The sequence below is a fragment of the Pseudomonas sp. C5pp genome, assembly GCF_000814065.1.
In the GTDB taxonomy this organism is placed as follows: domain Bacteria; phylum Pseudomonadota; class Gammaproteobacteria; order Pseudomonadales; family Pseudomonadaceae; genus Aquipseudomonas; species Aquipseudomonas asiatica.
This window is the reverse complement of record NZ_JWLN01000030.1, coordinates 1-57,671: the sequence shown is the minus strand read 5'-3', so window position 1 is coordinate 57,671 and position 57,671 is coordinate 1. Positions and strand designations below refer to the sequence as shown.

Annotated in this window: 45 protein-coding genes; 32 read left to right on the top strand and 13 right to left on the bottom strand. The window is 64.5% G+C overall.

Translation table 11 applies throughout. The annotated features are described in order from the left end of the window. Nucleotides 1–5: 5 nt before the first annotated feature. Entirely contained in the window at nt 6–2,360 is a 2,355-nt protein-coding gene (gene pbpC, locus RR51_RS21860; protein WP_039614655.1) for a peptidoglycan glycosyltransferase PbpC, read from the bottom strand. A gap of 77 nt (nt 2,361–2,437) precedes the next feature. On the opposite strand from pbpC, the gene RR51_RS21855 reads away from it, so the two are divergent. Beyond that, a complete protein-coding gene (locus RR51_RS21855; RefSeq protein ID WP_025337571.1) occupies nt 2,438–2,731 on the top strand; it encodes a hypothetical protein in 294 nt (97 codons plus the stop codon). 164 nt (nt 2,732–2,895) lie between these two features. On the opposite strand, the gene RR51_RS21850 is transcribed toward RR51_RS21855, so the two are convergent. After that, nucleotides 2,896–7,797 (bottom strand): alpha-2-macroglobulin family protein, encoded by a 4,902-nt coding sequence (locus RR51_RS21850; RefSeq protein ID WP_039614654.1) that lies wholly within the window; start codon nt 7,795–7,797, stop codon nt 2,896–2,898. A gap of 248 nt (nt 7,798–8,045) precedes the next feature. Between RR51_RS21850 and RR51_RS21845 the strand changes: the two genes are divergently transcribed. After that, nucleotides 8,046–9,383, top strand: coding sequence for an MATE family efflux transporter (locus RR51_RS21845; RefSeq protein ID WP_039614653.1), 1,338 nt, complete (start codon nt 8,046–8,048; stop codon nt 9,381–9,383). An 81-nt stretch (nt 9,384–9,464) separates the two neighbouring features. On the opposite strand, the gene RR51_RS21840 is transcribed toward RR51_RS21845, so the two are convergent. The 5 genes from RR51_RS21840 to RR51_RS21820 all read right to left on the bottom strand — a co-directional run bounded on the left by RR51_RS21840 (nt 9,465) and on the right by RR51_RS21820 (nt 14,496). Further along, on the bottom strand, nt 9,465–9,920 hold the full coding sequence (locus RR51_RS21840) for an REP-associated tyrosine transposase (protein ID WP_015268818.1): 456 nt from the start codon (nt 9,918–9,920) through the stop codon (nt 9,465–9,467). 234 nt (nt 9,921–10,154) lie between these two features. Then, nucleotides 10,155–12,068, bottom strand: coding sequence for an arginine decarboxylase (speA, locus tag RR51_RS21835; RefSeq protein ID WP_013970716.1), 1,914 nt, complete (start codon nt 12,066–12,068; stop codon nt 10,155–10,157). A 151-nt stretch (nt 12,069–12,219) separates the two neighbouring features. Then, the gene (locus RR51_RS21830) at nt 12,220–12,591 is read right to left on the bottom strand and encodes a translation initiation factor Sui1 (protein WP_003257057.1); all 372 of its coding nucleotides are present in this window, start codon (nt 12,589–12,591) and stop codon (nt 12,220–12,222) included. Nucleotides 12,592–12,889: 298 nt separating this feature from the next. Beyond that, the gene (locus RR51_RS21825; RefSeq protein ID WP_039614652.1) at nt 12,890–13,426 is read right to left on the bottom strand and encodes an NUDIX hydrolase; all 537 of its coding nucleotides are present in this window, start codon (nt 13,424–13,426) and stop codon (nt 12,890–12,892) included. Between the two features lie 2 nt (nt 13,427–13,428). Beyond that, nucleotides 13,429–14,496 (bottom strand): DUF2333 family protein, encoded by a 1,068-nt coding sequence (locus RR51_RS21820; protein WP_013970713.1) that lies wholly within the window; start codon nt 14,494–14,496, stop codon nt 13,429–13,431. A gap of 248 nt (nt 14,497–14,744) precedes the next feature. Here RR51_RS21820 and RR51_RS21815 point away from each other — a divergent pair, with 248 nt between their 5' ends. The 6 genes from RR51_RS21815 to accC all read left to right on the top strand — a co-directional run bounded on the left by RR51_RS21815 (nt 14,745) and on the right by accC (nt 22,858). Continuing rightward, nucleotides 14,745–16,103 carry a diguanylate cyclase gene (locus RR51_RS21815; protein ID WP_015268816.1) on the top strand — a complete coding sequence of 453 codons (1,359 nt, stop codon included), beginning with the start codon at nt 14,745–14,747 and terminating at the stop codon, nt 16,101–16,103. Between the two features lie 242 nt (nt 16,104–16,345). Next, nucleotides 16,346–18,307 (top strand): methyl-accepting chemotaxis protein, encoded by a 1,962-nt coding sequence (locus RR51_RS21810; RefSeq protein WP_039614651.1) that lies wholly within the window; start codon nt 16,346–16,348, stop codon nt 18,305–18,307. A gap of 205 nt (nt 18,308–18,512) precedes the next feature. Continuing rightward, on the top strand, nt 18,513–20,285 hold the full coding sequence (locus RR51_RS21805) for a protein-disulfide reductase DsbD (RefSeq protein ID WP_039614650.1): 1,773 nt from the start codon (nt 18,513–18,515) through the stop codon (nt 20,283–20,285). Nucleotides 20,286–20,464: 179 nt separating this feature from the next. Next, nucleotides 20,465–20,920 carry a type II 3-dehydroquinate dehydratase gene (aroQ, locus tag RR51_RS21800; protein ID WP_003255330.1) on the top strand — a complete coding sequence of 152 codons (456 nt, stop codon included), beginning with the start codon at nt 20,465–20,467 and terminating at the stop codon, nt 20,918–20,920. A 100-nt stretch (nt 20,921–21,020) separates the two neighbouring features. After that, nucleotides 21,021–21,485, top strand: coding sequence for an acetyl-CoA carboxylase biotin carboxyl carrier protein (gene accB, locus RR51_RS21795; protein ID WP_003257055.1), 465 nt, complete (start codon nt 21,021–21,023; stop codon nt 21,483–21,485). Between the two features lie 17 nt (nt 21,486–21,502). Next, nucleotides 21,503–22,858 carry an acetyl-CoA carboxylase biotin carboxylase subunit gene (accC, locus tag RR51_RS21790; protein ID WP_003257054.1) on the top strand — a complete coding sequence of 452 codons (1,356 nt, stop codon included), beginning with the start codon at nt 21,503–21,505 and terminating at the stop codon, nt 22,856–22,858. A gap of 181 nt (nt 22,859–23,039) precedes the next feature. Here the strand turns inward: accC and RR51_RS21785 are convergent, their stop codons facing one another. Next, the gene (locus RR51_RS21785) at nt 23,040–24,893 is read right to left on the bottom strand and encodes a sigma-54-dependent Fis family transcriptional regulator (RefSeq protein WP_023662885.1); all 1,854 of its coding nucleotides are present in this window, start codon (nt 24,891–24,893) and stop codon (nt 23,040–23,042) included. Nucleotides 24,894–25,176: 283 nt separating this feature from the next. Here RR51_RS21785 and RR51_RS21780 point away from each other — a divergent pair, with 283 nt between their 5' ends. The 7 genes from RR51_RS21780 to RR51_RS21750 all read left to right on the top strand — a co-directional run bounded on the left by RR51_RS21780 (nt 25,177) and on the right by RR51_RS21750 (nt 33,500). Further along, a complete protein-coding gene (locus RR51_RS21780) occupies nt 25,177–26,232 on the top strand; it encodes an ATP-NAD kinase family protein (RefSeq protein ID WP_039614649.1) in 1,056 nt (351 codons plus the stop codon). Between the two features lie 22 nt (nt 26,233–26,254). Beyond that, nucleotides 26,255–27,232, top strand: a complete 978-nt coding sequence (locus RR51_RS21775; protein WP_015268810.1) for a thiamine pyrophosphate-dependent dehydrogenase E1 component subunit alpha — start codon at nt 26,255–26,257, stop codon at nt 27,230–27,232. A 33-nt stretch (nt 27,233–27,265) separates the two neighbouring features. Next, nucleotides 27,266–28,288 (top strand): alpha-ketoacid dehydrogenase subunit beta, encoded by a 1,023-nt coding sequence (locus tag RR51_RS21770; protein WP_039614648.1) that lies wholly within the window; start codon nt 27,266–27,268, stop codon nt 28,286–28,288. Then, nucleotides 28,285–29,391 (top strand): acetoin dehydrogenase dihydrolipoyllysine-residue acetyltransferase subunit, encoded by a 1,107-nt coding sequence (locus tag RR51_RS21765; RefSeq protein ID WP_039614647.1) that lies wholly within the window; start codon nt 28,285–28,287, stop codon nt 29,389–29,391. Before RR51_RS21770 ends, RR51_RS21765 begins: the two co-directional genes overlap by 4 nt. A gap of 52 nt (nt 29,392–29,443) precedes the next feature. After that, on the top strand, nt 29,444–30,508 hold the full coding sequence (locus tag RR51_RS21760; protein ID WP_232881192.1) for a 2,3-butanediol dehydrogenase: 1,065 nt from the start codon (nt 29,444–29,446) through the stop codon (nt 30,506–30,508). Between the two features lie 586 nt (nt 30,509–31,094). Beyond that, complete coding sequence (locus RR51_RS21755; protein WP_039614646.1) at nt 31,095–32,828, top strand: C13 family peptidase; 1,734 nt, start codon at nt 31,095–31,097, stop codon at nt 32,826–32,828. Between the two features lie 27 nt (nt 32,829–32,855). Further along, nucleotides 32,856–33,500 (top strand): oxidoreductase, encoded by a 645-nt coding sequence (locus RR51_RS21750; protein WP_039614645.1) that lies wholly within the window; start codon nt 32,856–32,858, stop codon nt 33,498–33,500. A 108-nt stretch (nt 33,501–33,608) separates the two neighbouring features. Here RR51_RS21750 and RR51_RS21745 read toward each other — a convergent pair whose 3' ends face one another. From RR51_RS21745 to RR51_RS21730, 4 genes are all read right to left on the bottom strand, one after another. After that, entirely contained in the window at nt 33,609–33,896 is a 288-nt protein-coding gene (locus RR51_RS21745; RefSeq protein WP_039614644.1) for a YceK/YidQ family lipoprotein, read from the bottom strand. After that, nucleotides 33,893–34,522 carry a flavin prenyltransferase UbiX gene (gene ubiX, locus RR51_RS21740; protein WP_013970698.1) on the bottom strand — a complete coding sequence of 210 codons (630 nt, stop codon included), beginning with the start codon at nt 34,520–34,522 and terminating at the stop codon, nt 33,893–33,895. The genes RR51_RS21745 and ubiX overlap by 4 nt, the downstream gene beginning before the upstream one ends. Next, nucleotides 34,519–35,868 carry a UDP-N-acetylmuramate:L-alanyl-gamma-D-glutamyl-meso-diaminopimelate ligase gene (gene mpl / locus RR51_RS21735; protein WP_015268803.1) on the bottom strand — a complete coding sequence of 450 codons (1,350 nt, stop codon included), beginning with the start codon at nt 35,866–35,868 and terminating at the stop codon, nt 34,519–34,521. Before mpl ends, ubiX begins: the two co-directional genes overlap by 4 nt. 66 nt (nt 35,869–35,934) lie before the next feature. After that, the gene (locus RR51_RS21730; RefSeq protein ID WP_039614643.1) at nt 35,935–37,923 is read right to left on the bottom strand and encodes a sigma-54-dependent Fis family transcriptional regulator; all 1,989 of its coding nucleotides are present in this window, start codon (nt 37,921–37,923) and stop codon (nt 35,935–35,937) included. Nucleotides 37,924–38,178: 255 nt separating this feature from the next. Here RR51_RS21730 and exaC point away from each other — a divergent pair, with 255 nt between their 5' ends. The 17 genes from exaC to RR51_RS21645 all read left to right on the top strand — a co-directional run bounded on the left by exaC (nt 38,179) and on the right by RR51_RS21645 (nt 56,410). Next, entirely contained in the window at nt 38,179–39,699 is a 1,521-nt protein-coding gene (gene exaC, locus RR51_RS21725) for an acetaldehyde dehydrogenase ExaC (RefSeq protein WP_003257045.1), read from the top strand. A gap of 225 nt (nt 39,700–39,924) precedes the next feature. Further along, nucleotides 39,925–41,373 (top strand): ethanolamine permease, encoded by a 1,449-nt coding sequence (gene eat, locus RR51_RS21720; RefSeq protein ID WP_013970695.1) that lies wholly within the window; start codon nt 39,925–39,927, stop codon nt 41,371–41,373. A 46-nt stretch (nt 41,374–41,419) separates the two neighbouring features. Continuing rightward, nucleotides 41,420–42,814 (top strand): ethanolamine ammonia-lyase subunit EutB, encoded by a 1,395-nt coding sequence (locus tag RR51_RS21715; protein ID WP_013970694.1) that lies wholly within the window; start codon nt 41,420–41,422, stop codon nt 42,812–42,814. Between the two features lie 8 nt (nt 42,815–42,822). Next, complete coding sequence (gene eutC, locus RR51_RS21710; protein ID WP_038410336.1) at nt 42,823–43,641, top strand: ethanolamine ammonia-lyase subunit EutC; 819 nt, start codon at nt 42,823–42,825, stop codon at nt 43,639–43,641. Between the two features lie 108 nt (nt 43,642–43,749). Continuing rightward, nucleotides 43,750–44,208, top strand: coding sequence for a GNAT family N-acetyltransferase (locus tag RR51_RS21705; protein ID WP_003257044.1), 459 nt, complete (start codon nt 43,750–43,752; stop codon nt 44,206–44,208). 250 nt (nt 44,209–44,458) lie between these two features. Beyond that, a complete protein-coding gene (locus RR51_RS21700; protein ID WP_025337547.1) occupies nt 44,459–45,106 on the top strand; it encodes a DedA family protein in 648 nt (215 codons plus the stop codon). A gap of 9 nt (nt 45,107–45,115) precedes the next feature. Then, nucleotides 45,116–45,931, top strand: a complete 816-nt coding sequence (locus RR51_RS21695; RefSeq protein WP_039614642.1) for a zinc-dependent peptidase — start codon at nt 45,116–45,118, stop codon at nt 45,929–45,931. A gap of 92 nt (nt 45,932–46,023) precedes the next feature. After that, a complete protein-coding gene (ppa, locus tag RR51_RS21690; RefSeq protein WP_003255365.1) occupies nt 46,024–46,551 on the top strand; it encodes an inorganic diphosphatase in 528 nt (175 codons plus the stop codon). Between the two features lie 287 nt (nt 46,552–46,838). Beyond that, on the top strand, nt 46,839–47,540 hold the full coding sequence (locus RR51_RS21685; RefSeq protein ID WP_039614641.1) for a LexA family transcriptional regulator: 702 nt from the start codon (nt 46,839–46,841) through the stop codon (nt 47,538–47,540). Nucleotides 47,541–47,972: 432 nt separating this feature from the next. Beyond that, entirely contained in the window at nt 47,973–49,124 is a 1,152-nt protein-coding gene (locus RR51_RS21680) for an efflux RND transporter periplasmic adaptor subunit (RefSeq protein ID WP_039614640.1), read from the top strand. Next, a complete protein-coding gene (locus tag RR51_RS21675; protein WP_039614639.1) occupies nt 49,121–49,807 on the top strand; it encodes an ABC transporter ATP-binding protein in 687 nt (228 codons plus the stop codon). Before RR51_RS21680 ends, RR51_RS21675 begins: the two co-directional genes overlap by 4 nt. Then, nucleotides 49,807–51,018 carry an ABC transporter permease gene (locus RR51_RS21670; protein WP_039614668.1) on the top strand — a complete coding sequence of 404 codons (1,212 nt, stop codon included), beginning with the start codon at nt 49,807–49,809 and terminating at the stop codon, nt 51,016–51,018. Before RR51_RS21675 ends, RR51_RS21670 begins: the two co-directional genes overlap by 1 nt. Next, a complete protein-coding gene (locus RR51_RS21665; RefSeq protein WP_039614638.1) occupies nt 51,018–52,214 on the top strand; it encodes an ABC transporter permease in 1,197 nt (398 codons plus the stop codon). Before RR51_RS21670 ends, RR51_RS21665 begins: the two co-directional genes overlap by 1 nt. A 368-nt stretch (nt 52,215–52,582) precedes the next feature. Further along, nucleotides 52,583–54,367, top strand: a complete 1,785-nt coding sequence (locus RR51_RS21660; RefSeq protein ID WP_039614637.1) for a copper resistance system multicopper oxidase — start codon at nt 52,583–52,585, stop codon at nt 54,365–54,367. Further along, nucleotides 54,364–54,711, top strand: coding sequence for a hypothetical protein (locus tag RR51_RS21655; RefSeq protein WP_039614636.1), 348 nt, complete (start codon nt 54,364–54,366; stop codon nt 54,709–54,711). Before RR51_RS21660 ends, RR51_RS21655 begins: the two co-directional genes overlap by 4 nt. After that, nucleotides 54,701–55,723, top strand: coding sequence for a copper resistance protein B (locus tag RR51_RS21650; protein WP_039614635.1), 1,023 nt, complete (start codon nt 54,701–54,703; stop codon nt 55,721–55,723). The genes RR51_RS21655 and RR51_RS21650 overlap by 11 nt, the downstream gene beginning before the upstream one ends. Nucleotides 55,724–55,732: 9 nt before the next feature. Then, on the top strand, nt 55,733–56,410 hold the full coding sequence (locus tag RR51_RS21645; protein ID WP_039614634.1) for a c-type cytochrome: 678 nt from the start codon (nt 55,733–55,735) through the stop codon (nt 56,408–56,410). A gap of 19 nt (nt 56,411–56,429) precedes the next feature. On the opposite strand, the gene RR51_RS21640 is transcribed toward RR51_RS21645, so the two are convergent. Beyond that, nucleotides 56,430–57,539, bottom strand: coding sequence for an NAD(P)/FAD-dependent oxidoreductase (locus RR51_RS21640; protein WP_039614633.1), 1,110 nt, complete (start codon nt 57,537–57,539; stop codon nt 56,430–56,432). Nucleotides 57,540–57,671 lie beyond the last annotated feature (132 nt).

Sequence of the window (57,671 nt, the reverse complement as noted above, 5' to 3'; positions counted from 1 at the left end):
AACGGCTACTCGCTGACTTGGAACGCCACGCGCGCCGTCTCGCCGCTTTCATCCAGCGCGCTGATTTCGGCCTGGCCTACCTGTTGGAAGCGCACCAGCAGGCTGTCCTGGCCCTGGGTTTCGCCCAATGGCTGGCCGTTGAGGAACCACCAGCGCCGACCGCCGCCGCCCAGCGCCGACACATACAGTTGCAACGGCTCGCTGCTGGTGGCCGGGCGGCGCAGGTTGTCGCCCGGGCGCACGCCCACGATCGAAAGCGGTGGCGCGCTGGCCGGCACATGCGGCGGGCAGGCCGGATCGATGGCCGGCAGGCGCGCCGCACGCCGCTCCACACGTGGCAGCCAAGGCTCCAGCGGGGCGGGCCATAGGGCGATATCGCGCGCCTTGGCGCCCGGGCAACTGCCATCGACGCGCAGCCCCTGGTCGTTGACCCATACGCTTTCGCGCAGGCCCAGGCCGAGTGGCTGGTCGGCGGCCTGCAGGGTTGGCGGCGTAGTGCCGTCCAAAGTCCAGGCGAAACGCTGACGCCGGCAGTTGGGGTCCTTTTTGCTCATCGGCTGGCCCAGTGGCCAACAGATCGCAGCCACGCCGACGTTCGCCGGCACCCGCTCCACCGGCACGCTGATGCCACGCTGGCTGTCACGGTTGCTAAGCAGGTCGTGCACCTGCAGCATCAGCGGCGCTGCCGAAGCCAGCCCGAACTGGCCGGGGACCGGTGTGCCATCGGGGCGGCCAATCCATACGCCGATCAGGTAGCGCGGGCCCACGCCGATCGACCAGGCATCGCGAAAGCCGTAGCTTGTGCCCGTCTTCCACGCCAGTTGCGGGCGTTGCACCAGCTCGGCATGCGGGTCGCGGTCGGGGCGCGCCTGGCCGCTGAGGATGCGCCGGATGATCCACGCCGCCCCTGGCGACAGCAGGCGCCGTTCCAGCAACGGATCCTGTGGTTGCAGGCGCACCCTCGCACTATTGCCACCCCGCGCCAGCGCAGCGTAGCCACCCACCAGATCCTCCAGGCGGCTGCCCGCGCCACCCAGGATCAACGACAGGTTGGGCTCTGCCAGAGGAGGCAATATCAGCGGCACGCCCGCCATGCGCAGTTGCGCGGCAAAGCGTTTCGGACCATAGGCCTCCAACAGCTGCACCGCCGGCAGGTTGAGCGACAGCGCAAGCGCCGAACTGGCCGACACCGGCCCGCTGAAGCCCATGGAGAAGTTGCCGGGGCGGTAGTCGCCATAGCGTCGCGGCACATCCTGCAACAACGACTCGGAATGGATCAGGCCGTCATCCAGCGCCATGCCGTAGAGGAACGGCTTGAGGGTGGAGCCCGGCGAGCGCAACGAACGCACCATGTCGACATGCCCGAAGCGGCGCTCGTCGGCCAGGTCGATCGAGCCCAGGTAGGCACGCACCGCCATGGTTTGCGCATCGACCACCAGGATGGCAGCGGAGGTGCGCTCTGGAAGCCGTGCGCGCCAGCCCAGCAGCAGGTCTTCGAGGCGCCGCTGCAGTGCGGCGTCGAGCGTTGTACGGATCAGCGGCGGGCTGTCGGCGCTGTTCAGGCGCCGGGCCAGCAACGGCGCGAGAGCCGGCTCCTGACGTGGCGCCAGCACCAGCGGCTCTTCGGCAGCCTCACGGATTTGCTGAGCCGGCCACACCCGGTATTCGGCCAGGCGTTGCAGCACCTTGTCCCGGGCGCGCTGGGCACGCTCGGGGTGGCGGTCCGGGCGCAGGCGGCTGGGCGCCTGGGGCAGCACGGCCAGCAGCGCCGCTTCGGCCGGGGTCAGGTGCATAGGCGACTTGCCAAGGTAGGCCCAGCTGGCGGCCGCCACGCCCTGCAGGGTGCCGCCGAAGGGCGCGCGGTCCAGGTAGATTTGCAGGATTTCGCGCTTGGACAAATGCCATTCCAGCTGCGCCGTGCGCCATAGTTGGCGCAGCTTGCCGGCCAGGGTGCGCTCATGCGGGTCGAGCAGGCGTGCGACCTGCATCGACAGCGTGCTGCCGCCCGACACCACACGCCCGCCACGCAGGTTCAGCCAGGCAGCGCGAGCCAGCGCCAGCGGGTTGACTCCGGGGTGGCTGTAGAACCAGCGGTCTTCATAGGTGAGCAGCGCCTGCAGATACAGCGGCGAGACCTCGTCGGAGCTGACCGGGTAGCGCCATACACCATCGGCATCGGCAAAGCGCCACAACGGCGTGCCGTCCTCGGCCAGCACCACGCGGGCCAGGTCGTCTCCGGGCATGGGCAGCGGCCATAGGCGGTCGGCCAGCCACAACAGGCCGAACAGTACCAGCATGCCGATCGCCGTGGCGCGCAACAGCCTGCCCGCACGGGTATGCGGCCGCGTTAAGCTTGGCATCGGGAACCGACCTGGCCAGGTGATGGCCAAAGGCTTGGGAACGGCAACATCGCCGATTCGTTCATCAGGAAGCAACTATGCATGTAGAAGGTTTTTTCGAGTGGCTGGGCCAGGCGCTGGGGTCGTTGATCCGCTTCATCGTCGACGCATTGAGCGGGCTGTTCAACCTGCTGGCCAGTGCCGGTGGCAATTTCATCGATGGCCTGGCGCGCACCTTGGGCATGGAGACCTCGCTGCTCAGCATCCTCGCCCTGATCATCGGGCTGGTGCTGCTGTACTCGGCAATCCGCGCGTTCATGCGCGCCTCGATCATCCTCGGGATCATCTGGCTGCTGTTGGGGTTGTGGGTGATGAGCTGGGTGATTCACTAAGTACGGCACCGTTCCTGTAGGAGCGGCCTTGTGTCGCGATCGGGCGCGCAGCGGCCGCAAAAGCTGGCGACGCGGTCGACCTTTTGCTCCGCGTGCTCAGGCTTTGGGGCCGCTTTGCGGCCCAATCGCGACACAAGGCCGCTCCTACAACAGACCGCGTCGCCTTAGCGGGCTTTTACGGTCATCTCCCCTTGCCCATCCCCCACGGCCTGCAGGTTTGGCCGGTACATCGATTCAACCTGCGGCGGCGGCACGCGATAGGTGCCCGGGGTCACCGCCCGAGCCAGGTACAGCAGGTGGGTGGTGCCGTAGCTGTCCAGCTTGAGCGCGGCGACGTAACGATCATCGCGATACTCCTGGTGCACCACGCTGGCGTTCTGCATCGATTCGCGCCATTCCTTCACCGCACTGCTGGCGTTTTCCAGGCTGGCGGCACTTTGCGCCAGGTTCTGGTTTTCCAGCTCCAGGCCCGCCGGTAACAAGTCCACCACCAGCGCATCCGGCACCCGGTCTTCAGCCTTGAGCGCCAGGTGCACCAGCACCAGGTCTCCGCTGCGCAGGTTATGCAGATCCAACGGCTGACCATTCATGCCCAGGTACTCACGGCGGATCTGCATGCCGTTGCCACCGGCCGCAGGCGCTTGGCGTGGGTAACCCGACAAGGTCAGTTGCTGGTACAGCGTCTCGCTGCCTTGGTTCTGCACACTAAGCGGCGAAGCCAGCAACGGGCCTTCGAGCTTCATGCCAGACTCGGCATTGTTGAACTCGCGCACTTCGCCCGCGCTGTCCAGGCGCGCCTGCCACTGGCCTTCTGGTTTGCCCAGCAGGCCACGGCCGGCCAGGAACAGTGCATTGCGCTCCTGGGTCGACAGCCAGCGGTTGGCCGCCAGTTCATCCGACAGGGCGAACAGGCGCTGGTCGACCTGGCGGCTGGCCAGATTGCTTTCCTGCAGCAGCGCCAGGATCAGTGCCTGGTCACGCAGGGCGCTACCATAGTCGGCCATCCAGCCTTTACCGCGGCTGATGCCCAGGCCTGCCTGCAGGGCCTGCTCGGCACGCGGCTTGTCGCCCATCTTGTCCAGCGCCACCGCCAGTTGCACCAGTGGCAGGCCAGAGCGGGCGTCGGCGCGGCGTTCGAACAGGCCACGCAGGGCACCCAGGGGCGCCTGCTGGCTGCGCGACAGCACCAATGCCGCATAGGCCTGCACGGCGAAGCGGGTGTGTTCGGCGTTCTCGCTGTAGTCGACTTCGATCAGGTTGCGCTCCTGCAGGTAGCGCAGCAGGCGCTCGCTGGCCTTCTTCAGCGCTTCGGCGGGCACACCATAGCCTTGGTCACGGGCGCGCAGCAGGAAGTCGGTGACATAGGCGGTCAGCCAGTATTCTTCCTCGCTGTCCGAACTCCACAGGCCGAAGCTGCCGTTGTAACGCTGCATGCCCAGCAGGTGCTCGATACCCATCTCGATCTTGCGCTTGCGCACATCGGCAGGCTCGCCCTTGATGCCCAGGCGCTTGAGGCTGTCGGCATCGGCGTACAGCGACGGGTAGAGGCCGCTGGTGGTCTGCTCCAGGCAACCGTAGGGGTAGGCTTCGAGGGCACGGATCTGCTCGGCCAGGTTCAGCGGTGGCCGGCTCGACAAGGCCAGGCTGGCTTCAAGCCCGGCGGGTTCGAAGGCGGCCAGGTCTGCTTCAGGCAGGGTCCATGGCTGGTCCTTCAAGGCCACGCGGTAGTGCTTGAGCATCGCCGGGTAGGCCGGGCGCACGCCCAGCGTCCACTCGCGTTCGAACGCGCCGGTCGGCTCGTTCGGCAGCTGCAGGCCAGTGACCCGCACATGCACCTTGCCCTGGCCCAGGCCACCCTGGGCCTGTACCGGGATCATCAGCGTCGAGCGCTGGCCTTCAGCCAGGGCAACGTTCTGCACGGCGTTGGCCGCCAGGCTCAGCTGCCCTTCGGTGCTGATTTCAACGTTCAGCTGCTGGGCACGGCCCGACAGGTTGGCCAGGTCCAGCGCCAGGCTGGTGCGGTCGCCACCGGCCAGGAAACGCGGCGCCGAGAGCTCGGCGATCAGCGGCGCGGCGACCACGGTCTTGCCTTCGGCCATGCCGAACTGTTCCTCGGTCCAGGCCTGGGCCATTAGCCGCAGTTCGCCATTGAAGTCGGGGATATCGACCGTGGCCTGGCCCTCGCCCTTGTCGTCCAGGGTCACCGGCAGGCTCTGCTGGGCGACGATGGTCACCGTGGTGTTGGGGCGCTTGCCACCCTTGGCCATCGCTGCGTCACCACCAAATGCCAGGCTGGCCAGGCGGCCCTGGCCGGCTTCGATCAACTGGCCGTAGATATCCAGCTGGTCAGCACCGTAAGCCTTGCGCCCGAACAGGCTGGCGAATGGGTCGGGGGTCTTGAAGTCGGTGATGTTGAGGATGCCCACGTCCACCGCCGACAACAGCACATGCACCTGTTCAGGCACGCTGCCATCGGCATTTGCAGCCTTGACCTTCACGGTCAGCGGCTGTTTCGGGCGCATTTTCTCCGGCGCCTGCAGGCTCACCGCCAGCTTGCGTTCAGCGCGGTTCAGCGGCAGGTGCAGCACGCCCACCGCGCGTTTCGGCGTGGCGTTGGCCTTGCGCTCACCCGGGCGGATCACCAGCGCGCTGATGTACAGGTCGTGGCGGGCCCACTGCTTGTCCAGCTGCACGTCGAACGTCTTGCCCTCGGCGGGCACGTCGATCTCCTGCCACCACAGCGGGCCATCGCTGGACTCGATCATCAGGTAGCCACTGCCGGCTGCGGGCGGGGTGACGGTGACCTTGGCGGTAGCGCCGTCGGCGTAGGCCGGTTTGTCCAGCGCCAGCTTGACCTGGTCCGGCCGCACCGCGCCGCCTTCGGCGTTGTCCTGGGCGCGGTAGCCAGCCCAGAAGCGCGCGCTGGACACCAGGCCCGTCTCCGGATCCTCCACCTCGACACGGTACGGGCCCCATTCCACCTGGAAGCTCAGCTTGGCGGTGGAGCCGGCCTTGACGCTGACGGTCTCTTCGCTCTGGGTCAGGAACTTCTCGTTGTAGGCGTAGCTCCAGCCATCGCTCTGCGAGTAGTTCCAGTAGTAGTCGCGGCGCTCGCGTACCAGCCGCACCTTGAGGTCGTTGGCCGCCAGCTTCTTGCCGTTGCGGTCGGCCACCAGGAACTCGAACTCCACCGGCCCGTCACTGTCGGTTTCCTCGCCGTCGAACAGGCCACGCAGGCCTGGCAGGCGCTCGGCTGGCCAGATGGGTTGTTCCAGGCGCCGGGTAATCGGCCGGCCACCGGACTCCTGCAGGCTGGCCTGCACGGTCAGTTGCAGCGGCGAGCGGGCTTCGGCCCAGCGGCTTTCGATATCGACCACGGCCTTGCCGGCCTGGTCGAGGGTGACTTCGTCCAGCTCCAGGTCCTGGTTCAGCTCGGTTTCGGTGACCGAGCCGAACTGGTAGCCAGGCAGCGCCGGTACCGCCTCACGCAGTGGGCGAACATAGGCCTGGCCGCTCAGGCGGTTGCCGGCAGCCGGGGCGCCGTATAGGTAACGGCCATTGACCTGGATGCGCGCATCCTGATCCGGAGACAACGGTTTGCTGCTGCCCTTGAGTTCCAGCGCCAGGCGCTCGGGCAGGAAGTCTTCGACGAGAAATTCATACACCTGCTTGCGCCCGCCGCCCAGGTCGAGCAGCAGTTGCCAGCGGCCGGTCGGGGCCTCGCTGGCCAACTGCAGCTGGTATTGGTACAGGCCGTTGCCGTCGGCTTCCCAGACGAACTTGCGGCTGACCTGCTCATCCGGGCGACGCACTTCCACGCTCACTGGCTGCGCCTTGACCGGCTTGCCGTCCTGGTCGCGCAGCAGGCCGTTGAGCAACACCGTTTCCCCGGGGCGATACAGGTCACGCGGGCCGAAGATGAAGAACTGCAGCGGGTTGGCCTGCGGGCCGGTGATGTCGAACTCGGCCAGGTCCAGCGCCGCGCTGCTCAGGCGCAGCAGGGTGGTGTGCACGCCCTGGGTGGCGATCAGGGTGTCGGCCTTGGGCGTGATCGGCAGTTGGGCGTGGCCATCGCTATCGGTGCTGGCCTGGGCCAGCAGCTTGCCCTTGTCGTCATGGATTTCCAGGTTGACGCCGTTCATCGCCTTGCCACCTTCCAGGGCCTGGGCGAACACATCGAGGCGGTCACGGTAGCGATGCGCGGACACACCGATGTCGCTGAGAGTGAACAGGGTCGCTGGTTGCGAGTAGTCGTAAGTGCCCGAGGCTCGCATCACCGCCAGGTACACGCCTGGCTCCTGCAGCGGCTTGATGCCGGCGATCGGCAGCAGCACGGTCTCGCGGGTGTTGCGTGCGGGGTTGAGGTCGAAGCGGCCGCTGTAGACCAGATCGGCCATGTCCAGGGTTTCCTTGGACTGGTAGTAGTACAGGCTGCTGTTGCGCCCCCAGCTGACCAGGAAGGTCGAGAGCATGTCCGGCTTCACGCGGAAGAATTCGACATCGACCTTGTCGACGTTGAGCGCGATCACCGGCAGCCCCTCGGCCAGGCGCGTGGGCAGCAGCGAACCGCGGCTGGCGAAGCCGATGGTCGGCTGCATGTCGCGGGTTTCCAGGCGGCTGATCGACTCGCTGTCCAGTTGCTTGCCATTGACCGCCAGCAGGCCCTTGTCGACGGTCAGCACCAGCTTGCGCTGCGGCTCCAGATGGCGCAGGCGCAGCTCCATCTGGTTGTCGGAGAGTTCCCAGGCGCCGTCGAGCTTGCCTTTGACGGTGTCGACCAGGTGCACTTTGCTGGCGAAGTCCTGTTTGGCATCCAGCGGCGCGGAGAAGCTGATCGACAGCGTCGCGGCGCCATCGAGCTGCACTTCGGAAGCATCCAGCACCGTCAGCTCGCGGCCCTCGTAGCGTTTGGCGAGTACAGCCGGGTCTTCGCGTTGGGGTGCCGGGGTGGCGGCGGGCGCTGTGGCCGCCGGCTTTTCGGATGGCGCCGGCTTGTCCGGCGTCGAAGAGTCACAGGCACTGAGCAAAGCCAGCGCGCAGGCCAGCAACAATCCTTTGTTGAACATGGAGTAGAACTCTTTGGCAGCGTGTACGTGAGGGCAGCAACTATAGCGCAACTATGGTCGCGCGAATTGGCTGCATGGCCGGTACACTGCTGGCAATTTAGAAAAGCGGGGGCGCTTTGCGCCCCTTTCGCGACTCAAGGCCGCTCCCACAGGTACTGCACAGGCTTCCGGTTTACACGATTCTTGTGGGAGCGGCCTTGTGTCGCGAAAGGGCTGCGCAGCAGCCCCAGGATTCCCCAGGACACCCGATGACCTCACTGACCACCGACTGGCAGCACCGCCCCACCCACCACAAGGTCTGGGCCCTGGCCGCGCCGATGATCCTGTCCAACATCTCCGTGCCGCTGGTAGCCCTGGTCGACAGCACGGTCATCGGCCACCTCCCCCACGCCCACCAGTTGGGTGCCGTAGCCGTGGGCGCCACGCTGTTCACCTTCATGGTTGGCCTGATGGGCTTCCTGCGCATGGGCTCCACCGGCTTCGCCGCCCAGGCCGCCGGCCGAGGCGACGGTGCAGCGTTGCGCCAGGTACTGGTACAAGGGCTGTTGCTGGCGGTCGGCTTCGCCCTGCTGATCGGCCTGCTGGCCCTGCCCTTCAGCCAGCTGGCGCTGCACGCGATGGAACCCAGCGCGGCCCTGCAGCAAGCCACCGAAGACTTCTTCCATACCCGCCTGCTTGGCCTGCCCGCGGCACTGGCCAGCTACGCCCTGGTCGGCTGGTTCCTAGGCACCCAGAACGCCAGGGCGCCACTGGCCATCCTGCTGGCCACCAACCTGCTGAACATCGCCTTGAACCTGTGGTTCGTGCTTGGCCTGGACTGGGGCGTGCTGGGTTCGGCGCGGGCGTCGGTGATTGCAGAATGGAGCGCCGCCCTGCTCGGCCTGGCCCTGACCCGCCCGGCCCTGCGCGCCTACCCGGGGCAGATCGTGTGGGCGGCGCTCAAGTGCTGGCAGGCCTGGCGGCCGCTGCTGGCGGTGAACCGCGACATCTTCCTGCGCAGCCTGGCGCTGCAACTGGTGTTCCTGCTGATCACCGTGCAAGGCGCTCGTCTGGGCGAAGCCACCGTGGCGGCCAATGCCCTGCTGCTCAACGGCCTGCTGCTGACTGCCTATGCGCTTGACGGGTTGGCGCACGCGGTAGAGGCCCTGTGCGGCCATGCCATTGGCGCCCGCGACCGCGACACATTGCGCCGCTCGCTGGTGGTGGCCTGTGGCTGGTCGCTGATCACCAGCCTGGGGTTTGCCGGGTTGTTCCTGCTGGGCGGGCACCTGTTCATCGATTTGCAGACCGACATCGAGAGTGTGCGGGCAGCGGCTTATCCGTACCTGCCGTACCTGGCATTGCTGCCATTGATTGCGGTGTGGAGCTATTTGCTGGATGGCTTGTTCATAGGCGCGACACGGGCGCGGGAGATGCGTAATGCGATGCTGGTGTCGGTGGTGATCGCGCTGCCCTTGGGAGTGCTCATGAGTGGGTTTGGCAACCATGGGTTGTGGTTGGCGTTTCTCGGGTTCATGGGGTTGCGGGCGGTGACATTGGGGTGGGTGGGGTGGCGGTTGCAGGAAAAAGGTGAGTGGATTCAGTAATGCCGGGGCCGCTTTGCGGCCCATCGCGACGCAAGGCCGCTCCTACATGGAGACGGCCTGGTATCGCGATCACCTGCGGATTCACAGCCACACACAATCCCAATGTGGATAATCACCAGCCCGCCGCACCAGGCCAGCCCGAATGGGATTGGCGATGATGTAGCGGGCAGCGGCCTTTACATCCTCCTCCTTGCGCAGCGCCCGGTCGTAAAAGCCGGGTTGCCAGATGTGCTGTCGCTCGGCACCTGTACGGTAGAGCGCGCAACTGCTTCGCGACTTGAAGGCACACATGAGTTTGCCCAGGCTGGTCGGGCCGAGCTCGATCAGCCAATGCAAATGGTCCGGCATCAAGACCCAGGCAAGCGAACGGCAACTCCCCTCTCGATCACTCAGCCGCAATTGCTGAATGGCCGAACGCGCAAACCAGAGGTTCTCGAACAACGGGAGGCGATGGCGTGTGATGGTGGTTAGCAGGTAGAGCCGGCCTGGCTCTGAAAAGCGCCCTTGGCGCAAGCGATGGTTGCCGTGACGATCCATGTCGACTTCCTTTGAACATTGCATTCACAGGATAGGCATGGAGATGAAATGCATCGCCGGTGGATCATTACCGAGTATGACGCGGTGAGGGCTGCGCCCTCAGATCGCGACACAAGGCCGCTCCTACAACAGCTCGCGCCGCGATTTCCCGCGAAACCGCAATTCCAAGTGGTTTCGCGGTCCCCTGTAGGAGCGGCCTTGTGTCGCGATGGGCCGCAAAGCGGCCCCCGAGGATCACGACGACAGGTACGAAGACCGAGTCAGACCAAGGCGCAACGCATCCAGGTACTGGGTCCGCTCCCGCGCAGTGATCTTGGCGCTGGCCACCTTGTCACGGTAATGCGTCATCAACTCCTCCGGCGACAGGTGCACATAGCGCAGCATGTCTTCGATGGTGTCGTGGGTCTCGATACCGGCGTGGTACACGCTACCGTCGGCGTTCTGGTAGATGTTCACCGAGTCGGTGTCACCAAACAGGTTGTGCATGTCACCGAGGATTTCCTGGTAGGCACCGACCAGGAACACACCCAGCAAGTAGTCCTCGCCCTCCTTCACCGCATGCACCGGCATGCTGGTCTCGATGCTCTGCTCGTCGACGTACTGGTTGATCTTGCCGTCGGAGTCGCAGGTCAGGTCCTGCAGCACGGCACGACGCATCGGCTCTTCGTCCAGGCGGTGCAGCGGGATGATCGGCAGTACCTGGCCGATGGCCCAGGTGTCCGGCAGGCTCTGGAACACCGAGAAGTTGCAGATGTACTTGTCGGCCAGCTTGTCGTTCAGCTCGTCCAGCACCTGGCGGTGCGAGCGCTGGCGGGCTTTCAGCGAGTTGTGCAGGCGGCGGCACACGGCAAAGTAGCACTGCTCGGCCAGGGCCTTCTCGGCCAGGCTGATCTTGCCATCGGCATACTGCGCAGCCACGTCACCCATGTAGTGGGTGGCGCGCCAGTAGGTCTCGGTCACCATCTCGATATCGGTCGGGCCGAGCAGGTCGACCAGCCACTGCACGGTCTCGGGCAGGGCTTCCTTGTTCTCGATGGTCGGCACGTCGTCGTTGTGCTTCTCGACGTCGGTCACCTGGATCACCAGCATGGCGTGGTGGGCGGTCAGCGAACGGCCGCTCTCGGAGAAGATGTGCGGGTGCGGCAGGCCCTGCGCGTCGCAGAATTCCTTGAGCATGCCCACAACAACGCCGGCGTAGTCGTCCATGTCGTAGTTGATCGAGCTGGCATTGCGCGAATGGGTACCGTCGTAGTCCACGCCCAGACCACCGCCAACGTCGATATGGTCGACCGGCAGGCCCAGCGCACGCAGCTCACCGTAGTAACGGATGGCTTCCTTGAAGCCGTGTTGGTAGTCCGCCAGGTTGGCGATCTGCGAGCCCATGTGGAAGTGAAGCAGGCGGATACCTTGGTCCAGGCCGGCATCGCGGAAGCGCTGTACCACCGAAATCAGCTGGGCGGCGGACAAGCCGAACTTGGACTTCTCGCCACCGGTGTCGGCCCACTTGCTCGAGGCCAGCGACGACAGGCGCACGCGCAGGCCGACTTGCGGCTTGACCTTGAGCTCGGCGGCCTCGTCGATCACCAGGGCCACTTCCGACTCTTTCTCGATGACGATGAACACGTTGTGGCCGAGCTTCTGGCCCATCAGCGCCAGGCGGATGAACTCGCGGTCCTTGTAGCCGTTGCAGACGATGGTGCCACCCTTCGGCGCCAACGCCAGCACTGCCAGCAGCTCGGGCTTGGAGCCGGCTTCCAGGCCAATGGAGACGTTCTGCGTGGCGATGATGTTTTCCACCACCGCTTCCTGCTGGTTGACCTTGATCGGGTATAGCGCGGTGTACTTGCTCTGGTATTCCAGGCGCGCGATGTTGGCATCGAAGGCGCCGGTCAGCTGGCGCACGCGGTCTTGCAGAATGTCGGGGAAGCGCACCAGCAATGGCAGCGACAGGCCGCTCTGGCGCAGTTCGTCGACCTGTTCGAACAGGTCGATCGGTGCGCTTTTCGGGCCGTTGGGGCGTACTTCGACGCGCCCGGCTTCATTGATGGCGAAATAACCAGCGCCCCAATGGCGGATGCCATAAACACTGCGGCTGTCGGCCACGGTCCATTGGCTACCATCGTCTTTGCGTGTGCGTCGTACGGACATTCAAGTCCCCTATAGATAAGTCGAAGACACTGCCCCGCAAGGAGGCGGGCGCAGTGTAAAAGCCAAAAATGACGATTCGTCCGTGCCCTGGATAGACCCTGGTCACGGCAACGAGTTTAGAAAGCACTGGGCAAAAAATCGCGTGGCCGCATCAGCCGCCGGATTTTTTCGCCTTGAAGCCCTGCTTGGTCAGCTCACCGATCAGCAGTTCGACATGGTCGCCCTGGATTTCGATGACCCCATCCTTCAGGGCGCCACCGGTACCGCAGCGGCGCTTGAGGGTAGAGGCCAGCTCCTTGAGCTGATCGAGCGGCAGCGGCACGCCGGTGACGGTGGTCACGGTCTTGCCGCCGCGGCCCTTGCTTTCGCGGCGCACACGGGCAATGCCATCGCCTTCGGGGATGACCTGCTGCTTGCAGGTACAGGCATCCACCGGCTGGCTACAGTCGGGGCAGTGCCGACCGGTGTCGGTGGAGTAAACGAGACCGCCAAGGGCGGCGAAGGAAGAAGCTTTCTTGGCCACTTTTGTTCCTCTGTGCTGAGGACAAAAACTGGTCGGCCCCAGGGGGTTGAGCCCGACCGCGAAGCCCCACTCTGGCAGGGGCGGCGCTACCACCGCAAGACCTGCGGCAGCCCGAAAAGGGCGCGCAGTGTAACGATAAATCCGGCTGTTGCTAAGTACCGGAATGCGGCATTTTGCGAATGTTTTGCGACCCCTTCGCGGGTAAACCCGCTCCCACAGGTACTGCGCAGGTTTCACGACCTGTGAAATCCCTGTGGGAGCGGGTTTACCCGCGAAGGGGCCGGCATGGGCCACGCATCTATTTGAGGCTGGCTTTATAGCGCTGCAACGCCGCCAACGAGTCCGGGCAATACGGCTTGGTCAGGCTTTCTTGCTCAGCCTGCTCCATGCCAATGAACCGCGCCTCGATCACCTCTTCCGGCTGTAACCGCAATGGCGCATCCGACACCGCCGAATACACCGCACACCACAAGTGGTTATCCGGCTGGTCAAAGTAGAACCGCTCATGAAAACGCAGCTCCACACCGTCGACCCCCAGCTCCTCGGCCAGCTCCCGCGCCGCCGAATCGGCATACGACTCCCCGGCCGTCACCATGCCGCCTGCCGCCACATCCCAGTAACCCGGGTACAGCGCCTTGCTCAGGGTACGCCGGTGCACGCACAGCTCACCGGCACTGTTGAACAGCAGAATGAACGTGCAACGCCCTATCAGGCCGCGCTCACGCAGTTCGGCCCGGGGCAAGGCACCCAGCACCCGGTCGGCTTCGTCCACCCAGGTGACCAGTTCTCGGTCGGAAGCCGCCCGGTGGGCGGCCTCGTTCGGGCTGATCGCCATCTTCAACCCTGCGACAGCAGCTGACGCAAGTCGATGACCGCCGCGTTTGCCCGGGAAATGTAGTTGGCCATGACCAGTGAGTGGTTGGCCCACATGCCGAAGCCGCTGCCGTTGAGCACCATCGGGCTCCACAGGGCCTCCTGCGAGGCTTCCAGCTCACGGATGATCTGGCGCACGCTGACCGTGGCGTTCTTCTTCGCCAGCACGTCGGCAAAGTCCACCTCGATGGCGCGCAGCAGGTGCGACAGCGCCCAGGCCTGGCCACGGGCTTCGTAGAACACGTTGTCGATCTGCAGCCATGGGGTTTCCACCAGTTCCTCGTCCACCTGCGGCGCCTGGCCGGCGACCAGCGACTCAGTCTTCAGCGTGGTGTTGAGCTTGACCCGGCCAACGCTGGCCGACAGGCGCTGCGACAGCGAGCCCAGGCGGGTGGCCACGTCACCCAGCCAGTTGTTCAGGTTGTCGGCACGGGTATAGAAGATTGCGCCCTTGTCGCCGGCAGCCAGACGGGTCTGGTAGCGGGTCAGCGACTTGATGCCCTCTTCGAACTCCGACTCGCTCGACGGCAGGATCCAACTCTTGTTGTCGAAGTTGAAACGCGGCTCGGCCTTGGCCAGGTCGGCGTCTTCGGTCGACTGCGACTGCGAACGGGCGAAGTCCTTGCGCAAGGCACGGGAAAGGTCGCGCACCTGGACCAGCACGCCATATTCCCAGCTCGGCATGTTGTCCATCCACAGCCCTGGCGGGAAGCGGTCGTTGGAAATGTAGCCACCCGGCTTGTTCAGCAAGGTGCCGGCCACGGTCTTGAGGGTTTCGATAGTGGTGTAGCCCACCACCATCTGCTGGCCGGTACGCTCGGCTGCGGCCTGGGCGTTCTGCTGCACCGGGAACAGCTCCGGCTCCTGGCTCCAGTACCAGCCCAGGCCGATGCACACCAGCAGGTACAACCCGATCAGGGTCCCCAGGGCACGGCTCCAGAGGCCGCCAAGATAGCTACGGGCGGCGGCGCCACGGCCGTCGACACGCTCGCGGGGCTCGGCTTTGGCCTCGCGGTTTTTCCAGTCCAGCATGGCTTTGTCCTTAATCAGTCACGACGGTTCAGGGGCTTGGACCACAGGCCTGCGCCAGGGTGCCACGGCAAGCCCGCGTGGCAGCACTATAAAGCAGACACCGCCTTACGCATAAGCGACCAATCGGTCAGCAACTGAATATTCGTTCTGGCCGCTTTGTTGACGCAGGGCACTCACGCACCTGAAAAGAACTGCTAGCATAGAGCCATCATTGCCCCTGCATACCCCAACCTACAAGTAGCCAGGACATGAGCCAAGCAGCCGAGCCGAGCCCGCTGTGCCCCGCCCAACAGCTGACGCGTAGCGGCCTGCGCAAGGACGACCCGCTCGATCAGGTGCTGCTGCCGCCCCTGCGCAAGCCGGTGTACATCCTGCTGCAGGACCACGAGCGCGCCCAGCGCCTGGCCCAGCAACTGGAATTCTTTGGCCTGGTGGTGCAGGCGCTTGCCAGCGCTGCGGCGTTTCAGGCCTCGATCAGCGAATACCCGCCCTCGGCCATCATCATGGATGTCGACTTCAACGGTGCCGGCCAAGGCCTGCTGTTGGCTGCCCAGATGCAGCAGGGGCTGGCCCGACATATACCACTGCTGTTCTTCAGCCATCACGAAACCGACACCCCGACCCGCCTGGCCGCCGTGCGCGCCGGTGGCCAGGACTTCCTCACCGGCACCCTGGAAGCCTCCAGCCTGTTGGAAAAGGTCGAACTGCTGACCAATGCAACCCAGCACGACCCGTTGCGCGTACTGGTCATCGACGACTCACGCACCCAGGCGCTGTACACCGAGCGCGTGCTGGCCAGCGCCGGCATGATCACCCGCAGCCTGACCGACCCGATCCGCACCATGGCCGAGCTGGCTGACTTCCAGCCCGATCTGATCATCCTCGACCTGTACATGCCGGCCTGCACCGGCCCCGAACTGGCCAAGGTGATCCGCCACAGCGACCGTTATGTGAGCGTGCCGATCATCTATCTGTCTGCCGAGGACGACCTGGACAAGCAGCTGGATGCCATGAGCGAAGGCGGTGATGACTTCCTGACCAAGCCGTTTCGCTCTCGCCACCTGATCACCACCGTGCGCAACCGCGCCGCCCGCGCCCGGCACCTGAAGGCGCGCATGGTGCGCGACAGCCTGACCGGGTTGTACAACCACACCCACATCCTGCAATTGCTGGAAGACTGCAGCTTCCGCGCCCGTCGCGAGCAGCTGCCGTTGTGCTTTGCCATGCTCGACATCGACCATTTCAAGAAGATCAACGACCGCCACGGTCACCCCATGGGCGACCGGGTGATCAAGAGCCTGGCGCTGTTTCTCAAGCAGCGCTTGCGCAAGACCGATTTCATTGGCCGTTACGGCGGTGAAGAGTTCGCCATTGTGATGCCCAATACCGCGCTGGACGCGGCGCACAAGGTGCTGGACGAAATCCGCCGGCGCTTTGCCGAGATCCTCTACCCGGCGCAGCCACGGGACTTGCAGTGCACCTTCAGTGCAGGGGTGGTGCAGTTGGATGAGGGGCTGGATGCGCTGACCATGGCCAGTGCGGCGGACGAGGCGCTGTATCGGGCCAAGCATGCCGGGCGTAATTGTGTGGTGCGTGTAGAGCCCTGAATCAGGCTTTGCCTGTGCCGGCCTCTTCGCGGCTAAAGCCGCTCCCACAGGTACTCCACCGGACTGAAGGATTGCGCAGTCCCTGTGGGAGCGGCTTTAGCCGCGAAGAGGCCGGAACAGATTAAAATAGAGGCACTGTGCCACTTTATTATGGCGCCAGCCCCCTGTCGTCATCACCCCGTCACAAAATCGCAATAACTTCAGCCACCGACCTCTCCCTCCCCCGCAGGAAGCTCGCGGCTATGCGCCTGAAGTGGCTGACCAATTTCAACACCCTGTTGCTGGTAACCGTGTGTATCGCCCTAGGCGCCACCTTGTGGTGGTCGCAACGGGCCCTGGAGCGCCCCTACCAGTTGATGGAGCGCTACTTGGGCCTGTCCCAGCAGTTCCAGAACCAGGCGGCCCGCAACATCCAGGCGTACCTGGGCAGCGGCGATGCCCTGCGCCATGCCGCGGCGATGGAGGCCAACCAACAGTTGCAGGCCGCGCTGGCCGAGTGGCCCAGCGAACTGGCCGACAAACTGCGCCCCAGCCTGGACAGCCTGCAGGCCTTTACCGCCGAGGAGCTGCTGGCCGCCGGCAAGCTGGCTGGTGACCCGCAAGCCCTGCTGCTGCAAGCCGAGCGGGAACTGGGTGCCAACTTCGAACAGCTGGCTAGCTACGCCCGCGACAGCGGCAGCGCCGACGCCAACCGCTACCTGGTGCCACTGCTCGACGCCACCGTGCACCTCGGTCGTCTGTCGCTGGCCCGGGACAAGCTGGTCAGCAGCGGCCGTCCGGAGCTGGCCGACGAAGTGGAGCGTGAGCTGCAACTGATCCGTGCCCAGGCCCAGGCGATCGATGCCTTGCCCTTGCTCGGCGTAACCCGTAGCGCCGAGTCCGGTGCCGACGACTTCGCCGCGATGATGGGCCTGGAAACCCAGGCCAGCGCCCAGCAGGAAGACATTGCCGTCGGCCTCAAGCGCGAACTGCAGAGCCTGCTCGGCCGCTACCCGGCCGAGCTGCAGCGCACCCGCGAACAGATCGAGCGCCGCGTCGCTCTGGCTGCCAGCACCGGCCAACGCCTGGAGGCCGTGCAACAGGCCATTGCGGCACTGGAGCCCGAGGTACGCGGCCAGCATGCGAAAATTGCCGGCGAAGTGCGCATCATCCAGGGTCTGATGATCGGCCTGATCCTGCTTATCGCCCTGCTGATCGACACCTTGCAACGCCGCCTGGCGCGCACCCTGACCGGCCTGGCCCCGGCCCTGTCGCGCTGGGCCGAGGGTGACTTCGCCGAGGCCATCGCCCTGGGCAGGACCAACCGCGAACTGCGCGACATCCAGGAATCGCTCAACCGCCTGCGCCAGTATCTGGTAGAGCTGGTCGGCACCATCCGCCACAACGCCGAGCAGGTGGCTGGCAGCAGCCACGCCCTGGCCGGCATGAGCGCCGCCCTTCATGACGGCGCCGAACGCCAGGCCGGCGATACCGGGCAGATCCGCGATGCCTTGGGTGAACTGGAAGCGACCATTCAGCAAGTGGCCGGCGACGCCAGCGCCGCAGCCGACGCCAGCCGCGATGCCGGGCGTGCAGTGGAGCAGGGCCAGGCGGTGATCGGCCAGAGCCTGTCGGGCTTGCGTGAGTTGGTCGACGAGGTGCAGGGCAACGCCCGCATGATCGAGCAACTGGCGGAGGAGTCGGCCACCATCGGCGGCGTCCTGACGGTGATCCGCTCGATTGCCGAGCAGACCAACCTGCTGGCGCTGAATGCCGCGATCGAAGCGGCCCGCGCCGGTGAGATGGGCCGTGGTTTTGCCGTGGTGGCCGATGAGGTGCGTTCGCTGGCACAGCGCACCACCGGGGCGACCGGCGAGATTCAGGCACTGATCGACCGCTTGCAGCAGGCAGCCAGAAGCTCGGTAGCCGGGATGCGTGCGCAGCTTGAGCATGCCGAGGCCACGGCCAACCAGGCCCAGGCGGCGGACGGGGCGCTGGACGAGATCGTCTGTGCCATTCGCACCATTTCGGACACTGCGGTGCGGATTGCCGATGTCACGGCGCAGCAGAGTGGTGCCGTGAGTGAGATTCGCGACCACAGCGAGCGGATTCATGAGCTGGGTGAGGACAACCTGCAGCGCATTGGCGAGGGGCGAGAGCAAGGCGAGCAATTGCTGAGTTTGGGGGGTGAACTGAACCGGGCGGTGCGGGCCTTCAGAGTCTAGGTTGGCCTGTGCTGGCCTCCTCGCGGGTAAACCCGCTCCCACAGGGATAGCCTATGCGGTCGAGGTGGGAGCGGGTTTACCCGCGAAGAGGCCGACACAGGCAGCACATGAGCCAGCGGCCATGTGTCGCCCCCGCCACCAGCATGGCCCCAACCCGCACCAACTCCGCTATCATGCCCAGCACGTTCCACCTCGCGAGTCCGCCATGCGCCGCCTGTTTTTCCTGCTGTTCCTGCTGCTGGCCAGCCCTGCCTTCGCCACGGGCCTGCTCGACAACCGCCCCAGCGCCACCCTCGGCGCAGCTTCGCTGGCCAACAACGCCGACTTCCTGCCGGTACACGAAGCGTTCAAGCTCAGCCTGGTCCAGGCCGATGCGCAAACCATCAAGCTGCGCTTCGTCGCAACCGACGGCTACTACCTCTATCGCCACCGTTTCCAGTTCCGCACCGAACCGGCCGACATTGCCCTGGGCACACCAAGCATCCCCAAGGGCGAGGCCAAGCACGATGAGTTCTTCGGCGATGTCGAGGTGTACCACGGCGTGCTCGATATCGAGCTGCCGCGCAATGACCCGCGCGCCTTCACCCTGCTGGTGGGCTACCAGGGCTGCGCCGACAAAGGCCTGTGCTACCCGCCAGAAACCGCACGCCTGAGCATCGATGGCGAAGGCGGCAAAAGCACCCCGGCCGGCGGTGAACACGCCTGGACCTGGAAGTCGCTGCTGCTGTTCTTCCTCGCCGGGGTCGGCCTGACGTTCACCCCCTGCGTGCTGCCGATGCTGCCGATCCTTTCCGGCGTGGTGCTGCGCGGCCAGGCTGGCGGCCTGCGCGGTTTGGCGTTGTCGCTGGCCTATGTGCTGCCGATGGCGGCCAGCTTCGCGGTACTCGGTGCGTTGATGGGGTTGTTCGGCGCCGGCCTGAACCTGCAGGCGCGCCTGCAGTCGGCCTGGGTACTGGTGCCCTTCGCGCTGTTCTTCGTGGTATTCGCCCTGGCCATGTTCGGCCTGTTCGAACTGAAACTGCCGCAAGCCCTGAGCAACCGCCTGAACAATGTCGCCAGCCACACCCGGGGCGGCTCGCTGCTGGGCGCGGCAATACTGGGCGTACTCTCCAGCCTGCTGGTTTCGCCCTGTGTGTCGGCGCCACTGGCCGGTGCGCTGCTGTACATCAGCGCTAGCGGCGATGCCTTGGGCGGCGCACTCAAGCTGTTCGCCCTGGGCCTGGGCATGGGCGCACCATTGCTGCTGGTGGCTACCGGTGGCGCGGCCTGGCTGCCGAAAAGCGGCCCCTGGCTGAACACGGTGAAGAATGCCATCGGCGTCCTGCTGCTGGGCTTGGCCATCGGCTTGCTCAGCCGAGTGCTGCCAGGCCCGCTGACCTTGCTGCTGGTCGGTTTCCTCGCCGCTGGCGTGGCGCTGTTCCTCGGTGCCCTCGAGTTCGTCGTCAAGACCGCACGCCAGCGCCTGGCCCAACTGCTCGGCCTGGCCCTGCTGGTGTACGCCCTGGCCTGCTGGTACGGCGCCCTCAGCGGCCAGGGCGACCCACTGCGCCCTCTGCCGCCGGCAACCCTTGTGGCCACCGGCAACGGGCCGGCGGTGCAGGCGGATAGCTGGCAGACCATCACTACCCCCGCTGCACTGGACGCTGCCCTGGCCCAAGCCAAGGCAGCCGGCCAGCCGGTGCTATTGGACTGGTACGCCGATTGGTGCATCAGCTGCAAAGTGATCGAACGCGAGGTGCTCACCGCGCCGCAGGTGCAAGCGCAACTGGCCGGCTTCAAGCTGCTGCGTTTCGACATCACCGAAAGCAATGCCGAACAACGCAGCCTGCTCGATCGCTACCAGCTGTTCGGCCCGCCCGCCCTGCTGTTCTTTGCCGCGAACGGTAGCGAAATAACCGCTGATCGGGTCATTGGCGAGATAAATGCCAGTGAATTTGCGCAAATTCTCACACGCGTGCGCGGTAAAGTCGGTCTATAACTTCCCGCGAGCTGTGAAAAATCCAGAAATCAGTGACCAAATTTAATTATTTGGTCACATACTTCGCGCGAACCTCGGACATCGTGCTGGCTATTGCCGGGAACTGGACACTTGCCGTCGCTTTACGGCACACTCGCCGCGCTGTGTCGAATTGCCCTACAAATCCAAGGAATCCGCAGATGGCAACGCTACTGGTGCTCCACGGCCCCAACCTCAACCTGCTCGGTACCCGCGAGCCTGGCCACTACGGCGCCGTGACCCTGGCCCAGATCAACCAGGACCTGGAGCAACGTGCCCGCGCCGCAGGCCACCATCTGCAGTACCTGCAGAGCAACGCCGAATACGAACTGATCGACCGCATTCACGCCGCACGCAATGAGGGTGTGGACTTCATCCTGATCAATCCGGCTGCTTTCACCCACACAAGCGTCGCATTACGTGACGCATTGCTTGCGGTGAGCATCCCATTCATCGAAGTGCACCTGTCCAACGTGCACAAACGCGAACCGTTCCGCCACCACTCCTACTTTTCCGATGTTGCAGTAGGGGTGATCTGCGGCCTGGGCGCCAGCGGTTATCGCCTGGCCCTGGAATCCGCGCTGGAACAACTGGCTGCCAACGCACAGCCCAAATGATGAAAACCCTGGCCTCAGTGGGCCAGGGTTCGAGAGAAACGTTTCAGATACGTTTTTTTGTATTTCGCCCCCTGACCGAACCTTTGGGAGTTGATGATTAATGGATATCCGTAAAGTCAAGAAACTGATCGAGCTGCTGGAAGAGTCTGGCATCGACGAACTGGAGATCAAGGAAGGCGAAGAGTCGGTCCGTATCAGCCGTCACAGCAAGACCCCAGCTGCCCAGCAGTACTTCGCACCGGCTCCGGTAGCCGCTGCCCCTGCTGCTGCCCCGGTCGCCGCCGCTGCCGCTCCGGCCGCTGAAGCCGCTGCCGCCGCCCCGGCCCTGAAAGGCACCGTGATCCGCTCGCCGATGGTAGGTACCTTCTACCGCAAGCCTTCGCCGACCTCGCCGAACTTCGCTGAAGTTGGCCAGACCGTGAAGAAGGGCGACACCCTGTGCATCGTCGAAGCCATGAAGATGATGAACCACATCGAAGCCGATGTCGGCGGTGTCATCGACGCCATCCTGGTAGAAGACGGCCAGCCGGTTGAGTTCGACCAGCCGCTGTTCACCATCGTTTGAATCGCGGAGAGCCAACGATGTCTGGGAAGCTCGAAAAAGTCCTGATCGCCAACCGCGGGGAAATTGCCCTGCGGATCCTGCGTGCCTGCAAAGAGCTGGGTATCAAGACAGTCGCCGTGCACTCCACCGCCGACCGTGAACTGATGCACCTGGGCCTGGCAGACGAGTCGGTCTGCATCGGCCCTGCATCGTCCAAGGATTCCTACCTGCATATCCCGGCAATCATCGCTGCCGCCGAAGTGACCGGCGCCACCGCGATTCACCCGGGCTACGGCTTCCTGGCGGAAAACGCCGACTTCGCCGAGCAGGTGGAAAAATCCGGTTTCGCCTTCATCGGCCCGAAAGCCGACACCATTCGCCTGATGGGCGACAAGGTTTCGGCCAAGGACGCGATGATCAAGTCGGGCGTACCGACCGTACCGGGCTCCGATGGCCCGCTGCCGGAAGATGAAGAAGTCGCCCTGGCGATTGCTCGTGACGTCGGCTACCCGGTGATCATCAAGGCCGCCGGTGGCGGTGGTGGTCGCGGCATGCGTGTGGTGCACAAGGAAGAGGACCTGATTTCCTCGGCCAAGCTCACCCGTACCGAAGCCGGTGCAGCCTTCGGCAACCCGATGGTCTATCTGGAGAAGTTCCTGACCAACCCACGCCACGTGGAAGTACAGGTACTGTCCGACGGCCAAGGCAACGCCATTCACCTGGGTGACCGTGACTGCTCGCTGCAGCGCCGTCACCAGAAGGTACTGGAAGAAGCGCCAGCCCCGGGCATCGACGAGAAAGCCCGTCAGGAAGTGTTCAAGCGCTGCGTCGATGCGTGCATCGAGATCGGCTACCGTGGTGCGGGTACTTTCGAGTTCCTGTACGAGAACGGCCGCTTCTACTTCATCGAGATGAACACCCGCGTGCAGGTTGAGCACCCGGTGTCGGAGATGGTGACCGGTATCGACATCGTCAAGGAGATGCTGAGCATCGCCGCTGGCAACAAGCTGTCGTTCCGCCAGGAAGACGTGGTCATCCGTGGCCATGCGCTGGAATGCCGTATCAACGCCGAAGACCCGAAGAAGTTCATCCCGAGCCCAGGCAAGGTGAAGCACTTCCACGCCCCGGGCGGCAACGGCGTGCGTGTTGATTCGCACCTGTACAGCGGTTACTCGGTTCCGCCGAACTACGACTCGCTGATCGGTAAGCTGATCACCTACGGCAAGGACCGCGACGAAGCCATGGCGCGCATGCGCAATGCCCTGGACGAGATCGTCGTCGACGGCATCAAGACCAACATCCCGCTGCACCGCGACCTGGTGCGTGATGAAGGCTTCTGCAAAGGCGGCGTCAACATTCACTACCTCGAGCACAAACTGGCTAGCCAGGAGTGATCGCGTAGTGTGATGTACTGAAAACCCCGGACTTGTTCCGGGGTTTTTTATGGATCACTGGTTTGGCAGAAACCCTGTAGGAGCAGCCTTGTGCTGCGAAGAGGCCATTACTTCCCGAACAAATTTTTTGCTCATGCCGGCCCTTTCGCAGCACAAGGCTGCTCCTACAGGTCCGCGTGACTCAGCCCTTCATCCGCGGCATCTCGATGTGGTGCTCATGCACCCGCCGGTACAAGGTTGCCCGCGATATTCCCAGAGCCCGCGCCGCATCGGCCGGCTTCCAGCGATGGCGGATCAGCGCATCCAGCAGCAACTGCCGGGCCGGACAGGACATGCTGCTTTCAGCCGACGCGACTACCTCGCCGCGCACCTCCTGCGGCAGGTCCTGCACCTGCACCCGCCCGTCCTCGCTCACCGCACATGCATAGCGCAACACCTGCCGCAGCTGGCGCAAATTCCCCGGCCAGCGGTAAACCAGCAGCGCCTGCAGCGCATCATCCGCCAACACCACCTCGACTCCGCAGGCCTCGGCTTCCTCGGCCAGCAACTGGTGAATCAACCCCAAGCGGTCCTCACGCTCGCGCAGCGGCGGCAACTCGAAGCGGGCATTGGCCAGGCGGAAGTACAGGTCCTCACGAAAACGCCCATCCTCCACCATCGCCGCCAAATCGCGGTGGGTCGCGCAAATCACCTGGATATCCACCCGCTCCCGCCGCGCCGCGCCCAGCGGCGCCACTTCACCCTCCGCCAGCACGCGCAGCAACCGGGTTTGCAGGTTCAGCGGCATGTCACCGATTTCGTCGAGGAACAGCGTGCCGCCATCGGCCTGCTGCAACAGCCCCTGCATACCTTTGCTGGAAGCCCCGGTGAAGGCCCCGGCCACATAGCCGAACAGCTCGCTCTCGATCAGGCTTTCCGGGATGGCCGCGCAGTTCAGGGTGACGAACGGGCCATCGCGACGAAGGCTTTGCTGATGCAGCTGGCGGGCGAATACCTCTTTGCCGGCCCCCGTCTCGCCTTGCACAAGCACCGCCAGATTGCAGTCCTTGACCCGCGTGGCCAGGCGCAAATGCTGCTCGATACGGGCGTCCTGGGCCTGGCGCAACGGCTGCGCACGCTGGCGCTGGCGGGGTGCGCTGACCCGGCCGTACAGCCCACCCAGGCCCGGCAGGCGTTGAGCGGACGATGCGTTCACGCGGCGCAACTGGTCCATGTCGAACAGCTCGCCAATGTGCTCGGGCAAACGCCCCAGGTGCTCCACCAGGCGCTGGCGCGCCAGGCTGTTGATCGCCTGCAGGCGGCCATCGCCATCCCAGGCCAGCAGGTAGTCGGGCTGGCTTTCCACATAGCCCGGCGTGCCATGGGCACGCATTACCCAATGGCCCTGGGCACTGTGCATGAAGAAGGCATTTTCGATCTCGCGCGCAGTCTGCTCGACCAATTGGCGGATCAGGTGCTGGCTGCGGCGGTCGTCTGGCGACTGCAAAGCCGAGACATCCACCACGCCCAGCAACTCGCCCAGCGGGTCGAACACCGGTGCCGCCGTACAGGTCAGGCCAATGAACGCAGCGCGGAAGTGGTCGCGCTTGTGCACCGTGACCGGCGCCTTGCTGGTCAACACCGCCGCCACGCCGCAGGTGCCCTCCTCGCCCTCCGACCAGCAGGTGCCCAGGTACAGCCCGGCCTTGCGGCAATCGTTGCGGATGGCCGACTCGACCCGGTAATCGATGGTGCGCCCCAAGGCGTCGGTGAGCAGCACGCAGTAGTCGGCACCGCGCACCCGCTCATGCAGGCGGGCCACGGCATCGCTGGCGATACGCAGGAACAGTTCGGCGCGCTCGCGGCATTCGTTGAGCAGGCTTTGGGACAGGATGCGCGGCCCCTGCTGGGATCCGGGGTCGAGGCGGTACAGCTCCATGGAACGGCGCCATGAATCGAGGATCAGCGGTGGCACCGGCGCCTGCGGCAGGCGGTCGGCATTCTTCAGCACCCTGCTGACGCAGTCGACATGGGCTCGGGAGTTCGCGGCAAGCATTCAGGCCCTCCGGTTCTCGTTGCTGTTTTTATCGTTGTCCGGTCATTAAGCGCTTCCGGGCATGCCCCGACAAGCACTGCGTGATTACCGGCCGGCTTGAGACGCAGCGTCTCAGCGTCTCGGCAACGTCGGCCCCGCACTGGCACCGGGCGTCTCGCCAGCAGAACCATCAGCACCTGCCGGAGCGCAATAAAACCTCTCTATTGCGGGCACTTCAGCCAATTCAGAAGAAGCTGGCACCGTGCTTGCTCCTGCCCTGGCAAACAAGAATACGAGGTGCGCCATGCCGCTACCCGCCCCGACCGTCGGGATCATTGCCAACCCTGCCTCTGGCCGCGATCTGCGCCGCCTGACCGCCAACGCCGGGCTCTATTCGAGTACCGACAAGGCATCGGCGATCCAGCGCCTGCTCGCTGCCTTCGGTGCTACCGGCATCGGCCAGGTGCTGCTGCCCAGCGACATGACCGGCATCGCCGCTGCCGTGCTCAAGGCCAGCCAGGGCCCGGTCGCCCAGGACCAGCACTGGCCGGCCATCGAGATCCTCGACCTGCCGCTGACCCAGACCGTTGCCGATACCCGCCTGGCCACCCGGCGCATGGTCGAACGCGGCGTGGCGATGATTGCAGTGCTCGGCGGCGACGGCACCCACAAGGCAGTTGCTGCCGAGGCCGGTGACGTACCGCTGCTGACCTTGTCCACCGGCACCAACAATGCCTTCCCCGAACTGCGCGAGGCCACCAGCGCCGGCCTGGCCGGCGGCCTGCTTGCCAGCGGCCGGGTACCAGCCAGCATCGGCCTGCGCCGCAACAAGCGCCTGCTGGTGAAGGTGCCCGAACAACAGCTTGCCGAATGGGCACTGGTGGAGGTGGCGGTATCGCCCCAGCGCTTCATCGGCGCTCGGGCACTGAGCCGCAGCGAAGACCTTTGCGAAGTCTTCGCCTGTTTCGCCGAACCCCATGCCATCGGTCTCTCGGCCCTGTGCGGCCTGTGGTGCCCGGTCTCGCGCCAGGACCCGCACGGTGCCTGGGTACGCCTGAACCCCGGTGCTGAACAAGCGCTGCTCGCACCACTGGCACCCGGCCTGCTGCAAGGCTGCGGCATCACCGCCAGCGGCGCCCTGACGCCCGGCGTAGCCCATCGCCTGAGCCTGGCCAGCGGCACCCTGGCGCTGGACGGCGAGCGCGAAATCGAATTCGCCGAGCATGACAGCCCCACCATCACCCTCGACCACCAAGGCCCATTGAGCGTGGACGTCGAGGCCGTACTGGCGCACGCCGCCCGCCATCACTTGCTGGCCGTGCCCCGTGGCCATCGGCTGCACCCTGCAACCCCGTGTTGAGACAACCCCGGAGAACAACAAGATGTCCAATCAACTCAGTACCGAACAACTGCTGCATGCCTATGAAGTGATGCGCACCATCCGTGCCTTCGAAGAACGCCTGCACGTCGAGTTCGCCACCGGCGAGATCCCTGGCTTCGTGCACCTGTATGCCGGCGAAGAGGCTTCCGCCGCTGGAGTCATGGCCCACCTGCGCGATAGCGACTGTATCGCCTCGACCCACCGCGGCCACGGCCACTGCATCGCCAAGGGTGTGGACGTGTACGGCATGATGGCCGAGATCTACGGCAAGAAGACCGGCGTGTGCGGCGGCAAGGGCGGTTCGATGCACATCGCCGACCTGGAAAAAGGCATGCTCGGCGCCAACGGCATCGTCGGTGCCGGCGCTCCGCTGGTGGCCGGGGCGGCGCTGGCGGCCAAGATCAAAGGCCGCGACGATGTATCGGTGGCCTTCTTCGGCGATGGCGCCTCCAACGAAGGCGCCGTGTTCGAAGCCATGAACATGGCCTCGATCATGAACCTGCCGTGCATCTTCGTGGCCGAGAACAACGGCTACGCCGAAGCCACCGCCTCGACCTGGTCGGTTGCCTGCGACCATATCGCCGACCGCGCGGCCGGGTTCGGCATGCCCGGTGTCACCATCGACGGTTTCGACTTCTTTGCCGTGTACGAAGCCGCCGGCGCTGCCATCGAACGTGCACGTTCCGGGCAAGGCCCGTCGCTGATCGAGGTCAAGCTCAGCCGCTACTACGGCCATTTCGAAGGCGATGCACAAACCTACCGCGCCCCGGACGAAGTGAAGAACCTGCGCGAATCCCGCGACTGCCTCATGCAGTTCCGCAACAAGACCACCCGCGCCGGCCTGCTCACGGCTGCGCAACTGGACGCCATCGACGCCCGCGTCGAGGACCTGATCGAAGACGCCGTGCGCCGCGCCAAGTCCGATCCCAAGCCACAGCCCGCCGACCTGCTCACCGACGTCTACGTCGCCTACCCCTGAGCCGCGGATTACAAGAACAACAGGAGAATCACCATGGCAAGAAAGATCAGCTACCAGCAGGCCATCAACGAAGCCCTGGCCCAGGAAATGCGCCGCGACAACACGGTGTTCATCATTGGCGAAGACGTTGCCGGCGGCGCCGGTGCCCCCGGCGAGGATGACGCCTGGGGGGGCGTGCTGGGCGTGACCAAGGGCCTTTACCATCAGTTCCCGGGGCGCGTGCTCGACGCGCCACTATCCGAAATCGGCTACGTCGGCGCCGCCGTCGGTGCTGCCACCCAGGGCCTGCGCCCAGTGTGCGAGCTGATGTTCGTCGACTTCGCCGGCTGCTGCCTGGACCAGATCCTCAACCAGGCCGCCAAGTTCCGCTACATGTTCGGCGGCAAGGCGGTCACCCCGCTGGTGATGCGCACCATGTACGGCGCCGGCCTGCGCGCGGCGGCCCAGCACTCGCAGATGCTCACCTCGCTGTGGACGCACATTCCCGGCCTGAAGGTGGTCTGCCCGTCCTCGCCGTACGATGCCAAGGGCCTGTTGATACAGGCGATCCGCGACAACGACCCGGTGATCTTCTGCGAGCACAAGCTGCTCTACAGCATGCAGGGAGAGGTGCCGGAAGAGGTGTACACCGTACCGTTCGGTGAGGCCAACTTCCTGCGTGATGGCGACGACGTGACCCTGGTCACCTATGGCCGCATGGTGCATGTGGCGCTGGAGGCCGCCAACAACCTGGCCCGCCAGGGTATCGACTGCGAGGTGCTGGACCTGCGCACCACCAGCCCGCTGGATGAGGACAGCATCCTGGAAAGCGTGGAAAAGACCGGCCGCATGGTGGTGATCGACGAAGCCAACCCGCGTTGCTCCATGGCCACCGACATCAGCGCGCTGGTGGCACAGAAGGCCTTCGGCGCGCTCAAGGGCCCGATCGAAATGGTCACCGCCCCGCATACTCCCGTGCCGTTCTCCGATGCCCTGGAAGACCTGTACATCCCCGACGCGGCGAAGATCGAGGCTGCGGTACGCAAAGTGATCGAAGCCGCAAGGAGTGCCGCATGAGCCAGATCCATACCCTGACCATGCCCAAGTGGGGCCTGTCGATGACCGAAGGCCGGGTGGATACCTGGCTGAAGCAGGAAGGTGACGAAATCAACAAGGGCGACGAGGTGCTGGACGTCGAGACCGACAAGATCAGCAGCAGCGTCGAAGCCCCGTTCAGCGGTGTGTTGCGCCGCCAGGTGGCCAGGCCTGATGAAACCCTGCCGGTCGGTGCCCTGCTGGCGGTGGTAGTGGAAGGCGAAGCCGAAGAGGCTGAAATCGATGCCGTGGTGCAGCGCTTCCAGGCCGAGTTCGTTGCCGAGGGTGGCGCCGACCAGGCCCAAGGGCCGGCGCCACAGAAGGCTGAAGTGGCTGGCCGGCAGTTGCGCTGGTTCGAGCTGGGTGAAGGCGGCACGCCGCTGGTGCTGGTGCACGGTTTTGGTGGCGACCTCAACAACTGGCTGTTCAACCACCCGGCGCTGGCTGCCGAGCGACGGGTAATCGCCCTCGACCTGCCGGGCCATGGCGAGTCGGCCAAGGCCCTGCAACGGGGCGACCTGGATGAGTTGAGCGAAACCGTACTGGCCCTGCTCGACCACCTGGACATCGCCAAGGCCCACCTGGCCGGCCACTCCATGGGCGGCGCGGTCAGCCTGAACGTGGCGCGCCTGGCGCCGCAACGGGTGGCCAGCCTGAGCCTGGTGGCCAGTGCCGGGCTGGGCGAGGAGATCAACGGACAGTACCTGCAAGGCTTCGTCGCTGCCGCCAACCGCAATGCCCTCAAACCGCAGATGGTACAGCTGTTTGCCGACCCCGCACTGGTAACGCGGCAGATGCTGGAGGACATGCTCAAGTTCAAGCGACTGGAAGGCGTGGACGACGCGTTGCGCCTGTTGGCATCGGCCATCGCCGACGGCGACCGGCAGCGCCACGACCTGCGCGGGGTGCTGGGACAACACCCGGCCCTGGTGGTGTGGGGCGGCAAGGACGCGATCATCCCGGCCAGCCATGCCGAAGGGCTGGAGGCTGAAGTACTGGTGCTGCCCGAGGCTGGCCATATGGTGCAAATGGAGGCGGCCGAACAGGTCAACCAGCAACTGCTCGCGTTCCTGCGCAAGCACTAAGCCCTTTCCGTGAGCCTGGAGAACAACAATGAACGACCTGAGCCACACCCACATGCGCGCCGCCGTCTGGCATGGCCGCAATGATATTCGCGTCGAACAGGTGCCCCTGCCGGCCGACCCTGCGCCCGGCTGGGTGCAGATCAAGGTGGACTGGTGCGGCATCTGCGGCTCCGACCTGCACGAATACGTCGCTGGCCCGGTATTCATCCCGGTGGAGGCACCGCACCCGCTGACCGGCATCCAGGGCCAGTGCATCCTCGGCCACGAGTTCTGCGGCCAGATCGCCAAGCTGGGTGAAGGCGTGGAAGGTTTTGCCGTCGGTGACCCGGTGGCTGCGGACGCCTGCCAGCATTGCGGCACCTGCTACTACTGCACCCACGGCCTGTACAACATCTGCGAGCGCCTGGCCTTCACCGGCCTGATGAACAATGGCGCCTTTGCCGAACTGGTCAACGTGCCCGCCAACCTGCTGTACCGGCTGCCGCAGGGTTTCCCGGCTGAGGCTGGGGCGCTGATCGAACCGCTGGCGGTGGGCATGCATGCGGTAAAGAAGGCCGGCAGCCTGCTTGGCCAGACGGTGGTGGTAGTCGGCGCCGGCACCATCGGCCTGTGCACCATCATGTGTGCCAAGGCGGCTGGCGCGGCGCAGGTGATCGCCCTGGAAATGTCCTCGGCACGCAAGGCCAAGGCCAAGGAGGTTGGCGCCAGCGTGGTGCTGGACCCCAGCCAGTGCGACGCCCTGGTGGAAATCCGCAAGCTCACTGCCGGGCTCGGCGCGGATGTGAGTTTTGAATGCATCGGCAACAAGCACACGGCCAAGCTGGCCATCGACACCATCCGCAAGGCGGGCAAGTGCGTGTTGGTGGGGATATTCGAGGAGCCTAGCGAGTTCAACTTCTTCGAACTGGTGTCCACCGAAAAGCAGGTGCTGGGCGCGTTGGCGTACAACGGCGAGTTTGCCGATGTGATTGCCTTCATCGCTGACGGCAGGCTGGACATTCGCCCGCTGGTGACCGGGCGGATCGGGCTGGAGCAGATTGTCGAGCTGGGCTTCGAGGAGTTGGTCAACAACAAGGAGGAGAACGTGAAGATCATCGTGTCGCCGGGCGTGCGCTGATTGCACCTCAAAGGCAACACGGAACCTGTGGGAGCGGGCGTGCCCGCGAAGCAGGCGACGCGGTGCCTGGCACCGGCTTCGCCGGTGTTCGCGGCTAAAGCCGCTCCCACAGGGATTGCGCAAAGCTGAAATTCACCGCAATACCTGTGGGAGCGGGTTCACCCGCGAAGAAGACCACACGGTGCCTGGCACCGGCTTCGCCGGTGTTCGCGGCTAAAGCCGCTCCCACAGGGATTGCGCAAAGCTGAAATTCACCGCAATACCTGTGGGAGCGGGTTCACCCGCGAAGAAGACCACACGGTGCCTGGCACCGGCTTCGCCGGTGTTCGCGGCTAAAGCCGCTCCCACAGGGAGTGCGCAAAGCTGAAATTCACCGCAATGCCTGTGGGAGCGGGTTCACCCGCGAAGAAAGCCACACGGTACATGGCACCGGCTTCGCCGGTGTTCGCGGGCACGCCCGCTCCCACAGGTTCAGTGCCAGCTTTTCAATGCAGTGCAGGCTCGAGAGCTGCGCCAGCACATGCGTTCGCTGTTTCAGGATCCCATTCTGCGTCATACTCGGCAGACCTATTGCCCGGTTCTCGCCATGCGTTCACTGCTCCCCGTCACCCTGGTCCTGCTGCTCGCCGCCTGCGGCGATGGCGAATCGCTGCTCCCGCCGGACGCGCGCCTGCCTGACGGTGGGCGGTACCGGGGGCAGGTGGTCGATGGCCTGTTGCAAGGCGAGGGCCGGATCGACTACCCCAACGGCAGCTGGTACGCCGGTACCTTCAAGGACGGCCAATGGCACGGCCAGGGCGAATGGCACGGCCGCAACGGCGAGGTGTATCGCGGCCAGTTCGCCGCAGGGCTGTTCCAGGGGCTGGGCGAGCTGACTACCCCGGGCAGCCACTATGCCGGCACCTTCAGCCACGGCCGCCGCGACGGCGAAGGCACCCTCAAGCAAGCCGACCAGACCTACCGCGGCCAGTTCAAGGACGACCTGTACGAAGGCGCCGGCGAGCTGGAACTGGCCGACGGCAGCCGCTACCAGGGCCTGTTCGCCAAGGGCAAGCCCAACGGCGCCGGGGTGCGCAGCGATGCCAGCGGCAACCAGTTCAGCGGCCACTTCATCAATGGCCAGCTGGAAGGCAGCGGCACCTACGATAGCGTTGACGGCGAGCAGTACATCGGCGAGTTCAAGGACAACCGCCTGGAAGGCCGTGGCCGCTACGAAAATGCCGATGGTGATGTGTGGATCGGCGAATTCAAGGACGGCTCGCTGGTTGGCGAAGGCGAACTGCTGGGCAGCGATGGCAGCCACTACAAAGGCACCTTCGCCGACTGGCGCCTGTCGGGCCAGGGCAGCCTGCAGCTGGCCGACGGCAGCAAGTATATCGGTGGCTTTCTCAACGATGCCTACCACGGCCAGGGCCGGCTGATCCTGGCCAACGGCAAGGTCGAAAGTGGCACCTGGAGCAACGGCGTGCGCGTACGGGACCAGAACGGCAAGCTGTTGCCTGACCCGCTGGACCTGGCGCTGCTCAACCAGGGCCATTTGCTGGATGAAGCGTTGGCCCGGGTACCGCGCTCGGCGCCACCAGTTCAGCTATACAGCCTGGTGGTGGCCGGCGATGGCCAGCAGAGCGTGTTCATGCGCGAAGCCGACTATGTCAGCAACATGCTCAAGGTGCGCTTTGGCGCCAGTGGCCAGGTGACCCTGGTCAACCACCGCGACCACATGACCACCCGAGCCATGGCCACACGCGAAAACCTGACCCGCGCCGCCCGCACCCTGGCCGAGCGCAGCGGCCCCGAAGACCTGGTGTTCATCTATCTCACCAGTCATGGCAGCCAGGACCATCAGCTGGTACTCGACCAACCGCGCCTGCAGCTGGCCGATCTGTCTGCCGACGAGCTCGCGAGCGCGCTGGCACCGCTGAAGAACCGCGACAAGGTGATTGTCATATCCGCCTGCTATTCAGGGGGCTACATCACGCCGCTCAAAGATGAGCGCACGCTGATCATGACCGCCGCCCGGGCCGACCGCGTGTCTTTCGGTTGTTCGGAAGAAGCCGATTTCACCTATTTCGGCGATGCCCTGTTCGCCGAAGCGCTGAACCAGACCGACGACCTGAAACAGGCGTTTGAACTGGCGCGCGCCAGCGTTGCCGAAAGAGAACAAAGGGAAGGTTTCGAGGCCTCCGAACCGCAGCTGTGGGCGCCGCCGAAGGTGCTTGAGCACTGGCAGCACCTGCGCCGGCAACAGGCCGAAGAAGCATTGCGTAACGCCGCACAGGCCAACGTGGGGGAACAGGCGCAAACGCCCGGCAGCCACTAAGCTTGTGTGTAACAAGGGAGAGACATCATGTATTTGACGCCTCAGCATGTCCTGCTTGCCGGTGCCACGGGTCTGACAGGTGAACACCTGCTTGACCGTCTGCTCAACGAGCCCACCATCACTCGCGTACTGGCGCCTACCCGCCGGCCATTGGCCGAGCACCCGCACCTGGAAAACCCGGTAGGCGACCCGGCTGTGTTCCTTCCACAACTGGGTGGGCGGGTCGATATCGCCTATTGCTGCCTGGGCACCACGCTGAAGCAGGCCGGTTCCGAATCGGCCTTCCGCGCGGTGGACCTGGACATGGTGGTGGCTTTCAGCAAGCGTGCCCGGGAGTTGGGCGCGCGGCATCTGCTGGTGGTCAGTGCATTGGGCGCCGACCCGAAATCGTCGATTTTCTACAACCGGGTCAAGGGTGAGATGGAGGAGGCTCTCAAGGCTCAGGATTGGCCGCAGCTGACCATCGTGCGGCCGTCGTTGCTGCTGGGTGAGCGGGTCGAGCCGCGGCTCGGCGAACAGTTGGCTTCGCCGTTTGCCAAGCTGATACCCGGGAAGTATCGGGGGATCGAGGCTTGTACCTTGGCCCGGGCGCTGTGGCGGCTGGCGCTGGAGGAAGAGGACGGGGTGCGGATTGTGGAGTCGGATGAGTTGCGCAGGTTGGGCAAGAAGTAGGCTTCACTTGTGATGGCCTCTTCGCGGGCACGCCCGCTCCCACAGGTACAGTGATCACATGAAGATTACACAGATCCTGTAGGAGCGGGCGTGCCCGCGAAAGGGCCCTTACAGGCCACCAGTGGCCTGGAAGCCCACACCGGCCGCTGTCAGCAACGACAACGGCAGCAACAAGGTATCGAGCAACATGCTCCCCGGCAGGTCCAGCCCCGGATACGCTGGCGCCTCAGCCCCGTAATGAACCCGCGGGCAGCACCCGCCATTGATCACATACAAGTCCAACCGGGTACCGGCATACACCACCGGTGCCCCGGGCTTGTTGGCATCCAGCGTGCGCACCGTGGCGCAGCCACCGAGCAGCACCAGCGCCAGCAAGCCCACCAGCGCTCGCTTCAATCATCCACCCCGAAGTGGTGCTCACCCCAGCGCGGCAACATGTCCTGGGGAATGTTCAGCAGGTTGAGAATGCGCGCGACCACGAAGTCGACCAGGTCGTCGATGGTCTGCGGCTGGTGATAAAAGCCCGGCGCCGCCGGCAGGATCACCGCGCCCATCTGCGACAGCTTGAGCATGTTCTCCAGGTGGATGGTGGAGAACGGCGCCTCGCGCGGCACCAGGATCAGTTGGCGGCGCTCCTTGAGGGTAACGTCAGCAGCACGTTCGATCAGGTTGTTGCAGGCACCAGTGGCAATCGCCGACAAGGTCCCAGTGGAACAGGGCACCACTACCATTGCCGCCGGGGCGCCGGAGCCCGAGGCCACCGGCGACATCCAGTCTTCCTTGCCATACACGCGGATCTGCCCGTCGGCAGCGCCGGTATATTCGGTGAGGAAGGCCTGCATCGCCTGTGGCTTGGCCGGCAGCACCACGTCCGTCTCGGTAGCCATCACCAGTTGCGCGGCCTTGGAGATCAGGAAGTGCACCTCGCGGTCCTCACGCACCAGGCAGTCGAGCAGGCGCAGGCCATACTGGGCACCAGAGGCGCCCGTCATGGCCAGGGTGATGCGTTCCGGCCCGCTCACTTCAGTGCCTCGGCCAGCTTGCCGTGCAGGCCGCCGAAGCCGCCGTTGCTCATGATCACCACATGGGTACCTGGGCGGGCCTGGCCCTTGACCCGCTCGATGATCGCTTCGAGGCTGTCGGCCACCACGCTGGGCACTTTGCATTGCGCGGCGGTGGCAGCCAGGTCCCAGCCAAGGTTGGCCGGGGCGTACCAGATCACCTGGTCGGCGTCGTTGACGCTTTCCGGCAGGCCGTCACGGTGGGCACCGAGCTTCATCGAGTTGGAGCGCGGCTCGATCACGGCGATCACCGGGGCTTCGCCAACGCGCTTGCGCAGGCCGTCCAGGGTGGTGGCGATGGCGGTCGGGTGGTGGGCGAAGTCATCGTAGATGGTCACGCCCTGCACTTCGGCAACCTTCTCCATACGCCGCTTGACGCTCTTGAAGGCGCTCAGGCCTTCGATGCCCATGGCTGGCACCACGCCTACATGGCGCGCCGCTGCCAGGGTAGCCAGGGCGTTGGCGACGTTGTGCTGGCCAGTCAGCGCCCAGTCCACCACACCCTGCGCTTCGCCGTCGAACAGCACTTCGAAGCGCGAGCCGTCGGGGCTGAGCAGACGGGCTTGCCACTGGCCACCTTCGCCGGTGGTCTGCACCGGGGTCCAGCAACCCATGCCGATCACCCGCTCCAGCGCCTGTTCGGTGGTGGGGTGGATGACCAGGCCTTCGCTGGGAATGGTGCGTACCAGGTGGTGGAACTGCCGCTCGATCGAGGCCAGGTCGGGGAAGATGTCCGCATGGTCGAACTCGAGGTTGTTGAGGATCGCCGTGCGCGGGTGGTAGTGGACGAACTTCGAGCGCTTGTCGAAGAAGGCGCTGTCGTACTCGTCGGCTTCGACCACGAAGAACGGCGTATCGCCCAGGCGCGCCGACACCGAGAAGTTCTGCGGCACACCGCCAATCAGGAAGCCCGGGCTCATGCCAGCGTGTTCCAGCACCCAGGCCAGCATGCTGCTGGTCGTGGTCTTGCCGTGGGTACCGGCAACGGCTAGCACCCAGCGGCCCTGCAACACGTGGTCGGCCAGCCACTGCGGGCCGGAAACATAGGGCAGCCCCTTGTTCAGCACGTACTCCACCGCCGGGTTGCCACGCGACATGGCGTTGCCGATGACCACCAGGTCTGGCGCCGGGTCCAGCTGGGCCGGGTCATATCCTTGGGTCAGCTCGATGCCCTGGGCTTCAAGCTGGGTGCTCATCGGTGGATAGACGTTGGCGTCCGAGCCGGTGACGCGGTGGCCAAGTTCCTTGGCCAGCACCGCCAGCGAGCCCATGAAAGTGCCGCAAATACCGAGAATGTGAATATGCATGGTCGACCTCGCAAAACATCGAGGCAGGGTAGCCCAGGGCGCGACAAATCGCACCAGATGTTTCGCTCAGTCGGCTCTGGTGATGCCGTGTTTGCGCAGTTTTCGATACAAGGTATTGCGGCTGATGCCCAAGTGCTCGGCGACACGGGTGAGGTGCCAGTGTTTTGCATCTAGCGTCTCCAACAATGCTTGCCGCTCCGCATCCTGTAGGAGCGGCCTTGTGTCGCGATCGGGCTGCGACGCAGCCCCTGCAGATTGGTCGGCGCTGCTGAGACCCTGGGGCCGCTCTGCGGCCCTTTCGCGACACAAGGCCGCTCCTACAGGGACGGTGCTGTTGCGGAGAATGGTGGGGAGATCCGGGAACACGATGCGGGAGTCTTCGCAAAGCGCCACCAGGGTACGCAGCACGTTGCGCATCTGCCGCACGTTGCCCGGCCAGGCGAAGTCGAGCAGTGCCTGCCGCGCCCTGGGCTCGATATCGATCGGTTCTCCCTGCGCCTCCTGACGCAGCAGAAAGTCCAGCAACTGCGCCTTGTCACTGCGCTCGCGCACCGCAGGCAATGCCACTTCCAGACCATTCAGCCGGTAATACAGGTCCTCGCGGAAGCTGCCCTGCTCCACCCGCTCCAGCAGGTCACGGTGGGTCGCGCTGACGATGCGCACGTCTACCGCCTGCGGCTCGCCACCGATCGGCACCACCTGGCGCTCCTCCAGCACGCGCAGCAGGCGGGTTTGCAGGGCCAGTGGCATGTCGCCAATCTCGTCCAGCAGCAAGGTGCCGCCATCGGCCTGCAGCAGCTTGCCGCGCATGCCTTCCTTGCGTGCACCGGTAAAGCTGCCGCCGCGGTAGCCGAACAGTTCGCTCTCGATCAGGCTTTCCGGGATCGAGGCGCAGTTGATGGCGACGAACGGCTTGCCGCGCCGCTCGCTGGCCTGATGCACGGCCTGGGCAAAAGCCTCCTTGCCACAGCCGGTTTCGCCGCGCAGCAACAGCGGCACATCGCGCTCGAACACCCGCACGCTGCGGCGGAAGTCGTTTTGCAAGGCGGGGTCGAGCAGGCAGATAAGCGGCTCCACTTCCCGCGTGGGCCGCGGCTGGGCGGCTGGCACCGACCACACCGGTGCGCGAGCCTGGCCACGCAGGCTGGCGAACACCTGGCGCCCGTCCAGGGTATGCAGCGGCCACGCCGTGCTGCCGCCAGGCGTGGCGCGGCTGAACAGTTCGTCGTGGCTGCAAGCGAAAAAGCGTTCCAGCGGTTTGCCCAGCACGCCACCACGCACCGTGCCCAGCAGGTTCAGCGCGCTCTGGTTGGCGGCGCAGATGCGCCCGTCACCGTCGAACGCCAGCAGGCCTTCGCTGAACAGGCCGACCGACTCGGCCTGCAGGTGAAAACGCAGCAGCCATTGCTGTTCGAAATGGCGCAGGAAGTAGCAGCTTTCGATCATCTTCGCCGACAGGTTGACCAGGGCCATGGTGTGGAACTGGCTCTGCCGGGAAACGTCGGGCCGCGCCGAAGACACATCCAGCACTGCCAGCAGCTCGCCATGCGGGTCGAACACCGGGCTGGCCGAGCAGGTCAGGCCGGTGTGGCGACCGCGGAAGTGCTCGTTCTGGTGAATGGTCAGCGCCTGGCGCTCGACCAGGCATGTGCCGATGCCGTTGGTGCCCTCGCGCGCCTCGCTCCAGTCAGCGCCCAGCCACAGCCCGGCACGCTCGAAGCTGCGCCGCTCGGTCGGCGCGCTGACGCAATTGAGGATCACCCCACGGGCATCGGTCAGCAGCACCGCATGGCCGGCCCCGGAAAGCTGCTGGTGCAGGCTGTTCATTTCATGGTCGGCAATCTGCAGCACCTGGCGCAGGCGCTCGCGGCTTTCCAGCAGGCGCCCATGCTCGAGCACCACCGGGGCCTCGATCACCGACGGGTCGAGGTGGTAGTCCTCCAGGCAGCGTAGCCAGGAGCGGGCGATGGACGGGTCACTGCCACCCTCCCCGGCCCCACCATGGGCGACGGTATGGACTTGCTGGGCATGGCGACTGAAATGATTGCTCTGCATTGTTGTAGTTCTCCGCAGATAGAGAGTCTCGCCAGCATCCTCCACCCGGGAAGGCTTTGCAATGCACCCTCCGGTTACGTGTCGCAAATGGCACAAAGTGTCACCCCCGCGCGTACCGGCGCTGGCACAGAGATCGTGGGCCAGGCCCAAAGAACCGAGCCAAGTCATTGATTTGCCTGGCGCTCGAAACGCTGGCCCAACCTTTGCTCTACGCTTTCCAACTCCCTAACAAACACAATAGCCAGGAGACACACCATGCGTTACGCACATCCCGGTACCGAAGGCGCGAAGGTTTCCTTCAAGAGCCGCTACGGCAACTACATCGGTGGTGAGTTCGTTCCTCCGGTAAAGGGGCAGTACTTCGAAAATACCTCCCCGGTGAATGGCAAGCTGATCGCTGAATTCCCTCGCTCCACTGCCGAAGACATCGACAAAGCCCTGGATGCCGCCCACGCTGCGGCCGACGCCTGGGGCCGCACTTCAGTGCAGGACCGCTCCAACGTTCTGCTGAAGATCGCCGACCGTATCGAGCAGAACCTCGAACTGCTGGCCATTACCGAAACCTGGGACAACGGCAAGCCGATCCGCGAAACCCTCAATGCCGACATTCCGCTGGCGGTCGACCACTTCCGCTACTTCGCTGGCTGCATCCGCGCCCAGGAAGGCGGCGCCGCGGAAATCAACGAAGGCACCGTGGCCTATCACATCCATGAGCCACTGGGCGTGGTCGGGCAGATCATCCCGTGGAACTTCCCGATCCTGATGGCCGCCTGGAAACTCGCCCCGGCCCTGGCCGCCGGCAACTGCGTGGTGCTCAAGCCTGCCGAACAGACCCCGCTGGGCATCACCGTGCTGCTGGAAGTGATCGGTGACCTGCTGCCAAAAGGCGTGCTCAACGTGGTGCAAGGCTATGGCCGCGAAGCCGGTGAAGCACTGGCCACCAGCAAGCGCATCGCCAAGATCGCCTTCACCGGCTCGACCCCGGTTGGCTCGCACATCATGAAATGCGCCGCCGAGAACATCATCCCGTCCACCGTCGAACTGGGCGGCAAGTCGCCGAACGTGTATTTCGAAGACATCATGCAAGCCGAGCCAAGCTTCATCGAGAAGGCGGCCGAAGGCATGGTGCTGGCGTTCTTCAACCAGGGCGAGGTATGCACCTGCCCGTCACGGGCACTGGTACAGGAGTCGATCTACCCGCAGTTCATGGAAGTGGTGATGAAGAAGGTGCTGCAGATCAAGCGCGGCGACCCGCTGGACACCGACACCATGGTCGGAGCGCAGGCCTCGCAACAGCAGTTCGAGAAGATCCTGTCGTATCTGGACATCGCCCAGAAGGAAGGCGCCGAGTTGCTGACCGGTGGCAAGGTCGAAAAACTGGAAGGCTCGCTGGCCACCGGTTACTACATCCAGCCGACCCTGCTCAAGGGCAACAACAAGATGCGCGTGTTCCAGGAAGAAATCTTCGGCCCGGTGGTCAGCGTCACCACCTTCAAGGACGAAGCCGAAGCCTTGGCAATCGCCAACGACACCGAGTTCGGCCTGGGTGCCGGCGTGTGGACCCGCGACATCAACCGTGCCTACCGCATGGGCCGTGGGATCAAGGCTGGCCGCGTGTGGACCAACTGCTACCACCTGTACCCGGCGCATGCCGCGTTCGGTGGCTATAAGAAGTCGGGGGTCGGGCGTGAGACGCACAAGATGATGCTCGACCACTATCAGCAGACCAAGAACCTGCTGGTGAGCTACGACATCAATCCGTTGGGCTTCTTCTAAACCGCGTCGCCTTCTTCGCGGGTAAACCCGCTCCCACAGGTACTGCGCTTGCTTAAGGCGCTGTACACCCCCTGTAGGAGCGGATTCACCCGCGAAGAGGCCAGGCCTGCATATACAAAACCCAGAGCGGTAACCGTGCACCAACGCTCTGGCTCGCTTCCTGCAGTACCCATCACCATCGGCCCGGAACCCGTCCGGCCACCAAGAAAAACAACAGGTGAAACTATGCCAAGCGATCATTCCGCCGGCTCGCCGGCAGGCTCTTCCGTCGACTTCGAAAAAGTCGGCTCGGACTATTTCCAGCAACGTGAACTGAAAAAAGGTGCCGCCGGCTGGGTCCTGCTGGTCGGCCTGGGCGTGGCCTACGTCATCTCCGGCGACTATGCCGGCTGGAACTTCGGCCTGGCCCAGGGCGGCTGGGGCGGCATGTTCCTCGCCACCCTGCTGATGGCCACCATGTACCTGTGCATGTGCTTCTCGCTGGCCGAACTGTCGTCGATGATCCCCACCGCAGGCGGCGGCTACGGCTTTGCCCGCAGCGCATTCGGCCCCTGGGGCGGCTTCCTCACCGGCACGGCGATCCTCATCGAGTACGCCATCGCCCCCGCTGCCATCGCGGTGTTCATCGGCGCCTACTGCCAGTCACTGTTCGGCATCGGTGGCTGGATGATCTACCTGGCGTTCTACATCGTGTTCATCGGCATCCACATCTTTGGCGTGGGTGAGGCGTTGAAGCTGATGTTCATCATCACCGCCATCGCAGCCATCGCCCTGGCCGTGTTCCTGGTGAGCATGGTGCCCCATTTTGATGCAGCCAACCTGTTCGACATCGCCAAAACGGACGCTGTGGGCGCCAGCAGCTTCCTGCCGTTCGGCTATGTCGGCGTGTGGGCGGCCATCCCCTATGCCATCTGGTTCTTCCTTGCCGTAGAGGGCGTGCCGCTGGCTGCCGAAGAAACCAAGAACCCCAAGCGTGACCTGCCCCGCGGCCTGATCGGCGCCATGCTGGTGTTGCTGGCCTTCGCCCTGCTGATCCTGGTGGTCGGCCCCGGCGGCGCAGGGTCCGAAGCACTGAAAGCGTCCGGCAACCCGCTGGTAGAAGCCTTGTCCAAGGCCTACGGCGGTAGCACCTGGATGGGCGGCTTCGTCAACCTGGTCGGTCTGGCCGGGCTGATCGCCAGCTTCTTCTCGATCATCTACGCCTACTCCCGGCAGATCTTCGCCCTGTCCCGCGCCGGTTATCTGCCGCGCAAGCTGTCGGAAACCAACAAGAGCAAGGCCCCGGTACTGGCCTTGATCATCCCCGGGATCATCGGCTTTGCCCTGTCGCTGACTGGCCAAGGTGACCTGCTGATCCTGGTGGCGGTGTTCGGCGCTACCCTGTCGTACGTGCTGATGATGGCCGCGCACATCACCCTGCGCATCCGCCGGCCGAAGATGGAGCGCCCATACCGCACCCCCGGTGGCATCTTCACCTCGGGCCTGGCACTGGTACTGGCCTGCATCGCCGTGGTCGCCGGCTTCCTGGTCGACCCACGGGTGGTGATTGGCGCCGCAGTGATCTATGCGGTATTAATTGCCTACTTTGCTTTCTACAGCCGCCACCACCTGGTCGCGGGTACACCGGAAGAGGAATTCGCCGCGATCCAGAAGGCCGAAGAGGCCTTGCACTGATCGCCGCCACCCGCCGTGGGGCAACCCACGGCTCTGGAGACTCTGTATGGCAAGTTTCGTACACACGGTCGGCCACCTGGTCTACCGCTTCGACAGCCTCAAGGAAGTGATGGCCAAGGCCAGCCCCGCCCGCTCGGGGGACTACCTGGCGGGCGTGGCGGCCAGCAATGATGGCGAACGGGTCGCCGCGCAGATGGCCCTGGCCAATATCCCGCTGACGCATTTCCTCAACGAAGCGCTGATCCCTTACGAAGATGATGAAGTCACGCGCCTGATCATCGACACTCACGACGCCCAGGCCTTCGCCCCGGTCAGCCACCTGACCGTGGGTGGCCTGCGCGACTGGCTGCTGAGCGAAGAGGCCAACGAGGACAGCCTGCGCAGCCTGGCACCCGGGCTGACGCCGGAAATGGCCGCAGCGGTGTCGAAGATCATGCGCGTGCAGGACCTGGTGCTGGTGGCACAGAAGATCCGCGTGGTCACCCGGTTCCGTGGCACCATGGGCCTGCGCGGGCGCCTGTCGACCCGGCTGCAGCCCAACCACCCGACCGACGAGCCGGCCGGCATCGCCGCCAGCATTCTCGACGGCCTGCTGTACGGCAACGGTGACGCCATGATCGGCATCAACCCGGCCACCGACAGCATCGCCTCGATCTGCGCCCTGCTGGAGATGCTCGACGCCATCATCCAGCGCTACGACATCCCCACCCAGGCCTGCGTGCTGACCCACGTCACCACCTCGATCGAGGCGATCAACCGTGGCGTACCACTGGACCTGGTGTTCCAGTCCATTGCCGGCACCGAGGCGGCCAACGCCGGGTTCGGCATCAACCTGAACGTGCTGCAGGAAGGCTACGAAGCGGGCCTTTCGCTGAAACGCGGCACCCTCGGGCAGAACCTGATGTACTTCGAAACCGGCCAGGGCAGCGCGCTGTCGGCCAACGCCCACCACGGCGTCGACCAGCAGACCTGTGAGACCCGCGCCTATGCCGTGGCCCGCCACTTCAAGCCGTTCCTGGTCAACACGGTGGTCGGTTTCATCGGCCCCGAATACCTGTACAACGGCAAGCAGATCATCCGCGCCGGCCTCGAAGACCACTTCTGCGGCAAGCTGCTGGGAGTGCCGATGGGTTGCGACATCTGCTACACCAACCACGCCGAAGCCGACCAGGACGACATGGACACCCTGCTGACCCTGCTGGGCGTGGCCGGGATCAACTTCATCATGGGTATCCCAGGCTCCGACGACATCATGCTCAACTACCAGACCACCTCGTTCCACGACGCGCTGTACGCGCGCCAGACCCTGGGCCTTAAGCCTGGGCCGGAATTCGAGGCATGGCTGGCCCGCACCGGCATCTTCACCCAGGCCGATGGCCGGGTGCGCTTCGGTGACAACCTGCCGCCGGCCTTCCGCCAGGCCTTGGCACAGCTTGCATAGGGATGACCATGGACCACCGCACGCCTACCCCCGAAAACCCCTGGCTGGCCCTGCGCAACCTGACCCCGGCGCGCATTGCCCTGGGCCGTACCGGCACCAGCCTGCCTACCGGTGCGCAACTGGACTTCCAGTTCGCCCACGCCCAGGCACGCGATGCCGTGCATCTGGCCTTCGACCATGCCGGCCTGGCTACCCAGCTGAGTGACCGCGGGCGCGAAAGCCTGGTGCTGCACAGCGCCGCCAGCGACCGCAACCAGTACCTGCAACGCCCGGACCTGGGGCGACGGCTGAGCGAAGATTCGGTTGCCGTGCTGCGCCAGCATGCCCAGGCCAACCCCGGCGGGGTCGACCTGGCCATCGTCGTCGCTGACGGCCTATCGGCGCTGGCCGTGCACCGCCACACGCTGCCGTTTCTGGCGCGCTTCGAGGAACAGGCCGCCGCCGACGGCTGGACCAGCGCCCCGGTGGTGCTGGTGCAGCAGGGCCGCGTGGCAGTGGCCGACGAGGTCGGTGAACTGCTGGGCGCACGGATGACCGTGATGCTGATCGGCGAACGCCCGGGGCTCAGCTCGCCCGACAGCCTTGGCCTTTACTTCACCTATGCACCAAAGGTCGGCCTGACCGATGCCTACCGCAACTGCATTTCCAACATCCGCCTGGAGGGCCTGAGTTATGGCATGGCGGCGCACCGCTTGCTGTACTTGATGCGCGAAGCCTGCCGGCGCCAGCTTTCCGGGGTGAATCTAAAGGACGAGGCCGAGGTCCATAGCCTGGAGAGCGAAAACAGCACCGGCCAGAAAGGTAACTTCCTGCTCGGCAAAGGATAAAAAACATGTCACGGAAGGCGGATTGCACTTGCGCCAAGCATTGGGCAGCATGCCTTTGAAAGCTGCTGGCAATCCGCTGTTTCCCCTAATGGACTCTGAGGGCCGCACATGCGCATCATCAAGGCAACCCTGGAACACCTCGATCTGCTTACGCCGATGTTCGTCAAATACCGCGAGTTCTATGGGCAGCTACCCTACCCCGACAGTTCGCGCAGCTTCCTGGAAAAGCGCCTGAAGCGGGATGAGTCGGTGATCTACCTGGCGCTACCCGATGATGATGACGGCAAGCTGCTGGGCTTCTGCCAGCTGTACCCGAGCTACTCGTCGCTGTCGCTGAAGCGGGTATGGATTCTCAACGATATCTACGTGGCCGAGGACTCGCGGCGCATGCTGGTGGCCGACCACCTGATGCGCGAGGCGAAGAAAATGGCCAAGGAAACCAACGCCGTGCGCATGCGGGTGTCGACCAGCGCGGACAATGAGGTAGCGCACAAGACTTACGAATCCATCGGGTTTCGTGAGGATAACGAGTTCAAGAGCTATATCCTGCCGATCAGCCAGGATTGACCTGCACCGGCCCTTTCGCGGGCTCGCCCGCTCCCACAGGTACAGCACAGCCTTAGGAAGCAGTGATATCCCTGTGGGAGCGGGCATGCCCGCGAAAGGGCCGGTACAGGAATACCCCCTGCCGTAACCCCCCGCTACAAACTCCCCGGGCATGATCCTGACTTAGCCGTATAATGGCCCACCTGTCGTGTGTGAAAATTTACCCATCCGCAGGTAACCGAGCCTACGCCCAAGAACACAGGTGCTGTACATGGATTTCAACCCGCTGGACCTTATCCTGCATCTCGATGCCTACCTCGATCTGCTGGTCACCAACTACGGCCCCTGGATCTACGCCATCCTCTTCACCGTGATCTTCTGTGAAACCGGGCTGGTGGTCATGCCCTTCCTGCCTGGCGATTCGCTGCTGTTCATTGCCGGCGCCGTGGCCGCCGGTGGCGGCATGGACCCGTTGCTGCTGGCCGGCCTGCTAATGGCCGCCGCGATCCTCGGCGACAGCACCAACTATGTGATCGGCCGCACGGCGGGCGAGCGGTTGTTCAACAACCCCAACTCGAAGATCTTCCGTCGCGACTACCTGCAGCGTACCCACGACTTCTATGAACGCCACGGCGGCAAGACCGTGACCATGGCGCGCTTCCTGCCCATCCTGCGCACCTTTGCGCCGTTCGTCGCCGGCATCGCCCACATGCACTACCCGCGCTTCCTCGGTTTCAGCGTCGCCGGTTCGCTGCTGTGGGTCGGTGGCCTGGTGACCCTGGGCTACTTCTTCGGCAACGTGCCATTCATCAAACAGCACCTGTCGCTGATGGTGGTGGGCATCATCATCCTGTCGCTGGTACCGATGATCCTCGGCCTGCTGCGTGGCCGCCTGGGCCGCACGGCCAAAGCGCACTGAAACTTGCCGATGTGGTCGTTCAGCGCCTGGCGGCGCAAGCGCACCCTGGCGCGCTATCCCATCACCCCCCAGCAATGGCAGGCCGTGCGCGAGCGCCTGCCGATCCTGGACGGCATCACTGACGAAGAGGATCGCTGGCTGCGTGAAGCCTGCATCCTGTTCCTGCTCGACAAGCACCTCACCTGCCTGCCCGGCGTCGAGCCGGATGACGAGCAGCGCCTGTTGCTGGCCGCCCAGGCGCAGTTGCCGCTGCTGCACCTGGGCGAGCTGAACTGGTACCAGGGTTTCCACGAAATCATCCTCTACCCCGACGACTTCAAGAGCCCCCAGCGCCACCGCGATGCCAGTGGCGTGGAGCACGTGTGGGACGGTGAGCACAGCGGCGAAGCCTGGCAGCAGGGCCCGATCATCCTCGCCTGGAGCGGCGTGCTGGCCAGTGGTGGCTGGGAGGCCTACAACCTGGTCATCCATGAACTGGCGCACAAGCTCGACATGCTCAATGGTGATGCCAACGGCCTGCCGCCGCTGCACAGCGGCATGCCCGTGGATGAATGGGCAACCGCCATGCAACAGGCCTATGACGACCTCAACCGCCAGCTGGACGCCAACCCCGACGCCGAAACCGCCATCGATCCATATGCCGCAGAGAACCCCGCAGAGTTCTTTGCCGTAACCAGCGAGTACTTCTTTAGTGCTCCCGACCTGCTGCAACAGGCTTATCCACAGGTCTACCGCCAGTTGTCGCTGTTCTACCGCCAAGACCCGCTGGCGCGCCTGTGCCGGCTGCAGGCCGAACACCCGGAATACCGCGAAAGCCACGCCTGACGGGGCCGCACATCAGGCCAGGCGTGGCATGCCCATGCAGAATGTGCCTATAATCGCCGCCACTTTTTGGTCAAACACGGGGGCACTGCCCAATGAGCTACAGCAAGATTCCGGCGGGCAAAGACCTGCCGAACGACATCTACGTCGCCATCGAGATCCCGGCCAACCACGCGCCGATCAAATACGAGATCGACAAGGACAGCGATACCCTGTTCGTCGACCGTTTCATGGCTACCCCGATGTTCTACCCAGCCAACTACGGCTTCATCCCGAACACCCTGGCCGATGACGGTGATCCGCTGGACGTGCTGGTCGTTACCCCTTACCCGGTAGCCCCAGGTTCGGTTATCCGCGCCCGTCCGGTCGGCGTGCTGAACATGACCGACGACGGCGGCGGCGACGCCAAAGTCATCGCTGTTCCTCACGACAAGCTGTCGCAGCTGTACGTCGACGTGAAGGAATACACCGACCTGCCAGCCCTGCTGATCCAGCAGATCGAGCACTTCTTTGCCAATTACAAAGATCTCGAGAAGGGCAAGTGGGTCAAGATCGAAGGCTGGGAAGGCGCTGACGCCGCCCGCGCCGCGATCACCAAATCGGTTGCTGCCTACAAGGGCTGATGCCGGTTGCATGAAGAACCCCGCCTCGGCGGGGTTTTTTTATGCCTGATGGATGGCTGGTCGCCCTGGCACTGGATGACCTGCCTGCGCAGCACTTTTGTGGGAGCAACTGTCTTGCTCAAATTCTAGATGCCGGCCCGCTCCCACAGGAACCGCGCACTTGCCTGGGAGAGTAAAAAATCCTACGCAGTCCTACTCCAACGCCCTACAAACAGGCGCTTTTCACACAAGCCCCATCAACATCCGGTTCATATCCTTACTGGCACCCCGCCGCTACACTCGCCGCCATGAACACATCCGGTGACAGACTCAAAGCCCTCCTCCACGAATGTGGCCTGACCCCTTCCGATTTCGCCGCACAGCGCAGCGTCACGCCCCAGCACGTCAACAACTGGCTCAAGCGCGGCGTGCCCCTGGCCCGGCTGGACGAAATGGCGGACCTGTTCTGCGTGCATCGTCGCTGGTTGCGCACGGGCGAAGGCCCCAAACACCACAACCCGATCCTGCGCACCTGCCCACCGGAGCCGGCGCCCGCCAACCCGCGCACGCCGCTATCGGCGCAAGGCGGCCGTACATTGAAGGTGCCCTTTTACGAGTTGCACAACGGCCTGCTGTCGCCCGTGGCCGGCAAACACCTGTGCCTGCCCGCAAAAGCCCTGAAAGGGTTGGGAGTGCATGCCGACGACGCCATCTGCCTGGCCATGCCCGCCAGCAACATGACCCCGCTGATTCCGCTGCAAGCTACCCTGGCCATCGACCTGAGCATGACCCAGGTGGTCGAGGGCGAAACCTATGCCCTGCTGCACAACGGCGTGCTCAGGGTTAACAACCTCAGCCTCGGCCAGCACGGCACGCTGTACCTGCACAGCCATGATCGGCGCAACTATGCGGTCGAACGCTACACCGCCGCCCAGCGCCAGACACAAGGGCTGAAGATCCTGGGCTGGGTGTTCCACTGGTCGCATTTCCGCCAGCAACGGCCCGACTGAAACAACCTGTGCCATTTTTTGCTGGGCATCCTGCGCGCGCCCTTGTATGCTACGCCGCACATTCAGCCCCGACCGGCGCAAGCCGCGGTCCAGAGGGCTCGGCGATATCCCACACGGGCATCTGCCATCTCTTTCAGGCCCTTGATGGCCACACAGTTAAGGCGATTGCGGCTTACCATAAATTAGTCGGAAGCGTCCCCGAGAAGCCGGCCACAAGCCGGCTTTTTAATGCCCGCCATTCCCATCCTCTGAAACTTTCTGCAGCCTTCCCATGGCCAGGGAATCGCCGCTGCGTGAGCGAAAAAAATCTCATTCGCCATTTATCTGACACTATACTAACGCTCATCCGAAAATCGTCGGATAAATGACGTTTCGCGTGGAGCTTTCACCCTCCTGATCTAGGCTCAAGCCATATGGGAGGAGGTGTAGTCCATGCGCAAATTATTGATTGGCTCGTCGATCCTGGCTTGTCTCGTGGTGTTGGGCGGCTGGTTGAGTCGACCGCAGCCGGTGCCGGTCAGGCTGCTGGAAGTTGAGCGGGGGCCGGTGGAGACGGTGGTGGCCAACACGCGCGCGGGTACGCTGAAGTCCTGTCGACGCTCGCACCTGTCCTTCAATGTCGGCGGCCAGGTTGCCGAGTTGCTGGTCAGCGAGGGCCAGCGGGTCCAGCCGGGTCAGGTGCTCATGCGCCTGCGGCAGGACGAGCAACAGGCCAGGCTACAGGAATCCGAGGCGCGGCTGGAGGCCCAGCGCAACAGCCGCGAACAGCGCTGCCAGCAAGCTCTGCTGGACCGGCGCGACCTTGATCGCCTGGGCCAGTTGGCCGACCGCAAGTTGATTGCCGCCGACCGCCTCGATCAGGCCACGACCAAGGCCAACCTGGCGAAACTGATGTGCAGTGCCAGTGCCGTGCTGATCCGCGAGGCCGACGCCAACCTGCAGCTGCAGCGTTCACTGCTGGAACAGACAACTCTGCGTGCACCTTTCGCCGGCATCGTTGCGGAAATCAACGGCGAACTCGGCGAGTTCGTCACCCCTTCGCCGCCAGGTATTCCCACGCCTCCAGCAGTCGACCTGATCGACGACAGCTGCCTGTATGTAGAGGCACCGATCGATGAGGTGGACGCTGCCCGGGTTCACCCAGGAACCGCCGTACGGATCAGCCTGGATGCCTTCCGTGGTCAGCATTTCACCGGCCGCGTCAGCCGCATCGCGCCCTATGTGCGCGAACTGGAGAAGCAGGCGCGCACCGTCGATGTCGAGGTGCGCTTCGACCAGCCGCCGGCAGACCTGGCCCTGCTCACCGGCTATAGCGCCGATGTCGAGATCCTCCTGGAGCAGCACGCGGGCGCCTTGCGCATCCCCACCGAGACCCTGCTGGAGGGGCAGCGCGTGCTGCGATATGACCCAAGCGCCCGGGTGTTGCGCGAGGTGCAGGTGCAAACCGGGCTGAGCAACTGGCGCTGGACCGAGGTGCTTGCAGGGCTGGACGAGGACGCACGCATAGTCGCCAGCCACGAGCAGGAAGGGCTCAAGGATACCGTGGCGGTGATCCCGGTGGATGCCGCGGAGACCGAGAAATGATCCGCCTGCGCGGCGGCAGCCGCAGCTTCCAGTTGGGCGAACAGCAGGTGATGGGGCTGGATGGCCTGGACCTGGACATCGCCGCCGGTGACTACATGGCGGTGATGGGCCCGTCGGGCTCGGGCAAGTCGACCTTGCTGAACATCCTCGGCCTGCTCGACGCGCCGAGCGCCGGCGAATACTGGCTGCAGGGCGAGGCCACGGCGGCCCTGAGCGAGGCGCGCCGCGCCCAGTTGCGCAGCCGGCTGATAGGTTTCGTGTTCCAGTCCTACCACCTGATCGCACGGCTGACGGTGCTGGAAAACATCGAGCTGCCGATGGTCCTTGCCGGCATTGGTGCGGCACAACGGCGCAAGCGCAGCAGCCAGTTGGTGGCACGCCTGGGGCTGGGCGAGCGCATTGCCCACCGCCCGGCCGAGCTGTCCGGTGGCCAGCGCCAGCGCGTGGCGATCGCCCGGGCGATGGTCATGCAGCCGGCGCTGCTGTTGGCCGACGAACCCACCGGCAATCTCGATAGCCAGGCCGGCGCAGAGGTCTTCAGCCTGCTGGAGGAGCTCAACGGCGAGGGCCTGACCCTGATAGTGGTGACCCACGATGCCAACCTGGGCGCCCGTGCACAGCGCCAGCTGCACATGCGTGATGGGCGGATCCACAGTATTGCGCCGCAGTGGGCGCTGGCCTGATGCGCGCTGCCGATGCCCTGGGCTTCTGGCTAGGTGCCTTGCGTGGGCATCGCTCACGCAGCCTGATGCTACTGCTGGCCATCGCTATCGGGGTGGTCGCGGTCAATCTGCTCACCGGTCTTGGCGCGGGGGCGCGGGCCTTCGTCCTGAACGAGTTCTCGCTGCTCGGGCGCGACATACTCATCGTTTTCCCAGGGCGCAAGGAAACCACCGGGCGAATGCCGCCGCTCACCGGGCTGACGCCACACGAGTTGACCTTGCAGGATGTCCAGGCCATCACCCGGTTGCCGGGCATCCGCCGGGTCGCGCCGCAGCAGGCCGGGCAGATGGAGGTGATAGTCGGCAACCGCAATCGTGAAGTGCTGACGCTGGGCACCACCCGGGACTTCTTCGCCATTCGCCAACTGACCGTCGTACAAGGCCAACCCCTGCCGACGCTGGACCCTGAGCAGGCCGAAGCCGTCTGCGTGATCGGCGGCAAACTCCGGCGCGAGCTGTTCGGGGCTCGCCCGGCCCTGGGTGAATGGTTGCGCGCTGGCGACCGGCGCTTCCGGGTGGTCGGCATTCTCGGCGAGCGGGGCGAATCGCTGGGGATGGATTTCGCCGAGATGTTGATCATCCCGGTGGCCAGCGCCCAGGCCTTGTTCAATAGCGAAGGGTTGTCGCGGGTGTTTGTCGAGGTGCATGGTCCGAGCTTTCTCGACCGTAGCAAGCAGCTGATACTCGCCGCGCTCAAGGAGCGTCACGAGGATGAGGAGGACGTTACCCTCGTCAGCCAGGACAGCCTGCTCAGCGCCTTCGACCAGATACTCGCGGTGCTGACCCTGGCGGTGGCCGGCATTGCCGCGATCAGCCTGCTGGTGGCAGGCATCCTGATCATGAACGTGACCTGGATTGCAGTAAGCCAGCGCAGCGCCGAGATCGGCCTGCTCAAAGCCATAGGCGTGACGGCGGCGCAGCTGCGCCTGCTGTTCCTCGGCGAGGCGGCGCTGTTGGCCCTGACAGGGGCACTGGCAGGGCTGCTGCTGGCCGAAACCTTGCTCTGGCTGGGGCGCCTGGCGTTCGATCTGCCGCTCTATGCCCCCTGGTGGGCGCGGGCTGGCGCAGTGCTGCTGGCACTCGGCACGGCGCTGCTGTTCGCCTGGCTGCCGGCCGCTCGGGCCTCGGCGCTGGAGCCGGTGGCAGCGCTACGCCCGCCAGGGGCGCACTGATGCGCTGGCAAGATGGTTTCCGGCTGACCAGCTCGGCGCTGACCTGCCGCCCGCTGCGCAGCCTGCTGACCCTGCTCGGGGTAGCGATCGGCATAGCCGCCGTGGCGCTGCTCACGGCCATAGGCGAAGGCGTGCGCGGCTATGTGCTGGAGAACTTCTCGCAGTTTGGTACGCGGATCATCACCATGCGCCCGGGCAAGACCCAGACCAGCGGCCTCGGCGGCCTGCTTGGCAGCGTGCGGCCACTGACCATCAGTGACACCGACGCCCTGCGGCGCTTGCCGCATGTCGAGGCGGCGGTGCCGATCATTCAGGGCAGCGGGAATATCCAGTTCGGTCAACTGAGCCGGCGCAGCGACATTCTCGGTGGCGGCCATCAGATGGCGCAGGCCTGGCGCATGCAACTGAGCCTGGGCGAGTTCCTGCCCCCGGCCCGTGACGGCCGTTCGCCGCCCTATGTGGTGCTCGGCCATCAGCTGCGTACCGAGCTGTTCGGTGCGCGCAACCCGCTGGGTGAGCTGATCCGCGTCGGCGGCGTACGTTTCCGGGTGATCGGCGTGATGGCGGAGAAAGGCCAGTTGCTCGGTTTCAACCTTGACGATATCGCTTACATCCCGGTGGACTGGGCGGAAGGCCTGTTCAACCGCACCGGGGTGGTCAAAGCCCATGTGGTGTTTGGCGCCGGTACCACTTCACGGGCGTTGAGCCGGCAGATTCGCGAGGTGCTCGGCGAAAGACACGGTGCGGAGGACTTCAGCCTGACCACCCAGGACGACATGCTGCGCAGCTTCAACCGCGTTCTCGGCACCCTGAGCCTGGCCATTGGTGCCTTGGGGGGCATTTCGCTGTTGGTCGGCGCCGTCGGCATTCTCACCATCATGACGACCACTGTGGGCGAGCGCACGGCAGAAATCGGCCTGTTGCGGGCGATTGGCGCCAGTCCGCGGCAGGTACTTGGGTTGTTTCTCGCTGAAGCGACGCTGCTGTCCCTGGCCGGTGGCCTGCTTGGCCTGCTGTTGATGGGCCTGCTGCTGGGGCTACTGCACCTGGCCATGCCCAGCCTGCCCTTGGCGCTGCAACCGCTGTTTCTGCTGCTGGCGCTGCTGCTGGCGGCGGTGCTCGGCATTCTCGCCGGCCTGGCCCCGGCCGTGCGGGCGGCTCGCTTGCATCCGGTCGCGGCGCTGCGCATCGAGTAGCGGCCAGGCCAAAGACCCCCTTGATGGGGCTGCTTTGCAGCCCTTCGCGGGCACGCCCGCTCCTACAGAATACATAACCCAAAGATTTCGCAGGGCCTTGTGGGAGCGGGTTTACCCGCGAACACCGGCAAAGCCGGTGCCATATACCGTGTCGCATTCTTCGCGGGTGAACCCGCTCCCACAGGGCGCGCGGCGCGCTTACTGAATTTGACCCACCACAAGCTGACAGAAAAGTAATCTGAAACTCAGCCAGCTGACAGCGCAGGTCCGCTAGCGTTAAGGAAGATTGTGGGGGCTTCTAGCCCCACGGGCTGGGGCGTTGAACCGCCTGAATACCAGCAACTTTTCGACTGACTGGACGCAACGGCATGCAAAGCAAAACCACCAGACGCTCTTTCGTCAAAGGCCTGGCCGCTACCGGACTGCTTGGCGGGCTTGGCATGTGGCGCGCGCCGGTCTGGGCCGTGACCAGCCCGGGCCAACCGAGTGTGCTGAGCGGCACCGACTTCGACCTCTACATCGGTGAGCTGCCGGTCAACATTACCGGCGCTTCGCGTACAGCGATGGCCATCAACGGCTCCATTCCCGGGCCCATCCTGCGCTGGCGCGAAGGCGATACCGTCACGCTGCGTGTGCGCAACCGCTTGCAGCAGGACACCTCCATCCACTGGCACGGCATCATCCTGCCGGCGAACATGGACGGCGTGCCGGGCCTGAGCTTCCATGGCATCGCCCCCGACGGCATGTATGAGTACAAGTTCAAGGTCCAGCAGAACGGCACCTACTGGTACCACAGCCACTCCGGTTTCCAGGAGCAGGTCGGGGTGTATGGCGCCCTGGTCATCGACGCGAAAGAGCCTGAGCCGTTCACCTATGACCGGGACTACGTGGTCATGCTCAGCGACTGGACGGATGAAGACCCTGCACGGGTGCTGTCCAAGCTCAAGAAGCAGTCCGACTACTACAACTACCACAAGCGCACGGTGGGCGATTTCGTCAACGATGTGAGCGAAATGGGCTGGTCCGCCGCGGTAGCCGACCGCAAGATGTGGGCCGAGATGAAAATGAGCCCCACCGATCTCGCTGACGTGAGCGGCTACACCTACACCTACCTGATGAACGGCCAGGCCCCCGACGGCAACTGGACGGGCGTGTTCAAGCCGGGCGAGAAAATCCGCCTGCGCTTCATCAACGGCTCGGCCATGACGTATTTCGATGTGCGAATTCCCGGCCTGAAGATGACGGTTGTCGCGGCGGACGGGCAGCATGTCAGACCCGTTGCGGTCGACGAGTTCCGCATTGCCGTTGCCGAAACCTACGATGTCATCGTCGAACCCGAAAGCGAGCAGGCTTACACCATTTTCGCCCAATCCATGGACCGTACCGGGTATTCCAGGGGCACTCTGGCGGTTCGCGAGGGCTTGCAGGCCCCTGTTCCCGCTGTCGATCCACGGCCGACCATTTCCATGAGCGATATGGGCATGGACCATGGCGGTATGGGCGGCATGGATCACGGCAGCATGGCCGGCATGGACCACGGTGACATGGCTGGCATGGACCACGGCAGCATGGACCATGGCAGCATGGCCGGCATGGACCATGGCGAAATGGCTGGCACCAGCGCGCCCATGCAGAGCCACCCAGAGTCCGAGACCAACAACCCCCTGGTCGACATGCAAACGATGACCCCGACGCCAAAACTGGGCGATCCGGGCATCGGCCTGCGTGACAACGGCCGCCGTGTGCTGACCTATGCCGACCTGCGCAGCACCTTCCCGGACCCGGACGGCCGCGCGCCTGGTCGCACAATCGAGTTGCACCTCACCGGCCACATGGAAAAGTTCGCCTGGTCCTTCGACGGCATCAAGTTTTCCGATGCCGAGCCACTGCGCCTCAAGTATGGCGAGCGCCTGCGCATCACCCTGGTCAACGACACCATGATGACTCACCCCATCCACCTGCATGGCATGTGGAGCGACCTGGAGGATGAGAACGGCAACTTCATGGTGCGCAAACACACGATCGACATGCCGCCTGGCTCAAAACGAAGCTATCGCGTCACGGCAGATGCCCTGGGGCGTTGGGCCTATCACTGTCACCTGCTGTTCCACATGGAAATGGGCATGTTCCGCGAAGTCCGTGTGGACGAATGAACTGGAGATCCGAGATGAGCAAACCAATGAAACGAAGCGCGTTTTTCCTCTCTGCTGCGATAGCCGGCCTGTTTGCAGTTTATGCCCCATCATCCTGGTCCGACGGCAACGATCAGCAGTCTGCCGATGCCAAGGAAGCCAGGAGTGCTCAAGGCATGGACCATGGTGCGATGAAGGGCATGGACCATGGCGCCATGAAAGGGATGGATCACAGCTCGATGAAAGGTATGAACCATGACGCCATGAAGGGTATGGACCATGGTTCGATGCAGGGCATGGACCACGGCAAGATGATGGAATCCCATGGCAGTAACAAAGCCAAGGCAGGGAAAGATGCTCAATAGCCTGGCACGACCATCGCTGCTGGCACTGACCGTTACGCTGGGGGCGCTGGGCGCTGCGCCCAGCTTCGCCGCTGAAGAAATGGACCATTCGATGATGGACCATGGCGAGATGGATCATGGCAGCATGCAGGGCATGGACCATGGCGCGATGAATCATGGAGCTATGAATCATGGAGCTATGAATCATGAGGCTATGAATCATGAGGCTATGAATCATGAGGCTATGAATCATGAGGCTATGAATCATGAGGCTATGGACCATTCGACAATGAACCAAGGCTCGGCGGATACACCGACAACAAGCCGTACCCCGATCCCGGTCCTGACCGACGCCGACCGCCAGGCAGCCTTCCCCCCATTGGGTGGGCATCAGATGCACGACAGTGCTATCAACAGCTTCTTCCTGCTGGATCAGCTCGAGTACCAGGATGCGGATGAAGGCAGCACGCTGGCCTGGGATGCTTCTGGCTGGGTAGGCGGCGATATCAACCGGCTGTGGATCCGCTCCGAAGGTGAACGTACCAACGGTGTCACCGAAGATGCCGAATTGCAGCTGCTGTACGGCCGCTCGATCAGCCCATGGTGGGATGTGGTTGCCGGGGTGCGCCAGGACTTCAAGCCTGAATCTCCCCAGACCTGGGCGGCGTTCGGTATCCAGGGCATGGCGCTTTACGACTTCGAAGCCGAAGCCACCGCGTTCATTGGCGAGAACGGCCAGACTGCCGCTCGCCTGGAAGGCGACTATGACATTCTGCTGACCAACCGCCTGATCCTGCAGCCGACCGCTGAAGCCAATTTCTATGGCAAGAACGACCCTGGGCGCGGTGTGGGTTCCGGCCTGGCAAATACCGAAGTCGGGCTGCGCCTGCGCTATGAAATTGTCCGCCAGTTCGCCCCCTACATCGGCATCACCTGGAGCCGCTCCTACGGCAAAACCGCCGATTTCGTCCGCGACGACGGTGGTGATGTGGATGAAGCGCGTTTCGTGGCCGGTATTCGCATGTGGTTTTGAGAACCAGACATGAAAAGAACAATAACAACGCTTGTTGCAGCAGGCGCAATGGCCAGCGTGGCCGTGCTGGGTGCTGCGTACTCCGGCCTGGTCAATGTGGGGGCCGATGATCCCCATTTCCCCGCCGTGCATGCCTTTCTGGCCATGGCACGGGACCGCTCGATCGCAGTACGGGCCAGGGACATCGAGGTGCCAGACCTGAAAGATGAAGCGCTGATTCGTACCGGCGCCGGTAACTACAATGCCATGTGCATCGGTTGCCACCTTGCCCCTGGCGTCGAGAAGACCGAGCTCAGCCAGGCTCTGTATCCATCACCCCCCAACCTGACCAAAAGCGGTATCGGTGGCGACCCTGCTGCGGCGTTCTGGATCATCAAGCACGGTATCAAGGCCTCCGGCATGCCGGCCTGGGGCAAGAGCATGGGCGATGAATACATCTGGGGCATCGTCGCCTTCCTGGACCAGCTACCCCAGTTGAACGCCGAGCAGTACAAAACGATGGTCGCGGCCAGTGGCGGCCACCAGCATGGTGGTGGCGAAAGTGAAATGCACAATCATGAAGGCCAGCACCGCGGCAACGTGCCTGGCCACCACAGTGAGCAGGCCTCGGGCGCAGGCCAGCATGATGAGGGGCATTCAAAGGCCCATACTCATCGTGATGGCAAGCAGCACATGCATAAAGACTGAAGGCAGCTTCGCCTTGCCCTCAGTTGTCACTCAGGGTATGCAGCACGCGATCCGCCAATGCCAGGCAACTGGTCAACCCCGGTGACTCGATGCCAAACAGGTTCACCAGCCCCGGCACTCCATGCTCGGCGGGCGTACTGATGACAAAGTCCGCCGCCGGGTCCTGCGGGCCGCTGATTTTCGGGCGGATGCCGCTGTAGGCCGGTTGCAGGCTGGCGTCGGGCAGGTCGGGCCAATAGCGCCGTACGGCGGCATAGAAGCTGTCGCCGCGCCGGGGGTCTACCGGGTAGTCGATATGTTCCACCCACTCCACATCCGGGCCGAAGCGCGCCTGGCCGCCCAGGTCGAGGGTCATGTGCACGCCCAGGCCGGCGTGCTCCGGTGCGGGGTACACCAGGTGCCGAAATGGCGCACGACCGCTCAGGCTGAAATAGCTGCCTTTGCATAGATAGGCCTTGGGCACATGAGCCGGATCGAGGCCGGTGATGTGCCCAGCGACTTCAACTGCCGATAACCCGGCGCAGTTGACCAGCCGCTGGCAGGTCAGGCTCATCGGCTCGGCACCGCCCATGTCCAGGCTGAAACCGGCCTCGATCACCCGCGCGGCAAGCAGTGGGGTATGCAGTACCAAGGTGGCGCCTGCGGCCTCGGCGTCACCCAGCAGGGCGAGCATCAAACCGTGGGAGTCGATGATGCCGGTGGACGGCGACCACAGCGCGGCGACACATGACAGCGCCGGCTCCAACTCACGCGCCTGGTCGGCGTCGAGCCATTGCAGGTCATCGACACCATTGCGCCGGCCCTGCTCCAGCAGGCGCTGCAAGCCTTCGACCTGGGCCGCATCGGTGGCGACGATCAGTTTGCCGAGGCGTTGGTATTCAACGCCCCGACTGTCGCAATAGGCATACAGGCGTTGCTTGCCCTCGACACACAACTGCGCCTTGAGGCTGCCATCGGGGTAATACAGGCCGGCGTGGATCACCTCGGAGTTGCGCGAGCTGACCCCGACGCCAATGCCCTCGCCCGCCTCGACCACCAGCACTTCATGGCCAGCCTGGACCAAGGCGCGCGCCACCGCCAGGCCGACCACGCCGGCCCCGACCACCACACACTCGATATCAACGCTCACCTGCACCTCGCTTGTCGAAAGGCTTGACTGGCCTGTATCACCCCAGGCGCCACTCTAATCAAGCGGGCCATCAGGTGTATACCGACAGGTTTGCAGCGCCTGTGAGACCGAGCGCCGCCCGCGGGCGGCGCT

Bases quoted from the DNA above. Each gene is read 5' to 3' on its own strand.
- pbpC (WP_039614655.1), bottom strand. From the start codon at position 2,360: ATGCCAAGCTTAACGCGGCCGCATACCCGTGCGGGCAGGCTGTTGCGC.
- RR51_RS21855 (WP_025337571.1), top strand. From the start codon at position 2,438: ATGCATGTAGAAGGTTTTTTCGAGTGGCTGGGCCAGGCGCTGGGGTCG.
- RR51_RS21850 (WP_039614654.1), bottom strand. From the start codon at position 7,797: ATGTTCAACAAAGGATTGTTGCTGGCCTGCGCGCTGGCTTTGCTCAGT.
- RR51_RS21845 (WP_039614653.1), top strand. From the start codon at position 8,046: ATGACCTCACTGACCACCGACTGGCAGCACCGCCCCACCCACCACAAG.
- RR51_RS21840 (WP_015268818.1), bottom strand. From the start codon at position 9,920: ATGGATCGTCACGGCAACCATCGCTTGCGCCAAGGGCGCTTTTCAGAG.
- speA (WP_013970716.1), bottom strand. From the start codon at position 12,068: ATGTCCGTACGACGCACACGCAAAGACGATGGTAGCCAATGGACCGTG.
- RR51_RS21825 (WP_039614652.1), bottom strand. From the start codon at position 13,426: ATGGCGATCAGCCCGAACGAGGCCGCCCACCGGGCGGCTTCCGACCGA.
- RR51_RS21820 (WP_013970713.1), bottom strand. From the start codon at position 14,496: ATGCTGGACTGGAAAAACCGCGAGGCCAAAGCCGAGCCCCGCGAGCGT.
- RR51_RS21815 (WP_015268816.1), top strand. From the start codon at position 14,745: ATGAGCCAAGCAGCCGAGCCGAGCCCGCTGTGCCCCGCCCAACAGCTG.
- RR51_RS21810 (WP_039614651.1), top strand. From the start codon at position 16,346: ATGCGCCTGAAGTGGCTGACCAATTTCAACACCCTGTTGCTGGTAACC.
- RR51_RS21805 (WP_039614650.1), top strand. From the start codon at position 18,513: ATGCGCCGCCTGTTTTTCCTGCTGTTCCTGCTGCTGGCCAGCCCTGCC.
- aroQ (WP_003255330.1), top strand. From the start codon at position 20,465: ATGGCAACGCTACTGGTGCTCCACGGCCCCAACCTCAACCTGCTCGGT.
- accB (WP_003257055.1), top strand. From the start codon at position 21,021: ATGGATATCCGTAAAGTCAAGAAACTGATCGAGCTGCTGGAAGAGTCT.
- accC (WP_003257054.1), top strand. From the start codon at position 21,503: ATGTCTGGGAAGCTCGAAAAAGTCCTGATCGCCAACCGCGGGGAAATT.
- RR51_RS21785 (WP_023662885.1), bottom strand. From the start codon at position 24,893: ATGCTTGCCGCGAACTCCCGAGCCCATGTCGACTGCGTCAGCAGGGTG.
- RR51_RS21780 (WP_039614649.1), top strand. From the start codon at position 25,177: ATGCCGCTACCCGCCCCGACCGTCGGGATCATTGCCAACCCTGCCTCT.
- RR51_RS21775 (WP_015268810.1), top strand. From the start codon at position 26,255: ATGTCCAATCAACTCAGTACCGAACAACTGCTGCATGCCTATGAAGTG.
- RR51_RS21770 (WP_039614648.1), top strand. From the start codon at position 27,266: ATGGCAAGAAAGATCAGCTACCAGCAGGCCATCAACGAAGCCCTGGCC.
- RR51_RS21765 (WP_039614647.1), top strand. From the start codon at position 28,285: ATGAGCCAGATCCATACCCTGACCATGCCCAAGTGGGGCCTGTCGATG.
- RR51_RS21760 (WP_232881192.1), top strand. From the start codon at position 29,444: ATGCGCGCCGCCGTCTGGCATGGCCGCAATGATATTCGCGTCGAACAG.
- RR51_RS21755 (WP_039614646.1), top strand. From the start codon at position 31,095: ATGCGTTCACTGCTCCCCGTCACCCTGGTCCTGCTGCTCGCCGCCTGC.
- RR51_RS21750 (WP_039614645.1), top strand. From the start codon at position 32,856: ATGTATTTGACGCCTCAGCATGTCCTGCTTGCCGGTGCCACGGGTCTG.
- mpl (WP_015268803.1), bottom strand. From the start codon at position 35,868: ATGCATATTCACATTCTCGGTATTTGCGGCACTTTCATGGGCTCGCTG.
- RR51_RS21730 (WP_039614643.1), bottom strand. From the start codon at position 37,923: ATGCAGAGCAATCATTTCAGTCGCCATGCCCAGCAAGTCCATACCGTC.
- exaC (WP_003257045.1), top strand. From the start codon at position 38,179: ATGCGTTACGCACATCCCGGTACCGAAGGCGCGAAGGTTTCCTTCAAG.
- eat (WP_013970695.1), top strand. From the start codon at position 39,925: ATGCCAAGCGATCATTCCGCCGGCTCGCCGGCAGGCTCTTCCGTCGAC.
- RR51_RS21715 (WP_013970694.1), top strand. From the start codon at position 41,420: ATGGCAAGTTTCGTACACACGGTCGGCCACCTGGTCTACCGCTTCGAC.
- eutC (WP_038410336.1), top strand. From the start codon at position 42,823: ATGGACCACCGCACGCCTACCCCCGAAAACCCCTGGCTGGCCCTGCGC.
- RR51_RS21705 (WP_003257044.1), top strand. From the start codon at position 43,750: ATGCGCATCATCAAGGCAACCCTGGAACACCTCGATCTGCTTACGCCG.
- RR51_RS21700 (WP_025337547.1), top strand. From the start codon at position 44,459: ATGGATTTCAACCCGCTGGACCTTATCCTGCATCTCGATGCCTACCTC.
- RR51_RS21695 (WP_039614642.1), top strand. From the start codon at position 45,116: ATGTGGTCGTTCAGCGCCTGGCGGCGCAAGCGCACCCTGGCGCGCTAT.
- ppa (WP_003255365.1), top strand. From the start codon at position 46,024: ATGAGCTACAGCAAGATTCCGGCGGGCAAAGACCTGCCGAACGACATC.
- RR51_RS21685 (WP_039614641.1), top strand. From the start codon at position 46,839: ATGAACACATCCGGTGACAGACTCAAAGCCCTCCTCCACGAATGTGGC.
- RR51_RS21680 (WP_039614640.1), top strand. From the start codon at position 47,973: ATGCGCAAATTATTGATTGGCTCGTCGATCCTGGCTTGTCTCGTGGTG.
- RR51_RS21675 (WP_039614639.1), top strand. From the start codon at position 49,121: ATGATCCGCCTGCGCGGCGGCAGCCGCAGCTTCCAGTTGGGCGAACAG.
- RR51_RS21670 (WP_039614668.1), top strand. From the start codon at position 49,807: ATGCGCGCTGCCGATGCCCTGGGCTTCTGGCTAGGTGCCTTGCGTGGG.
- RR51_RS21665 (WP_039614638.1), top strand. From the start codon at position 51,018: ATGCGCTGGCAAGATGGTTTCCGGCTGACCAGCTCGGCGCTGACCTGC.
- RR51_RS21660 (WP_039614637.1), top strand. From the start codon at position 52,583: ATGCAAAGCAAAACCACCAGACGCTCTTTCGTCAAAGGCCTGGCCGCT.
- RR51_RS21655 (WP_039614636.1), top strand. From the start codon at position 54,364: ATGAACTGGAGATCCGAGATGAGCAAACCAATGAAACGAAGCGCGTTT.
- RR51_RS21650 (WP_039614635.1), top strand. From the start codon at position 54,701: ATGCTCAATAGCCTGGCACGACCATCGCTGCTGGCACTGACCGTTACG.
- RR51_RS21645 (WP_039614634.1), top strand. From the start codon at position 55,733: ATGAAAAGAACAATAACAACGCTTGTTGCAGCAGGCGCAATGGCCAGC.